This window comes from Stenotrophomonas sp. CASM110 (assembly GCF_049384345.1).
Lineage (GTDB): Bacteria > Pseudomonadota > Gammaproteobacteria > Xanthomonadales > Xanthomonadaceae > Stenotrophomonas > Stenotrophomonas muris.
The window spans coordinates 1-57,671 of sequence record NZ_JBMRGI010000023.1 but is presented as its reverse complement, the minus strand read 5'-3'; the positions used below and the strand labels follow the sequence as shown (position 1 = coordinate 57,671).

The 57,671-nt window shown below is 66.6% G+C and carries 45 protein-coding genes and 1 pseudogene (1 of these 46 running past the window's edge); 18 read left to right on the top strand and 28 right to left on the bottom strand.

What is annotated here, in order from left to right:
- The 5 genes from VG561_RS17705 to prmB form a co-directional block, all read right to left on the bottom strand.
- A protein-coding gene (locus tag VG561_RS17705; RefSeq protein WP_262093466.1) for a FimV/HubP family polar landmark protein crosses the window boundary here: on the bottom strand, positions 1 to 1,792 show its 5' portion. It extends 221 nt beyond the left edge of the window; 1,792 of the gene's 2,013 nt are visible here — the first part of the coding sequence; its start codon is at positions 1,790 to 1,792; the stop codon falls past the left edge of the window.
- Positions 1,793 to 1,937: 145 nt separating this feature from the next.
- Positions 1,938 to 2,966 carry an aspartate-semialdehyde dehydrogenase gene (locus tag VG561_RS17700; protein WP_014647891.1) on the bottom strand — a complete coding sequence of 343 codons (1,029 nt, stop codon included), beginning with the start codon at positions 2,964 to 2,966 and terminating at the stop codon, positions 1,938 to 1,940.
- 90 nt (positions 2,967 to 3,056) lie between these two features.
- A complete protein-coding gene (locus tag VG561_RS17695) occupies positions 3,057 to 4,094 on the bottom strand; it encodes a 2-hydroxyacid dehydrogenase (RefSeq protein WP_046431836.1) in 1,038 nt (345 codons plus the stop codon).
- Complete coding sequence (gene aroC, locus VG561_RS17690; protein WP_014647893.1) at positions 4,087 to 5,190, bottom strand: chorismate synthase; 1,104 nt, start codon at positions 5,188 to 5,190, stop codon at positions 4,087 to 4,089. Before aroC ends, VG561_RS17695 begins: the two co-directional genes overlap by 8 nt.
- Positions 5,187 to 6,116 carry a 50S ribosomal protein L3 N(5)-glutamine methyltransferase gene (gene prmB / locus VG561_RS17685; protein ID WP_014647894.1) on the bottom strand — a complete coding sequence of 310 codons (930 nt, stop codon included), beginning with the start codon at positions 6,114 to 6,116 and terminating at the stop codon, positions 5,187 to 5,189. The genes aroC and prmB overlap by 4 nt, the downstream gene beginning before the upstream one ends.
- Positions 6,117 to 6,239: 123 nt before the next feature.
- On the opposite strand from prmB, the gene VG561_RS17680 reads away from it, so the two are divergent.
- Positions 6,240 to 6,890 (top strand): SCO family protein, encoded by a 651-nt coding sequence (locus tag VG561_RS17680; protein WP_414611960.1) that lies wholly within the window; start codon positions 6,240 to 6,242, stop codon positions 6,888 to 6,890.
- Positions 6,887 to 7,729: an archaetidylserine decarboxylase gene (gene asd, locus VG561_RS17675; RefSeq protein WP_014647896.1), complete on the top strand. Its 843-nt coding sequence runs from the start codon at positions 6,887 to 6,889 to the stop codon at positions 7,727 to 7,729. Before VG561_RS17680 ends, asd begins: the two co-directional genes overlap by 4 nt.
- A gap of 111 nt (positions 7,730 to 7,840) precedes the next feature.
- Here the strand turns inward: asd and VG561_RS17670 are convergent, their stop codons facing one another.
- Positions 7,841 to 8,188, bottom strand: a complete 348-nt coding sequence (locus VG561_RS17670; RefSeq protein ID WP_046431838.1) for a ribonuclease E inhibitor RraB — start codon at positions 8,186 to 8,188, stop codon at positions 7,841 to 7,843.
- A 23-nt stretch (positions 8,189 to 8,211) separates the two neighbouring features.
- Positions 8,212 to 9,822, bottom strand: coding sequence for a transglycosylase SLT domain-containing protein (locus VG561_RS17665; protein WP_014647898.1), 1,611 nt, complete (start codon positions 9,820 to 9,822; stop codon positions 8,212 to 8,214).
- 122 nt (positions 9,823 to 9,944) lie between these two features.
- Here VG561_RS17665 and VG561_RS17660 point away from each other — a divergent pair, with 122 nt between their 5' ends.
- A complete protein-coding gene (locus VG561_RS17660; protein ID WP_197621655.1) occupies positions 9,945 to 11,450 on the top strand; it encodes a helicase HerA-like domain-containing protein in 1,506 nt (501 codons plus the stop codon).
- 126 nt (positions 11,451 to 11,576) lie between these two features.
- Entirely contained in the window at positions 11,577 to 12,083 is a 507-nt protein-coding gene (gene greB, locus VG561_RS17655) for a transcription elongation factor GreB (protein ID WP_014647900.1), read from the top strand.
- 87 nt (positions 12,084 to 12,170) lie between these two features.
- Here greB and VG561_RS17650 read toward each other — a convergent pair whose 3' ends face one another.
- The 11 genes from VG561_RS17650 to VG561_RS17600 form a co-directional block, all read right to left on the bottom strand.
- Positions 12,171 to 12,995 carry a DUF3025 domain-containing protein gene (locus VG561_RS17650; protein ID WP_111206020.1) on the bottom strand — a complete coding sequence of 275 codons (825 nt, stop codon included), beginning with the start codon at positions 12,993 to 12,995 and terminating at the stop codon, positions 12,171 to 12,173.
- Positions 12,992 to 14,353: a 30S ribosomal protein S12 methylthiotransferase RimO gene (rimO, locus tag VG561_RS17645; RefSeq protein WP_414611962.1), complete on the bottom strand. Its 1,362-nt coding sequence runs from the start codon at positions 14,351 to 14,353 to the stop codon at positions 12,992 to 12,994. The genes VG561_RS17650 and rimO overlap by 4 nt, the downstream gene beginning before the upstream one ends.
- A 188-nt stretch (positions 14,354 to 14,541) precedes the next feature.
- Complete coding sequence (locus tag VG561_RS17640) at positions 14,542 to 14,757, bottom strand: hypothetical protein (RefSeq protein ID WP_041863666.1); 216 nt, start codon at positions 14,755 to 14,757, stop codon at positions 14,542 to 14,544.
- An 87-nt stretch (positions 14,758 to 14,844) separates the two neighbouring features.
- Positions 14,845 to 23,121: a host specificity factor TipJ family phage tail protein gene (locus tag VG561_RS17635; RefSeq protein WP_423179844.1), complete on the bottom strand. Its 8,277-nt coding sequence runs from the start codon at positions 23,119 to 23,121 to the stop codon at positions 14,845 to 14,847.
- On the bottom strand, positions 23,112 to 23,507 hold the full coding sequence (locus VG561_RS17630) for a hypothetical protein (protein WP_014647904.1): 396 nt from the start codon (positions 23,505 to 23,507) through the stop codon (positions 23,112 to 23,114). The genes VG561_RS17635 and VG561_RS17630 overlap by 10 nt, the downstream gene beginning before the upstream one ends.
- Entirely contained in the window at positions 23,507 to 23,968 is a 462-nt protein-coding gene (locus VG561_RS17625) for a DUF1833 family protein (protein WP_014647905.1), read from the bottom strand. The genes VG561_RS17630 and VG561_RS17625 overlap by 1 nt, the downstream gene beginning before the upstream one ends.
- On the bottom strand, positions 23,965 to 24,318 hold the full coding sequence (locus tag VG561_RS17620; protein ID WP_014647906.1) for a hypothetical protein: 354 nt from the start codon (positions 24,316 to 24,318) through the stop codon (positions 23,965 to 23,967). The genes VG561_RS17625 and VG561_RS17620 overlap by 4 nt, the downstream gene beginning before the upstream one ends.
- Positions 24,315 to 26,630: a phage tail tape measure protein gene (locus VG561_RS17615; protein WP_423179843.1), complete on the bottom strand. Its 2,316-nt coding sequence runs from the start codon at positions 26,628 to 26,630 to the stop codon at positions 24,315 to 24,317. Before VG561_RS17615 ends, VG561_RS17620 begins: the two co-directional genes overlap by 4 nt.
- A 94-nt stretch (positions 26,631 to 26,724) precedes the next feature.
- Complete coding sequence (locus tag VG561_RS17610) at positions 26,725 to 26,967, bottom strand: phage tail assembly protein T (protein WP_227864145.1); 243 nt, start codon at positions 26,965 to 26,967, stop codon at positions 26,725 to 26,727.
- Positions 26,968 to 27,047: 80 nt separating this feature from the next.
- Positions 27,048 to 27,392: a hypothetical protein gene (locus VG561_RS17605; protein WP_014647908.1), complete on the bottom strand. Its 345-nt coding sequence runs from the start codon at positions 27,390 to 27,392 to the stop codon at positions 27,048 to 27,050.
- On the bottom strand, positions 27,392 to 27,850 hold the full coding sequence (locus tag VG561_RS17600) for a hypothetical protein (protein WP_014037992.1): 459 nt from the start codon (positions 27,848 to 27,850) through the stop codon (positions 27,392 to 27,394). Before VG561_RS17600 ends, VG561_RS17605 begins: the two co-directional genes overlap by 1 nt.
- Positions 27,851 to 28,215: 365 nt before the next feature.
- On the opposite strand from VG561_RS17600, the gene VG561_RS17595 reads away from it, so the two are divergent.
- Genes VG561_RS17595 through VG561_RS17585 form a run of 3 tightly spaced genes read left to right on the top strand, consistent with a single transcriptional unit; the run spans position 28,216 to position 29,489 of the window.
- Positions 28,216 to 28,887: a dienelactone hydrolase family protein gene (locus VG561_RS17595; RefSeq protein WP_014647909.1), complete on the top strand. Its 672-nt coding sequence runs from the start codon at positions 28,216 to 28,218 to the stop codon at positions 28,885 to 28,887.
- Positions 28,884 to 29,306, top strand: a complete 423-nt coding sequence (locus VG561_RS17590; protein ID WP_014647910.1) for an HIT domain-containing protein — start codon at positions 28,884 to 28,886, stop codon at positions 29,304 to 29,306. Before VG561_RS17595 ends, VG561_RS17590 begins: the two co-directional genes overlap by 4 nt.
- Positions 29,307 to 29,321: 15 nt before the next feature.
- Entirely contained in the window at positions 29,322 to 29,489 is a 168-nt protein-coding gene (locus VG561_RS17585; RefSeq protein ID WP_005418011.1) for a LiaI-LiaF-like domain-containing protein, read from the top strand.
- Positions 29,490 to 29,595: 106 nt separating this feature from the next.
- Here VG561_RS17585 and dcd read toward each other — a convergent pair whose 3' ends face one another.
- Positions 29,596 to 30,168, bottom strand: coding sequence for a dCTP deaminase (gene dcd / locus VG561_RS17580; RefSeq protein ID WP_014037995.1), 573 nt, complete (start codon positions 30,166 to 30,168; stop codon positions 29,596 to 29,598).
- A gap of 78 nt (positions 30,169 to 30,246) precedes the next feature.
- Positions 30,247 to 31,101, bottom strand: coding sequence for an iron-sulfur cluster carrier protein ApbC (gene apbC / locus VG561_RS17575; protein WP_014647911.1), 855 nt, complete (start codon positions 31,099 to 31,101; stop codon positions 30,247 to 30,249).
- 213 nt (positions 31,102 to 31,314) lie between these two features.
- Here apbC and VG561_RS17570 point away from each other — a divergent pair, with 213 nt between their 5' ends.
- The 7 genes from VG561_RS17570 to VG561_RS17540 all read left to right on the top strand — a co-directional run bounded on the left by VG561_RS17570 (position 31,315) and on the right by VG561_RS17540 (position 46,367).
- Positions 31,315 to 34,104, top strand: coding sequence for a TonB-dependent receptor plug domain-containing protein (locus VG561_RS17570; RefSeq protein WP_014647912.1), 2,790 nt, complete (start codon positions 31,315 to 31,317; stop codon positions 34,102 to 34,104).
- 387 nt (positions 34,105 to 34,491) lie between these two features.
- The gene (locus VG561_RS17565; protein WP_014647913.1) at positions 34,492 to 37,470 is read left to right on the top strand and encodes a TonB-dependent receptor plug domain-containing protein; all 2,979 of its coding nucleotides are present in this window, start codon (positions 34,492 to 34,494) and stop codon (positions 37,468 to 37,470) included.
- Positions 37,471 to 37,564: 94 nt separating this feature from the next.
- Positions 37,565 to 39,592, top strand: a complete 2,028-nt coding sequence (locus VG561_RS17560) for a prolyl oligopeptidase family serine peptidase (RefSeq protein ID WP_262093459.1) — start codon at positions 37,565 to 37,567, stop codon at positions 39,590 to 39,592.
- 172 nt (positions 39,593 to 39,764) lie between these two features.
- Entirely contained in the window at positions 39,765 to 41,867 is a 2,103-nt protein-coding gene (locus VG561_RS17555; RefSeq protein ID WP_032957470.1) for a M13 family metallopeptidase, read from the top strand.
- A gap of 215 nt (positions 41,868 to 42,082) precedes the next feature.
- The gene (locus tag VG561_RS17550) at positions 42,083 to 44,089 is read left to right on the top strand and encodes a M13 family metallopeptidase (RefSeq protein WP_069116157.1); all 2,007 of its coding nucleotides are present in this window, start codon (positions 42,083 to 42,085) and stop codon (positions 44,087 to 44,089) included.
- A 123-nt stretch (positions 44,090 to 44,212) separates the two neighbouring features.
- Positions 44,213 to 44,707 carry a VOC family protein gene (locus VG561_RS17545; RefSeq protein ID WP_014647917.1) on the top strand — a complete coding sequence of 165 codons (495 nt, stop codon included), beginning with the start codon at positions 44,213 to 44,215 and terminating at the stop codon, positions 44,705 to 44,707.
- A 76-nt stretch (positions 44,708 to 44,783) separates the two neighbouring features.
- Positions 44,784 to 46,367, top strand: coding sequence for a phytoene desaturase family protein (locus tag VG561_RS17540; RefSeq protein ID WP_014647918.1), 1,584 nt, complete (start codon positions 44,784 to 44,786; stop codon positions 46,365 to 46,367).
- A gap of 50 nt (positions 46,368 to 46,417) precedes the next feature.
- Here VG561_RS17540 and VG561_RS17535 read toward each other — a convergent pair whose 3' ends face one another.
- The 7 genes and pseudogenes from VG561_RS17535 to VG561_RS17505 all read right to left on the bottom strand — a co-directional run bounded on the left by VG561_RS17535 (position 46,418) and on the right by VG561_RS17505 (position 51,968).
- Positions 46,418 to 47,089 (bottom strand): rhomboid family intramembrane serine protease, encoded by a 672-nt coding sequence (locus tag VG561_RS17535; protein WP_014647919.1) that lies wholly within the window; start codon positions 47,087 to 47,089, stop codon positions 46,418 to 46,420.
- 93 nt (positions 47,090 to 47,182) lie between these two features.
- The gene (locus VG561_RS17530; protein WP_401730001.1) at positions 47,183 to 47,611 is read right to left on the bottom strand and encodes an MGMT family protein; all 429 of its coding nucleotides are present in this window, start codon (positions 47,609 to 47,611) and stop codon (positions 47,183 to 47,185) included.
- Complete coding sequence (locus tag VG561_RS17525; protein WP_014647921.1) at positions 47,518 to 48,438, bottom strand: DMT family transporter; 921 nt, start codon at positions 48,436 to 48,438, stop codon at positions 47,518 to 47,520. Before VG561_RS17525 ends, VG561_RS17530 begins: the two co-directional genes overlap by 94 nt.
- 160 nt (positions 48,439 to 48,598) lie before the next feature.
- Positions 48,599 to 49,957: a glutathione-disulfide reductase gene (gorA, locus tag VG561_RS17520; RefSeq protein WP_049442360.1), complete on the bottom strand. Its 1,359-nt coding sequence runs from the start codon at positions 49,955 to 49,957 to the stop codon at positions 48,599 to 48,601.
- Positions 49,954 to 50,115 (bottom strand): annotated as a pseudogene (locus tag VG561_RS17515) (amino acid dehydrogenase); the annotation flags it as partial. The pseudogene VG561_RS17515 and the gene gorA, both read right to left, overlap by 4 nt.
- 26 nt (positions 50,116 to 50,141) lie before the next feature.
- Positions 50,142 to 51,386, bottom strand: a complete 1,245-nt coding sequence (locus tag VG561_RS17510; protein ID WP_041863671.1) for a DUF418 domain-containing protein — start codon at positions 51,384 to 51,386, stop codon at positions 50,142 to 50,144.
- Between the two features lie 99 nt (positions 51,387 to 51,485).
- Positions 51,486 to 51,968: an FKBP-type peptidyl-prolyl cis-trans isomerase gene (locus tag VG561_RS17505; protein WP_423179842.1), complete on the bottom strand. Its 483-nt coding sequence runs from the start codon at positions 51,966 to 51,968 to the stop codon at positions 51,486 to 51,488.
- A gap of 111 nt (positions 51,969 to 52,079) precedes the next feature.
- On the opposite strand from VG561_RS17505, the gene VG561_RS17500 reads away from it, so the two are divergent.
- Positions 52,080 to 52,619, top strand: a complete 540-nt coding sequence (locus VG561_RS17500) for a C40 family peptidase (protein WP_026347086.1) — start codon at positions 52,080 to 52,082, stop codon at positions 52,617 to 52,619.
- A 131-nt stretch (positions 52,620 to 52,750) separates the two neighbouring features.
- The gene (locus VG561_RS17495; protein WP_197575401.1) at positions 52,751 to 53,524 is read left to right on the top strand and encodes a C40 family peptidase; all 774 of its coding nucleotides are present in this window, start codon (positions 52,751 to 52,753) and stop codon (positions 53,522 to 53,524) included.
- 216 nt (positions 53,525 to 53,740) lie between these two features.
- Here VG561_RS17495 and VG561_RS17490 read toward each other — a convergent pair whose 3' ends face one another.
- Complete coding sequence (locus VG561_RS17490) at positions 53,741 to 55,075, bottom strand: dicarboxylate/amino acid:cation symporter (protein WP_014647927.1); 1,335 nt, start codon at positions 55,073 to 55,075, stop codon at positions 53,741 to 53,743.
- 154 nt (positions 55,076 to 55,229) lie between these two features.
- Between VG561_RS17490 and VG561_RS17485 the strand changes: the two genes are divergently transcribed.
- Positions 55,230 to 56,936, top strand: coding sequence for an alkaline phosphatase (locus VG561_RS17485; protein ID WP_197575403.1), 1,707 nt, complete (start codon positions 55,230 to 55,232; stop codon positions 56,934 to 56,936).
- Positions 56,933 to 57,472 carry a WG repeat-containing protein gene (locus tag VG561_RS17480; protein ID WP_414611897.1) on the top strand — a complete coding sequence of 180 codons (540 nt, stop codon included), beginning with the start codon at positions 56,933 to 56,935 and terminating at the stop codon, positions 57,470 to 57,472. Before VG561_RS17485 ends, VG561_RS17480 begins: the two co-directional genes overlap by 4 nt.
- The last annotated feature ends 199 nt before the right edge of the window (positions 57,473 to 57,671 follow it).

Here is a 57,671-nt window from a genome sequence, read left to right as displayed (position 1 = left end):
GCGGCGCCGCGCTCGAATCCCCGCCGTCATGATGCTCGGCCGGCAGGTCGAACACGCCGCGGAACTGCGGCTGCTGTTCGGCGTGCAGCGCGTAGTCCGGCACTACGATCTCGTCAGGGACCGCCTGCGCGGGCGGCTCATCCTGCACGGGGGTGTCCTGCATGGCCACCGGCTCGTCCCAGCGCGGCAGGTCGGTCACGGCCCCGGGCAGCTCCACTACTTCGTCATCGCGCAGCGTCTGCGCCTGCCAGTCAGTCTGGGCGGCGACGTCGGCGACCGCTTCGGCAGCCACGTCATCCTGCACCTCGGCTTCGGTCGCCCAGGCAGGCATCGCCGGTTCCTGGCGGCCACTGTCGGACACCGCCGTCGACCACGAAGACTGCTCGGCCAGCGTATCCAGCGCCGCGCCGGCCGGTACCGCAGCGGCCAGGCCGGCGGCGTCGCCTTCCTCGCGCAGCGGCGGCAGTGGCGACGGCTTGCGACGACGCAGCAGCCAGGCCGCGCCGGCCGCCAGCAACAGCACCGGCAGACCCAGCCAGTACCACGGCGTTGCCGCATCGCGGGCATCCGGTGCCTGCGCCAGGCGCTGCTGCGCCGCGGCCAGGTCGTTGTCCTTCATCGCGATCAGCGACTGCTGCTGTTCCTTGAGTTTTTCCAGGTCGGCCACCCGCTGCTTCAGCTCGCCGATCTCGGCATCGCGGGTCGCGATGTCCTCGCGTGCCTGGCGCAGTTGTTCGTTGCCCAGCATGTCACCCTCGCTGCCGGCTGCAGTGCCGGTGGTTGTGCCCGCGTGCGCGGCGTCGGAGGCCAGCGCCGGAGCGATTTCAAGTCGTGCCCCAGTGGCCGCAGCCGGGGAAGAAGCCTTCGTGGTTCCCGCCGTGGCGACCGGGGCGACAGTACCCGCCGGTTGCGGCACGGTGCGCGCCTGACGCCACTGTGCGGCATGCTCGCGCACCAGCGCGGCGGCCTCGGCGGCATCGACCGCCGCCAGTGCATCGCTGCCGGGCATGCGCAGCACGGCGCCCTGCCTGAGCAGGTTGACGTTGCCACGGATGAAGGCCTCCGGGTTGGCCCGCAGCAGCGCAATCATTGCGCGGTCGCGGCTGACCTGGTTGCCGCGGGCCACCACGCTGGCGATCTGCGACAAGGTCTGCCCACGCTGGACGGTAACGCTGCCATCGGCTGCCGGTGCGGCAGCGGGTGCAGCCACTGCACGCGGGCGAGCCGGTGCGGGTGCCGGCGTGGTGGCGGTGGACGGCGCAGGCGCGCTCACGCTCTCCGCGGCGGCGGGCGCCGGGGCGGCCTCACGGGCGATGGTGTTGGAGAGCGTACCTGCGGGTGCAACGATTTCCGGCTCGGCCACGGCCAGTGCGCTGGACGGTGCATCGACCAGCGCCGAGTACTCGCGCACCAGGCGGCCCTGGCCCCAGTTCGCCTCGATCAGGAAGCTCAGCGACGGGGTCTCAACCGGCGTCTGCGAGGTCACCCGCACCACTGCCCTGCCCTGCGCATTGCGGGTCAGTTCGAACTGCAGTTCGCCGACCAGCCCGGTCGGCCGCTGCAGGCCGACGCGCTCGAAGGTGACCGGTGAGGCCAACGCGACACGCAGGTTCTCCAGCTCGGACGGATCGGCCGAGACCACCGGGATTTCGGCCAGCAGGGGCTGGCCCGGCTTGGACAGGACACGGATGTCGCCCAAGCCCAGGGCAAGCGCCGAACTGCTGGCCAGGGCCAGCAGCGCGGTGGAAAGATAGAGGAGGGGGCGCTTTGCGCCCCTGGCCCGTTTATTCATGGCGACACTATAAAGCGTGCGGACCGCGGTCCGCACCCACCCATGGGGACCTTCGGTAGTGCCCGCCGCTGGCCGGCAGACACGCACGTGCCATCACGGCAATGCCGGCCAGCGGCCGGCACTACCGGTGAGGCAACCGCTGTGATCAGCGCTGCTCGGCGGCGACCAGCTCGGCCAGCTGCACGGCATTCAGGGCGGCGCCCTTGCGCACGTTGTCCGATACGATCCACAGGTTCAGGCCGCGCGGGTGCGACAGGTCCTCACGGATGCGGCCGACGTACACCGCGTCGGTGCCCGAGGCGTGGGTGACAGGGGTCGGGTAGCCACCGGCCTCGTGACGGTCCACCACTTCGATGCCCGGCGACTGCTCCAGCAGCGCACGTGCTTCGGCCACGGTGACCTTGTCGCGGGTTTCGATCGCCACCGACTCGGAATGGCCGTAGAACACCGGCACGCGCACTGCGGTCGGGTTCACCAGGATGCTGTCGTCGCCGAGGATCTTGCGGGTCTCCCAGATCAGCTTCATTTCTTCCTTGGTGAAGCCGTTGTCCTGGAAGTCGTCGATGTGCGGGATCAGGTTGAAGGCGATCTGCACCGGGAAGCGCTGCGGATCGATCTCCTGGAAGCTCAGCAGCTGGCCGGTCTGCTTGCCCAGCTCCTCGGTGGCCGAACGACCACCGCCGGACACCGACTGGTAGGTGGAGACGTTGATGCGCTCGATGCCGTACTTGCGGTGCAGCGGCGCCAGCGCCACCAGCATCTGCATGGTCGAGCAGTTCGGATTGGCGATGATGCCGCGCGGACGGTTGGCGACCTGTTCCGGGTTGACTTCGGACACCACCAGCGGCACGTCATCGTCGTAACGGAAGGCCGAGGAGTTGTCGATCACCACCGCACCTGCGGCGGCGAACTTCGGTGCGTATTCCTTGGACACGCTGCCACCGGCCGAGAACAGCGCGATCTCGACGCCGGCCGGATCGAAGGTGGCCAGGTCCTGGACCGTGACCTTCTGGCCGTTGAACTCGATCTCGCCACCGGCCGAACGCTCGGAGGCCAGGACGCTCAGGGTACCGACCGGGAAATCACGCTCGGCCAGGATCGACAACATGGTCTCGCCGACGGCGCCGGTGGCACCGACGACGGCGACGTGGAAACTGCGCTGTGCATTGCTCATGGGGGAACTCTCACGAAAACGGGAATGGGGAAAAACACGCACGACAGCTGGGTTCGGGGAACCTCCTCAAGCGGGGCGCGCGGAGGTTCCCTATCGTTTCCCGGTTTTTTTGCCCAGCGTCACGCGCGCGGCCATCGCCGCGTCAGCGTTGATCGCGCTCGGCATCCGCGACGGGCCGCCGTCCAGGCCGAGCCCGGCAAGCAGATTATCCACGGCCAGCTGTACCATCGCCGTGCGCGTGGCCAGCGAGGCGCTGCCGATATGCGGAGTGAGCACGACGTTGCGCAGCGCCAGCAGTTCCGGGCGTACCGTTGGCTCGCCTTCGTACACATCCAGACCCGCCGCAGCCAGGCGACCGTTGGCCAGCGCATCGGCCAGCGCGATCTCATCGACCAGGCCACCGCGGGCGATATTCACCAGCGTCGCCGACGGCTTCATCTTCGCCAGTGCGGCGGCATCGATCAGATGATGCGAGGCCGGCGTGTACGGCAGCACCAGCAGCAGGTGGTCGGACTGTGCCAGCAGCGTATCCAGGTCCACATAGGTCGCGCCCACTTCCGCCTCGGTCGCCGCCGGCAGCTGCGACCGGTTGTGGTACAGCACCTTCATGCCGAAACCGTGCGCGCCGCGACGGGCGATGCCCTGGCCGATGCGGCCCATGCCAAGGATGCCCAGTGTGCTGCCGTGGATATCGGCACCGAGCATGGTCTGGAACGACCACTGCTGCCACTGCCCTTCGCGCAGCCAGCGCTCGGACTCGGTGATGCGGCGCGCGGTGGCCATCAGCAGGGCGAAACCGAGATCGGCGGTGGTTTCGGTCAGGACGTCCGGTGTGTTGCTGGCCAGGATGCCGGCCGCGCTGAGCGCGTCGACGTCCAGGTTGTTGTAGCCCACCCCGACATTGGCGATCACCTGCAGCTGCGCGGCGCCGGCCACCTGGGCCGCGCCGATGCGCTCGTTGAGCGTGATGATCGCGCCGTCGGCGCTGGCCAGTTGTCCGGCGATCTGGTCCGGCGCCCAGGCGGTGACGGTGTCGGTGCAGCGCAGCTGCACGCGATCGCGCAGCGGCGCGATGGCCGCGTCGATCAGCGGCTGGCTCACCCACACGGTCGGCCGCGTGTCAGCCATCGATCTGCCCGGGAATGCGCGGGGTGATCGTGCCGACATCGCCGCACTGCGCGCGGTGGCGCAGCGCCTGGTCCATCAGCACCATCGCTACCATCGCCTCGGCGATCGGGGTGGCGCGGATGCCGACGCAGGGGTCGTGGCGGCCGGTGGTGACCACCTCGACCACGTTGCCGGACGTATCCAGCGACGGGCCCGGCAGGCGCAGGCTGGAGGTCGGCTTCAACGCGATCGAGGCGACCACCGGCTGGCCGGTGGAAATGCCACCGAGGATGCCACCCGCGTGATTGCTGGCGAAGCCCTGCGGGGTCAGCAGGTCGCGGTGTTCGGTGCCTTTCTGCGCGGCGCTGGCGAAACCGTCGCCGATCTCCACGCCCTTCACCGCGTTGATGCTCATCAGCGCGGCAGCCAGTTCACCGTCGAGTTTGCCGTAGATCGGCTCACCCCAGCCCGGCGGCACATTGTCGGCGACCACGTCCACGCGCGCACCGACCGAATCTCCGGACTTGCGCAGCGCGTCCATGTACGCCTCCAGTTCGGGCACCTGTGCAGCATGCGGCCAGAAGAACGGGTTGTCTTCCACCGCCGACCAGTCGAAACCGGCCGGGGTGATGTCGCCCAGCTGCGACAGGTAGCCACGCACGGTGACGCCGAAGCGCTCGGCCAGCCACTTCTTGGCGACCACGCCAGCGGCCACGCGCATGGTGGTCTCGCGTGCCGAGGAACGGCCGCCACCGCGCGGGTCGCGGATGCCGTACTTGTGCCAGTAGCTGTAGTCGGCATGGCCCGGCCGGAACTGCTGGCCGATGTTGGCGTAATCCTTGCTGCGCTGGTCGGTGTTGCGGATCAGCAGCGCGATCGGGGTGCCGGTGGTCAGGCCCTCGTACACGCCGGACAGGATCTCGACCTCGTCGGCCTCGCGCCGCGCCGAAGTATGCCGGCTCTTGCCGGTGGCGCGGCGCTGCAGGTCGTGGGCGAATTCGGCCGCGTCCAGCGCCAGCCCCGGCGGGCAGCCATCGATCACGCAGCCGATGGCCGGCCCGTGCGACTCGCCGAACGTGGTGACGGTGAACAGCTTGCCGAACGAATTGGAGCTCACGGGCGCTGCGCCGCCAGTTCGGTGATGCGTGCGCTGTGGGCGATCAGCTCGCGGCATTCAACCGCGAAGATACCCATCTGGCCGACCTTGAATTCGATCCAGGCGAAATCGACTTCCGGCAGCAGCTTGACCAGATGCTGCTCGGATTCGCCCACTTCACAGATCAGCAGGCCGTCCTCGCTCAGGTGCAGCGGGGCATCGCGCAGGATCTTCAGCACCAGGTCCAGGCCGTCGTCGCCGGCACGCAGGCCCATCTCCGGCTCGTAGGAGTATTCCTGCGGCAGGGCATCGGTCTCGTCGTTGGTGACGTATGGCGGATTGGTGACGATCAGGTCGTAGTGGCGGCCGGACAGGCCGTTGAACAGGTCCGACTTGATCAGGGTGACGTTGTGCGCCTGCAGGCGCTCCTTGTTTTCTTCGGCCAGCGACAGTGCATCGTCGCTCAGGTCGACGCCGTCCACCTGCCAGTTCGGGTAGTAGTGGCCCATGGCGATGGCGATGCAGCCCGAACCGGTGCACAGGTCCAGTGCACGGTACACGTCGCGGCCGGCCAGCCACGGCTCGAAGCCGCATTCGATCAGTTCGGCGATCGGCGAGCGCGGTACCAGGGCGCGCTTGTCGCTCTTGAAGCTCAATCCTGCAAACCAGGCCTCACCGGTCAGGTAGGCGGCCGGGATGCGTTCATCGATGCGGCGCTGGAACAGCTCCAGCACGCGCAGCTTTTCGGCCTGCAGCAGGCGCGCCTGGCCGTAGGCCGGGCCGAGGTCGTGCGGCAGGTGCAGGCTGTGCAGCACCAGCTGGGTGGCCTCGTCCAGCGCGTTGTCGTAGCTGTGCCCGAAGGTCAGCCCGGCTTCGTTGAAACGGCTGGTGCCGTAGCGGATCAGATCGATGATCGTGTGGAGTTCGGCGGCCGTTTCAGCGGTCATGGCGGTACTGCGGGCAAAGTGGCCCCCGATTATAGGGGCTGGCGCCCGTGGCGGCATCCGTTGCGGCGGAAACGATTCGGGCCACAGCCGGTATGATGGGGCCCACTTCGCGCGGGAGCCCCCATGTTCAATCGCAACGCCGGCATCATCCTGCTGATCGCCCTGGCGGCGGGTCTCGGCCTGCTGGCCGCCCAGCAGGTGTTCGCGCCGAAGCCGCCGGCCAATGCCCCGGCCACCGAAGCGATCACGCTGTACCCGCAGCCGCGCGAACTGCCTGACTTCAACCTGGCCCAGTCCGACGGCACCCGCCTGATCCCGGGCGAACTGAAGGGCCACTGGACCCTGGTGTTCCTGGGCTTCACCTTCTGCCCGGACGTCTGCCCGACCACGCTGGCCGCGCTGGCCGGCGCGCAGAACCAGTGGGAAGCCCTGCCCGACAGCCTGCGCCCACGCGTGCTGTTCATCTCGGTCGACCCCGACCGCGACAGCGCCACCCGGCTGGGCGAGTACGTGCACGGCTTCCACAAGGACACCCTGGCCGCCACCGCTGACGTTCCCTCGCTGGAGCGCTTCGCCACCTCGTTGGGCTTCGTGTTCAAGAAGGTGCCGGGCAAGCATTTCGACGAGAACCCCGAGGATTACACGGTCGAGCATTCGGCCAGCCTGGCCGTGCTCGACCCGCAGGGCCGCCTCGCCGGCCTGGTACGCCCCCCGTTCAACGCGCCGGCGATCGCCCGCGACCTGCAGAAGCTGACCGAGAAAACCGCCCCATGAGCCTCACCACCGCCCTGACGTATGCCCTGCCCCACCGCCTGCTGTCCTCGATGGCGCGTTCGCTGGCGTACTCGGACGATCCGCGCGTGTCGCGCTGGCTGATCGACACGGTCACCCGCAAGTTCAACGTCAACCTGGACGAAGCGGCCAACCCGGACCCGCGCAGCTATGCGACCTTCAACCAGTTCTTCACCCGTGCGCTGAAGCCGGGCGCACGCGTGGCCGATGCCGATCCGCGCAGCCTGGTGATGCCGGCCGACGGCCGCATCAGCCAGCTCGGCAGGATCGAGGCCGGCCGCATTTTCCAGGCCAAGGGCCAGTCATTCACCGCTGCCGAACTGCTGGGCAGTGACGAGGACGCCAAGCCATACAACGATGGCCTCTACGCCACGGTGTACCTGTCGCCGCGCGATTACCACCGCGTGCACATGCCGTGGACCGGCACCCTGCGTGAGACCGTGCACGTGCCGGGGCGCCTGTTCAGCGTTGGTCCGGCGGCAGTGAACGGCGTACCGCGCCTGTTCGCCCGCAACGAGCGCCTGGTCTGCCACTTCGACACCAGCTTCGGCCCGATGGTCAGCGTGATGGTCGGTGCACTGCTGGTGTCCGGCGTGGAAACCGTGTGGAGCGGCGAGGAGATTCCGCACTACGGCGACCGCATCACCCGCAAGGACTACCGCGGCCAGGGCATCAGGCTGGAGCGTTTCGCCGAGATGGCACGCTTCAACTACGGCTCGACCGTGATCGTGCTGCTGCCGCCGGGCGTGGCCGAATTCGCCCCGCAGCTGGGCGCCGAAAGCCCGGTACAGCTGGGCCAGGCCCTGGCGAAGCTGCGCTGATAAAAAGGGGACGGAGGGGATTAAGTCGTTTATGCATAAACGACTTAATCCCCTCCGTCCCCTTTTCCACAACGGGATGCCGACCAGCGGCCGGCACTACCGGTACGCGCGTTACTGCAGGGCCGGGGCCGGGCCGACGTCCATGCCGTCGTAGTCTTCCACGCCCTTCTCCGCGGCCAGCGCTGCGAATTCCTGGTTGCGACGGTCCAGCGAGGCTTCGTCGTGGATCTCCACGCGCTCCACATGCAGCACGTGGAACGGCGCGTCACCCTCTTCCGGATCTTGTTCGAACAGTTCCACGAAGGTGTAGCCCTGCGCCTGCAGGTGCTCTGCCAGTGCCTGCAACGGCTCAGCAGTGGAGTGCACGAAGAAGTACCCCCACAGCAACGGGCCGTTGATGTCCCAGTCGGTGTTTTCGCGGAGGTTGGCGAACAGGTTGCGGGTGTCTTCGAGATCCATGCGGGTTCCAGGGGTCGGGGGAATTACTTGTCGCAGCCCTGCAGCTTCAGCGTCTGGCCGTGGCGCAGGCTGTAGGCCGGGGCCTTCAGGCCGTTGGCGCGGGCCAGGGTCGGCACGTCGCACTGGAACTTCGCCGCGATGGCGCCCAGGGTCTCGCCCTTGCCCACCTTGTGGCTGCGCACCGGCTTCGGGCGCGCGGCCGGCGCCGGGCGAGGCGTCGCCACCGCCGCCACCGGCGTGGTCGGCACACTGGTGGAGGCCGCAGCGTCGGCCACCGGCACCACGCCGCCCACGGCGACGCTGCCGGTGTAGCTGGCCGCGGTCGGGCGCTTGATCGCCGCGTTCAGATCGGCGGTGATCAGGGTGCGGGCCAGGTCGGCACGCGGGCCACTGACGCAGTTGCGCTGGTACAGCCCGGCGATGCGGGTGGTGGCGTTGATCAGGGTGCCGGCCGGAATCCAGCCATCGGCTTCATAGCGCGGGTTGAGGTTGCGCAGCGCGCGCATGTAGCCATCACGGGTGCCGTGGCTGCCCAGGCAGATGGTCAGTTCATAGATGGTGGTGGACTTGGCCAGGCGCAGCGTGGCCGGCTGCGCGCTGATCTTCGGGAACTCCACGCCATACTGCTGCGGGTGCAGGAAGATCCAGGCCGCGGCAATCACCATCGGCACATAGTCCTTGGTCTCGCCCGGGAACTGGTTGTAGACACTGTCGGTCCAGAAGCTCTGGCCGGCGCTCTGCTTGAACACGCGTGCGGCACGGCCTTCGCCACCGTTGTAGGCGGCCACCGACATTTCCACGTTGTTGTTCAGTTCGCGCAGGCGTTCGTTGAGGTAGCTGGCGCTGGCCTCGGCGGCGCTGCGCGCATCGAAGCGCGTGTCGAAGCCGGTGCCATCCGGGCCGAGGCCGAAGCGACGGCCAGTGGCCGGCATGAACTGCATCAGGCCGGCGGCGCCGGCACGCGAGGAAGCGTGCACGCGGCCGTTGGATTCCTTGGCCATGATGCCGAACAGCAGCGCCTCGGGCAGGCCACGCTTCTCCCACTCCGGCCACATCACCGCGCGCAGGTTCTGGTAGTTCTCGTAGCTGGTCAGCAGCGCAGGACGCATGTCGGTCAGCCAGCGACGGATGCCGGCCTGCACCGCCGGGTTGTACTCGACCATGCTGTCGAAGGCGTGCCGCTTGTCGTTCAGCAGCGCGGCAGCGCGCGCGGCCTCGGGCACATCCGCGGTCAGCGGGCCGATGTGATCCGGGTCGGCTTCCAGGCGGTCACCCCCCTCGTCGGCCACGTCATCGCTGGCAGCGGCATCGGCGTCGTGCTTGAGCAGGCGCTTGTAGCTGGCCAGCAGGGTGCCCATCTGGCAGCCCTTCTGCTTCACGCAGTCGTTGAGGACATCTTCCATGTCCTCCAGCGCGGCGTCGGCCTCGTTGCTGCCCTTGGGGTCGGCATTGGCGACCAGCAGCAGGGCGTCGCTGTAGCGCTTTTCGGCGACGGTCATGCGCTGCTGCAGCGCATCCACCTTCACCTTGTCCCGGGCCGAAACCCGCTGCGCATGGGCGTCGGGCGCCAGGGAAACCAGGCCGGCCAGGGCCAGCAGCGGCCAACCGCGGGAAATCAGGACAGGAACGGGCATTGATGGCACTGTGTGCGAAACAGGCAGGCAGAGTAGCGGCGCCGCCAAGGTCCGGGCAAGCCGACCTTCGGACCGTCACTGCCGGCGGTTAACATTGGGCTATTCATCACAAGGGCTGGACCATGGATCCGATTCTGCTCGGCAAAGGCATTACCGACGATATTGCCGTCACCCTGCTGCCGAAACTCGGCAACCGCCACGGCCTGGTGGCCGGCGCCACCGGTACCGGCAAGACCGTGACCCTGATGACGCTGGCCGAGGGGTTTTCGCGACTGGGCGTGCCGGTGTTCCTGGCCGATGTGAAGGGCGATGTCTCCGGCCTGGCCGTGCCCGGCAGCGGTGCCGAGAACCTGCTGCAGCGTGCCGCCGAGATCGGCGTGGCCGACTATGCGCCGGCCGCCAGCCCCGCCATCTTCTGGGACCTGTACGGCAAGCTCGGCCATCCGGTGCGCACCACGGTCAGCGAAATGGGCCCGACCCTGCTGGCGCGCATCCTCGAGTTGAACGACACCCAGTCCGGCGTGCTCGACATCGTGTTCAAGCTGGCCGACGACCGCGGCCTGCTGCTGCTGGACATGGACGACCTGCGCGCCCTGCTCGGCCTCGTCGCCGAGGAGCGCAAGGACATCTCCACCGAGTACGGCCTGGTCAGCGCGCAGTCGATCGCCGCGATCCAGCGTTCGGTGCTGCGCCTGGCGCAGGACGGTGGCGAGCACTTCTTCGGCGAACCTGCGCTGGAGCTGGCCGACATCATGCGGGTCAACCACGACGGCCGCGGCATGATCGGCATCCTCGCCGCCGACCAGCTGGTACTCAAGCCCAAGCTGTACTCCACCTTCCTGCTGTGGCTGCTGTCGGAGCTGTTCGAGCAGCTGCCGGAAGTGGGCGACCTGGACAAGCCGAAGCTGGTCTTCATCTTCGACGAGGCGCACCTGCTGTTCGACGATGCGCCGCCATCGCTGGTGCAGCGCATCGAGCAGGTGGTGCGTCTGATCCGCTCCAAGGGCGTGGGCGTGTATTTCTGCTCGCAGTTCCCCGACGACGTGCCAGGCAACATCCTCGGCCAGCTCGGCAACCGCGTGCAGCACGCACTGCGCGCGTTCACCCCGCGCGACCAGAAGGCGGTGAAGACCGCGGCCGAAACCTTCGTGCCGAACCCGAAGCTGGACGTGGCCAAGGTACTGAGCCAGCTCGGCACTGGTGAGGCCCTGGTCTCCACGCTGCAGGACAAGGGCATCCCGATGCCGGTGCAGCAGACGATGATCGCGCCGCCACGCTGCCGGATGGGGCCGATCACCGAAGCCGAGCGCGCCCAGGTGCGTGCCGGCAGCCCGGTCGGCAGTCGCTACGACACCGCGATCAACCGCGAATCGGCCGCCGAACTGCTGGCCCAGCGTGCACAGAAGACTGTCGAACAGGCGCAGGCGCCGGCCGCGCGCAGCCGCGAACAGGACGAAGCGCAGGAAGGCGGTTTCGGCCAGGCGATCAAGGATGCGATCTTCGGCACCAAGCGCCGCCAGGGCATGATCGAGACGATGGCCAAGCAGACCACGCGCACCGTCGGCACCAAGCTGGGCAACCAGATCGTGCGCGGCATCCTGGGTGGCATCTTCGGCGGAAAGCGTTGATCTGCCACGGCCGGGGTCAGAGCCCTTTCCGCTGGAAAGGGATCTGACCCCAGGGTCGGATCCCCCCGCCAGGGAGGGATCTGACCCCGCTCTCCCATTCGTCATCCAGAAAAGAAGTCGTATTGCATGTCGCGTTGGCGCCCCCCCGCAGAAAAAAGCACGGCACTGATCACTGCCTCCGGGCATGCCCGGCTGAAGGCCGAACTGGATGAGCTGTGGCGCGTGCGCCGCCCGGAGGTGGTGAAGGCACTGGCCGCGGCCGCCGCGGAAGGTGACCGCTCCGAGAACGCCGAATACACCTATCGCAAGAAGCAGCTGGGCGAGATCGATCGTCGCGTGCGCTACCTGACCAAGCGGCTGGAATCACTGCGCGTGGTCGACACCACGCCGACCGACCCGCTGGCGGTGTTCTTCGGCGCATGGGTGGAACTGGAGAATGTGGACAGTGGCGAGACCAGCCGCTATCGCATTGTCGGGCCGGATGAGACCGATGCCGGGCTGGGCTGGATCAGCATCGATTCGCCGTTGGCGCGGGCGCTGCTGAAGAAGCGACTGGATGACGAATTCTCGGTGGAGCTGCCCGGCGGGCAGTTCACCTTTGCGGTGATCGGGGTGGAGTACGCGCCGTTGTAGAGTCGAGTCATGCCCGACCTCGCTGCCGTTGTAGAGCCGAGCCCATGCTCGTCTGATGGGCAAACGCAGCCGAGCATGGGCTCGGCTCTACAACGGCGGCGGGTATGTGCGCCCTGCGCGCAACGGGCGGAAATACCCGGCATTGCGATAGAAGGCGGAATCCTGCACGCCGTGCCAGCCAGGAACACCGGCCAACGGCAGGGGCCGCAGCTGCAGCGGATCGGTCACTGCCCTGCCTTCGGCAATGGCCGCAGTCACCGCGTCAACGCAGGCAGCATCGGCATCACCCTGCACCACCACGCACTTGCCCACCAGCAATCGCCCCGGCAGCAGTGCCTGTTCCATCAACGCGTGCCCGAATACCGTGGCAATGGCGATGTCACCGCTCTGCCAGCGCGTTGGCTCGAACAACGCAGGCCAGTCATGCCCATCCCACGCGCGCAGCAACGTGACATCATCCACACGCACGATCACGCCGGTTTCGTCGAACTGGGTCAAGGCGGCCTGCGCGCGGTTGCGCTGGCCGGGTGGCATGGCTTCGATATGCCGGCACTGCTGCACGTTGAGTGCCCGCTTGAGCTTTGGGTGGGAGGCCCACACCAGCGCGTTGAACAGGTCGTGCCAGTTGTCGGCACGGGTGGCGATGCGCCCCTGCGCGATGCGGGCCTCGTAGTGCAGGCCATCGGCCAGCAACGCGGCATCCTGTTCGACCAGCTGCCAACCCGGCAGGGACAGGCGTGCGTCAAGCGCCGCGATGGACGGCCAGTGGGAGCCAACCAGCAGATCACGGAAATCCTGCAGCCCGGCAAACAGCGGCTGCGCGAACACCTGCGGATCGATCGCCGCACGTGGCGGCGGTACGAAGCGCCGGACGCCGCCCCCGTCATTGGCGGCGGTCGTCGCTGCGGTCACAGCATCTTGAGGTCGAATGCCGGGCGGGTAGCGGCGGGCAGCGCGTCACCGTACAGGTCGTGCTCGTCGCTCTCGGTGATTTCCACGTCGACGAATTCGCCCACGCGCAGCGGCAACTGGTCGGCGTTCTGGATGTGCACCAGTCCGTCGATCTCCGGCGCATCGGCCCTGGAACGGGCCACGGCGATATCGCCTTCGATGGCGTCGACCAGGCACTGCTGCACGGTGCCGATCTTGGCCTCCAGGCGTGCGGCGGAGATCTGCGCCTGCTTCTCCATGAAGCGGGCCAGACGCTCCTGCTTCACTTCCTCCGGCACAGCATCGGGCAGATCGTTGGCGGTGGCCCCCTCGACCGGCGAATAGGCGAACGCGCCCACGCGATCCAGCTGCGCTTCGTCGAGGAACGACAGCAGTTCTTCGAACTCGGACTCGGTCTCGCCCGGGAAGCCGACGATGAAGGTCGAACGCACGGTGATGTCCGGCGCGATACGGCGCCAGTTCTGCACGCGCTCCAAGGTCTTCTCGACCGCACCGGGGCGCTTCATCAGGCGCAGGATGCGCGGACTCGCATGCTGGAACGGGATGTCCAGGTACGGCAGGATGCGGTTCTCGGCCATCAGCGGCACCACTTCGTCCACGTGCGGGTACGGGTAGACGTAGTGCATGCGCACCCACGCATCCAGCTCGGACAGGCCTTCGCACAGCGCCTTCAGGCGGGTCTGGTAGGCCTTGTCGCGCCACATCTTCTCGGCGTACTTCACGTCCACGCCGTAGGCAGAGGTGTCCTGCGAAACCACCAGCAGCTCACGCACGCCACCACGCACCAGGCGCTCGGCTTCGCGCAGCACCTCATCCACCGGGCGCGAGACCAGCTTGCCGCGCATCGACGGAATGATGCAGAAGCTGCACTTGTGGTTGCAGCCTTCGGAAATCTTCAGGTAGGCGTAATGGCGCGGGGTCAGCTTGATGCCGTAGTCGGGCACCAGGTCCACGAACGGATCGTGCTTGGGCGGCAGTGCTTCATGCACCGCTTCCATCACGCTCTGGTAATCCTGCGGGCCGGACACCGCCAGCACGTTGGGGTACGCCTCGCGGATCTGCTCAGGGCGCTTGCCCAGGCAGCCGGTGACGATGACCTTGCCGTTCTGGTTCATCGCCTCGCCAATGGCATCCAGCGACTCGGTCACCGCCGAATCGATGAAGCCACAGGTGTTGACCACCACCACGTCGGCCGAATCGTAGGACGGGACGATGTCGTAGCCTTCCGAGCGGAGCTGGGTGAGGATGCGCTCGGAATCGACGAGGGCCTTCGGGCAGCCAAGGCTGACGAAGCCGACTTTGGGGTTCAGCTGGGACATGGAATCGCGGGACTCTGGGGGCCTGGGCCCCTGCCGGCATGGCAGGGGTACCTGGGGGCCGGGGCCTGAAAGGGCGCCAGTATACCGGGCTTCGGGCCAGCGCCCTGAATCGCCGCTGCCGCCTGCGGCGCCTGGCCCGTGAAGGGTCAGTACCCGGTCATATCCAGCACCACTGCAACCGCCCGGTCTCAGCCAGCGGCTGCTTCAATGGGCAGCGCTTCTTCCACCTCGATCGCCTCGAACCGGTACAGTGCCCCGAACTTCAAGGCATACGCATCCAGCGGCGATACCGGGATCACCATCTGCGGAAGAAGGTTCTCGCCCTCCGGCCGGAAATGCAGATTGACCACCCCCGACTGCTCCACTGCGCGGGTCAGCAGGACAAGACGTGCGTTGAACTTCATGTTGGATCTCCAAAAAAAGGGCCGCATCCACCGGCGGCCCGAACGGTTTTCATGCAGGGCACCCACCGCGACGGGCAGGTGCACGGGTCACCACACGCCCATGCGCACGCGCAGGCGTCCGGCTTCGTCATAGACCCGCCAGTTGCCATCGCTGTACTCGGTACGACGCCCGCCACCGGGGGCACTGACACTGAACGCGTCGGCCACCACATCGAAACGCGAGACCTGGCCGCTGGACGCCAGTTGCACGCCCCCTACCCGGCCATCTGCACGGACGTTGACCGACCACTGCGCGGAAGACTCGGTGCCTCCGGCCGACCAGGTGGGCGGGGCGGTTGCTGCCGCGTCCACCTGGCTGAGCATCGGGCGGAACATCCAGAAATAGGGCGTGTTTCCACCGGTGCCGATCACGATCACGCGAAAGCGAGCGAAGGTCGCCGTGGCGGGCGCCTTGGTGATCAGGAACGTGCGCGTCAAGCGGTCGAGCGTGATCGGGGTTCCGGTATCGCTCCTCACGCCCGGGCTGTGCACCAGCCCCAGGTGATTGCCGGCCGCATCGAAGAACGTCATCTCCAGCTTGGCTTCCACGCGATGGGTATTGATCCAGGCGGACGCGCAATAGGTCTTGCCGCCTTCGATGGCGATGTCGTACTCGGTTCCCCACCATGCCATTTCGCCTGCTGCGACGACGCCGGGCGTCACCGCGCCCAGCCCGAAGATCCCCTGCGGATGCCAGCTGTCATCGCCGGTGGGGTTGCCCAGTTCGGTCCACCGCCCGTTCGGATTACTGCCCCAGCCCCACCCCGAGCGCTGCCAGAAGGGGAACGTGGTGTTCATCAGCAGGTTGCCACCGGCGCCCAGATTCTTGACCTGCGCCTGCATGCTGGTGACCACGGCTGCATCCGCCTTGCCACCCAGTGAGGCCTGCACGCCATCGATCCGCCCGGACAGCGCGGTCAGTTGCGTACCCTGCTGGCTGACCTGGCTGTTCAGCTGCGAGAAGCCGCTGGCCGATACATCGCCCACCTGGGTCTTGAGCTGGGTCAGGTCACGCGCGGTGGTGTCCAGCTTGGTGCCCTGCTGGCTTACCGAGGTGCTCAGCCCCGTGATGGCCGAGGCATTGGCATCGTTGGCCACCTGGTCGGTGATGTCATAGACCTGGACGCTGTCCACCCGCACCTGACCGTTGTCGGGATGAACATAGAGGTTCAAGCGCCAGGCATCGATGCCGCTGTTGAAGGCATCGAAGTCGAACGATCGGGTCTCGAACGCCTCCACCGCGAACACGGCACGCAGATCCTGGTAGGACTGCTGGCCTGCCGCATTCTTGCGATACATCCGCACCAGCAGATTGTTGGCGCCGCCAGCACCGCAGGCGCGGACGATCACCCGCAGGCGGCGCGCGCCGTTGATCGGCACCCATTTGCCACCGTTGGCCTGCAGGGTCGGATTCACGTTCGTGTAGCGGTTGAGCAGCACACCTGGGCGTCCGTCGCCGTTGACCGTACTCCACACCGCCCCATTGGCCGCCGCCGATGCCGTCCACCCCCCCAGCCCTTCGGCGAAGTCGGGATTGGGCAGCAGGCCGCTTCCGGTGTTGAGCACGCCCTTCAGCCCGCTGGACAGGTCGGTGAGCTGCTGCGCCTGCGCGTCGACCTTCGTGCCCTGCTGATCGACTTTGGTGGTCAGCGCGGTCACCGCGGTGGCCGTGGCAGCGGCGCTCTGCTGCGCGGCGTAGGCGTCGGTGACATCGATCATGCGGATGTCGTCCACCTGCACGCGCACGCCCACTTCGCGCGCACCACTTCCTCCCGGAATGCTGACCAGCATCCGCCACTTCGCCGCAGACGCGGCGGTGTCCAGGTAACCGCTGACCTTGGTCCAGCCATCCTTGCGCAGCGAGGCCAGTGCGTAAGCCTGCAAGGGCCACGAATTCTCCGCATTGGCTTCGTTGGTGGTCTGCCAGCCCACCCGGATGGAACCACCGGTCGGCTGGATACTGTCCGGATGCAGGCGGGCGTAGTACTCCACATAGATGCGGCGATTGCCGGTGATGGGGGTCCACTGCCCGAGGTACAGGTCCGCATTGGTGTTCGGACTGGTGTTGGCCGCAACGTTCACATCCAGACCGCGCTCACCGGTCCGGCGAGCATCGGCGCGGGCGGTGTAGATCGTGCCCGCCGCACTGCCCAGCAGTTGGCCATCCTGGAACGTTTCGAACGCACCCAGCGGGAACAGGCTGTCGCTGCCATTGAGGACCGACTGCACGTCCGACTGCAGCTTGAGCACACTGGACGCACTGCTGGTGACACGATCGCCCAGCTGCACCACGTCGCTGCGCAGGTTGGCGATGGCCGTCGCGTTGCCGGCGATGTCCTGCGCATCGGTGATGTCGTAGAACTCGATCCGGTCGAACAGCACCTTGCCGCCGGCGTTGGTCAGATGCACCTGCGGCATGATCTCGTTGCGATCCTGCGCGGCAGACCATTCGGCCGTGTAGGTTTTCCAGGACGCATCGGACAGGTTCAGCGTCACGTCGGCATGGCTTTCGCCTGTACCCGTGGTTCGCACGCGCAACCGGCAGACCAGGGTCGCCGTGGCTTCATCAAAGGCGCGAGCCACCATCACCAGTCGGTACCGGCGCGACCGCCCCGCAACCACCGGCAACCACCGCGCGTCGTTGGCCGTGATGAAGGGGTTCTGCCCGGCCTGCGGCCCATGCGTCATCAGCAACGCATCACCACTCTGGCCCGATGCCTTCACCCACTCCACGGTGTTGGCCGACACGGTACGGGTCAGCGTCCACCAGGCGGCACTGCCAGCAAAGTTACTGTTGCGCAGCACGTTGTCGCTGCTGGTCACCGAGGTGTCGACCCGCGCGGCCAGGCTGGTCAGGCTGTCGGCGGCGGACACCAGGTCGGTACCGAGCTTGCTGACGTCGGTGCGCAGCCCGGTCAATGCGTCCGCATTGCTCCGCGCCGTACGATCGAGCATCGACGAATCCTGCGATCCGGTCGGCACGCCATTGAGCACGGTGACGGTCATTTCCACCCACATGCCAGTACGGCCGGTCTCCGGCAAGGGCGACAGGATCTGCCTGCCACCGCCGGCACCACTCCTGCGCCGCCCGATCATCACCAGCATCCGCGACCCCGACAGGGCCGCCAGGTTTTCCTGTGACAGGCCCGCGTCCAGCAGGCGGGTGCGCAGGCCACTGGTGTCGCTGTTGCTGGCACTACTGATCGCCCCCACTGCATCGGACGTATAGGCAATGAAGTACTGGTTGTCCTTCAGCGTCTGGTCGTACCAGGTGTTGAAGCGGGCCGACTCGCTCTGCAGATTGCCATGGGTATCGAACACCGCCGTATCGGTGATGCTGTTGTCCGCATTGATGATGCCCACCCGCAGCCCCCGGTTGGCGCCCATGCCCGGCACGATGCTGCCATTGGCACGGTACACACCCGATGCACGGGGGCCACCGGTGGGCCAGGCGAGGATATGTGCGTTGGCGATGATGTTGTAGGCCACCATGTTGCCGATGCCCGAGGCCAGCCGGGTGACGTCCTCGGCGGCACTGCTCAGCTTGCCATCGATCTGTTCCACCCTGGTCGACAGGCCACTGACCGCCGCAGCGTTCGCGTCGACATCGGTCACATCCTCCACCCACAGATCGTCCAGCCACAACGTGCCGGCCGTGCCATTGCGATTGATCGTGACCTTGATGCCCTGCACCGTGCCGGTAGGCGGCAACGTCACGAAGGTCTCGGTCTTGACCCAGTCCACCGATTTCGGGAACGACTGCGTGGCGCCGCCCATCAGGTTGCCGTTGTGGTCGGCGACGCGCAGCTTGGTATTGTCGGCGGTGCCGTCGAAGTCCTCGCTGGTCCGCGTCCAGCACGACACTCGATAGCGACGGCCGGCGGTCAGGGTGATGACGCGCCCCTCATTGACCGCGGCGCTGACCACCGTATTGCTTCCGCCCGCATAGGGCTCCGCCTTCCAGCACAGGCTGTTGCCGCGGCCCTCGCGCACCACCGATGCTGCGGTGGTGTTGAAGAACGTCCAGCCGGTGCCAGCGCCCAGGTTGAAGTCGCCATTGAGCGCGAGGTTGCTGCCCGCGCCCATCACCGCTTCCATGCGACTCTTCAGCTGCACCAGGTCCTGGCTGCTGCTGGTAACCCGGCCATCGAGCTGCCCGACTTCGGTCTTCAACGCATTGAAGGCGCTGGATCCGATCTTGTCACCCATCGTGGCATCGAGGCTGTCCACGCGCCGCCCCAGCGCGGTGTCAGCGGTCACCATCGCCTGCTGCAGGCTGCTGACACTGGCACTGGTGGCCAGCGCGCCGGTGCCTGCCGGCATCCGTGCCTGGAGTGCCTGGATCGACTGCGCGTTGACCTGGTCGCCACTCAGCCGTGCGGTCTTCTCGGCCGCGATCAGGCCCTGGCTGACCCCTGCCAGGTCACCGCCCTCGTAGCTGCCGCGCAACTGCACGGCCAGCGACTCGCGCCGGCCCGCTTCGCTGCTGTCTGCTGCGACGCGTGCAGTGGCTTCGTCCTGCAGCATGGCCACCGACGCACCCGGCGTCGGGCGGCCGATCGCCACCCAGTCCAGCAGGAAGTAGTCGGCATCGGTCTGCGCCTTGGACAGATCCAGGCGGATCTGGTCGACGATGGTCCCGTTCCATGGAATGTTGTCCACGTCCAGCGTCGCGATGCCGTTGCTGTCATAGCTTGGCTCCGCGAACTGCACCATGCGTGCGTTGTCCCACGACTGGCCGGGACCATTCCACAGCAGGCGCCCGTCCCAGGCAGGACTGCCCACCTTGCGGATGCGCAGCTTGACGAAGCGGTGCGCCGCGCCCTGGACATCCTGGCCGCGCGGGCTCGTCACGAAGGCGTCGCTGGCATGGTTGGCCGGGCGCAGCCAGCCCTCCACCAGCGTTGGACTGCCGCCATTCGCGCCCCAACCTTCCACGCTGCTGTCGAAGTACCAGATGCGCTTGCTGTCGAACTGCACGCCACTGCCTGCCGACAGCTGGCTCACCATGCGGGTCAGGTTCTCCACATCCGACCGGCGCTCGCTGGTTTCGCGGGTCACCGCCGTGGTCAGCTCGGTGCGGGTATTCAGATCGCCGGCAGCACGGTCCAGCACTTCGCGCGCCAGGCCATCGGTGTTCGCCTTGAGCGCCTGCGCCTGCTGGTCCAGCCGTTCGGCCTGGCCGGCAAGTCGTTGGGCGCTGGCGGTGATCTGGTCCTGCAGGCGCAGCGATTCGCTACGCAGCGCCTCGGCTGCACGGGTGGCGGCGGCCAGGTCGCTGTCGATGCGGGCGTTGATTTCCTTGCCCAGGTCCTGCTTGACCGATTCGACCACACCGCCGATTCCCTCCAGCGTCTGCCCGGTATTGCGCCCCAGCGAGCGTCGCAGGTAGCGGGCACCGACGGACAGCACGCCAGCGGTGTTGCGACTGCGGCACGCAAACGTCCAGCTGCCCGCCTCTGGCAATACGGCTTCGATTGCGGAGGTGAAGAAGCCACCGGCATCGCCCAGCGGGGTCATGTGCTCCCACAGCGGGTTGTCGATACTGCCGGCGGTATAGCGGATTTCCACGCCGGCGAAATCAGCCGACTGCACGGTGTCGCCGGAGAAGCCCCACACATACCGGCGCACGCCACCGCTGAGCTCTTCGATGTCGAACAGATCGACCAGGACCGGCGGCGCATCGGCACCCAGCGTGGTGTACTGGGTGGACACGGCAACGCCGGCACGGCCATCGGGGCTGTACGGACGAACGACCACCGGATAGGTACCCGCTCCGGAAATCGCCCAGCTCGCTGATCGCGTGGTGGTGCGTGCCACTTCCTCCAGCGCGGCATTGCCGTCTGGATCGGACAGGACCCGCGTTTCGCCGGTGGGTCCACTGATATCGAAGCTGGCCTGCAGTTCGGTATGCACGCTGCCACCCCGGCTGACCTGGCGCTCGACCACCTTCAGATTGCTGGCCACCGGCCGGGTCTGCAGCGAGGATTCATTCGACGGCGGCACATACTGCCCGGTCCGCACGTAGTGCCAGAACTCGGGCCCCTCCTGCACCACCTCCACAGCGGCGCCCTTCAGGTCACCTTCCGGGCGGATGCCGGTCACGCGCACGCGGGTACCCGGCGTCTGCTTGAAGTCGTAGATCCAGATCGTGTCGTGTGCAGGATTGCCGTCGTTGTGGCCCGGCAGCGGTGCATCTGCCGGCCACGGATCGGCCAGCACCAGCCTGTCACTCGGCTCAGCGCCCGGAACCACGCGCAGTACGCGGTAGACACGCTCGCCTGGAATACGCAGGCCGATGAACGCACTGCCCAGCGAAGGTGCCGGGACCGTCTCGTCCAGTTGCAGCGTGGCAACGCCTGCAGCGTCGACGGCGGCATCGATCAGGCGGCCACCGAAGCCCCACTGGGTCAGGTCGTGCTGCAACGCCAGCACCGACAACCGCGAGTAGGCCAGGTGCTCGATGTCGGTGCTGTAGCTGATCGACTTGTATTGATAGACGCTCTGCGCCAGATGCCAACGCGCCAGCATCGCGGCATGGGCTTCGGAGCTGACGCCCTCACCGGTGATCTTGGCCGGATTGAGCATCACCTCCACGCCCGGCGCCGGCACGCGCAGCGTCGCCGCCTTCCAGGTGCGGCGGTCCAGGTAGCTGTACTCGATGCCGTCGGCAGCGTTGGCCAGGGTGTAATCGACCTGGAACTGGCCCTTCTTGATCGTGGCCATGTTGACCACGCCGGACAGGGGCTGCTCATCGGCCGCCCAGGCCACGCCCAGCCGGCCCTTGGCCCAGGTCACCTGGCCGAAGCCGGCCAGCGCGATGGCGTCGAGCACTGCCTGGTGGCTGCGCACCTCGGTCAGCCAGTAGTCGTAGCCCAGCGCGTTGTCCGCGCAGTGCAGCATGAAGGCTTTCAGGCTTTCGATATCGATGCGCCGGTCGGCCATGCCCAGGCCGGCGATGCGCTTGCCGTTCTCATCATGGATGCCACGCGCGTAGGCCAGGATCTGTGCGCCCGGGTTGCTGGTTTCCTCGGTCACCCAGCCGGCCGCTTCACCCTTCCACACCGGAATCGGTCGCGCATGAGCCACGCAGCGGATCTCATCCGGGGTGCCATTGAGCTGGCCGGACGCCTTCATCTGCAGGCCGATGGCAGGAATGCCGGCATGGCTGGCGTCGTCGCGCTGCACGCTGACCAGCGTGGTCCAGGTGAAATTCGCCTGCGCGCCACTGCCATCGGTGTTCTGCCCGGCCACGCGTACGCGCACGTCGTACTGGCCCAGCTCCACGTCGCGGCCGTAGCTGACGCGGCGCGCCTTCTGCGTGCGTCCCACGACGCTGTAATTGCCGAACGACTGCCAGGCATCGGAGCCGACCGGCCGGTACTGGATCTGGATCTGCTCGCGGTTGTCCTTGTCCTTGCCCTTGGACGTGGTATCCCACAGCCGGAACTCGATGTTCACCTGCAGGCGCAGAGAGTCAGCGGAGCTGGTGCGCTCCACCCACGGGCTGGCCACGTGCTTGGCATCGCTGCCGGTATCGAGCAGCTGCGCGCCTTCAATCACATCAGCGTTGCTGTACAGCGGAATCGCTTCGTCGGGCATCTGCGGGAAGCCGCGGAACCAGGTGCGCACGCCTTCGTAGCTGGACAGCGCCGAATCACCGTTCTGCAGGGCCTCCACCCGGCCAACGTTGATGCCCGGGCTGAGGGTCAGGCCGACGTACTGCTCATCGCCCTCGAACCAGGTATAGGGGCGGCTGATCAGGTCCGGAGCGAGGCGCGTGGAACCGAACAGCAGGCCCAGCGGTTCATAGGCGCGCACACGGTTGCGCGGCGCTGCCAGGGAATACGCCGTGTCGGCGACACCGCCGCCACCGGGCTTGGGCGGCTTCGGCGTGAGAACCTTGTTGATCAGCACGCTGCCGGCCACGTAGACCGCGGATGCGGCCAGCGTGCCGTACGTGCCTGCGATGGCGCCTGCGCCCCAGGCGGAACCGGCCACCAGCGTGCCGATGCCGAAGGTGAAATAGGTCAGCGCGATCATCGCCACCAGCGGAATCACCGCCTTGCCCACCACGCTGCGCACTTCGATCAACTGGCCATGGCGCGGTCGCGTGTGCATCCACTGCTCGCGCGGCACCTCCAGCCCGTCAACGCAGACCTGCCATGCGCGGCCATCGAGCCCGTCTACATGGCGCATGAGGAATGCGTACAGGCTTTCACCCGGGCGCAGTTCGACCGGCACGTTGCGCTGGCCATCCAGCAGCACCGGGTGCGGGGTGATGATGAGGCGGCCGTCGACCGCCGGTTGTGGTGTCAGTTCCATGCGTAGTATCCCTCGATCCTCAGCCCAAATCCGGGCAGGTCACGAACGCGGTGCAGCACGCTGCAGCCGTTCGTTTCGTTGCTGTGCAAGACCCAGCCCTCATGAGCCAGGAAAAAGAAAACCCCGGCGTGGCCGGGGTTGTGTTGTCCGCGTTCGATCATCAGTACCAGGTCGCCGTCCTGTGGAGGGCCCTCGCGAGGTACCGCCTGCGCGCGCGACAATGCGCCCAGCTCGGCCGAGCCGCGCCGCCCGCGCGGCCGGCGTCCGGGCAGTGCCACTTCACGGGCGAACAGCGCCCGCTGCACCTGCATCACCAGGTCGGCGCAGTCGCACGCTGCTTCGTCATAGGGGATGCCCACCCATCGCTCGACGTCGACCAGGCGCATCAGAAGATTCCCGGCAGCGTGAACGGATTGGCATGCAGCAGCACGGCCTGCTGGCGCATCAGGAAGTCGACACCACACTGGGCACTGACCGTGCGCGTGTTGACCGACACCTGGGTCATCGGCAGGTCGTACTCGGCCTCGATGGCATCCGGATCGGCGCGATCGGTCAGCATCAACCGTGCGGTCACCATCTCTCCGGGGGCAAGCCCTTCCAGGTCCTCGGTGAGTGCGCGGCCGATGTTGTCGATCACCAGCTGCGCGCGCGGTGCCTGTCCACTGACATCGTCGGGAAGCTGGAAGCCGAACGGTGCGGCAATGAACTCCTTGCCGTTGCTGGTCCAGTTGACGTTGTCGTTGACGATCCGCAACACCTCCGGCATCGACGGCGCCGACACTTCCAACAGCATCAGCGGTCCCTGGGTGTCGGCCAGGCGCTGGCGGCGCTCATGGAAGGAACTCATCGCATGTACTCCAGTACAAGATCGCGCTTGGAGAAGCGGAACCGGGTGTTCAGTGGCACCAGGCGGCCGATGCCCTGCGGGAAGCGGGCGCTGATCGGCTGCCCGGTCCGCGGGTGCTCCATCGTGAACCAGCCGACGCGACCGACATCGTGCAGGTACCACGCTTCGAATGCCTCGGCGTCAGCCGCGGTGCGGAACTGCACCGAGGCGTACACGTTCTTCATCACCCGGCTGTTGAGCGCGCGCATCTTGCTGGGGCCGCGCTCCATCTCGGTCCGCTCTTCCGAAGCGACGATCTCCTCGCCGTAATCCGCAAAGCGGATTTCTGCATATTCTGGCCAACTGCTCATCCCACTGCCTCCGTCCATCCGTATCGGGCCCGTCCAATGGCGCCCAGCTCACCACCGTTGAGGCTGTCGCCCACGATGTCGATCACCAGCCGCCGTACTTCGCTGCCATCGGGCATGCGCTGCCGCTCTTCCCGGGTGTTGACCCGGCTTTCGCCGTAGTTGTTGATTTCCACATTCATCCCACCCTCGCCGGCACGGGCGATCGGTACCTGCACATAACCCCCGCTATCACCACCGGACAGGCCATTGCCGGTTCGCAGCGAAGTGCGCAGGGCGAAGAATGCCGATGGGCCGCCGAGCGCAGCCATGTCTTCCTGGCTGAGCACGCCCTCGCCCTTGTGGACGATGCCGGCCGGCTCGTACTTGCCCCCTGGGCCCGTGTACCCGCCGATGGAAAAGCCGGTGATCTTCGGCCCGAACATCTGCCCGATCGAACTGATCAGCCCACTGACCATCTGTTTGGCTGCCACGCGCGCCAGATCGGCGATGATCGAGTCGGCGAGGTCGGAGAAGGACAGCTTTCCGGTCTGGGCAAACTTGACCAGACTGTCTTCCAACCCGCCCAATGCATTACTGAAGACGCCGTGGCTCAACTCGGCGGCATTGGCCGCGGCATCGGCATAGTCCTCGAACGCCCGCATTGCGCCTTTCTTCCAATCGGACTGGTATGCCTTCTTGTTCTCCTGGAACTCTGCCTCGCGTTGCAGTGACTGTTCATGGAATGCATCGAGCTCGGCCAGCCGGGCTCTGTAGCGCTCCGACTCGATGACCTTACCGTCCTCACCACGCGACTCGTCGTCCAGCGCGCGCTTTCGATTGTCCCGATCCTCATCCAGAGCGGAACGGCGTTGCATGCGATCCACGCTCGCTGCGCCATGGCCGATGCCGAACAGCGCCTGGTCGTTGCCGCGCTGCTGTGCATGCGCCGCCTGCTGGAGCTCCCGCTGCAGCTTCAGCAGATCCTGCTGGGCCTTCTTCGACGCTTCAGCGGCTGCCGCTTCCTTGGCCAGGGCCACCGCGGCGTCCAGCGAGGCCTTCACCCGCAGTTGCTTCTGCTCGCTGAGCTTCTTCTCGGCATGCTCCATCTCGTCAAGGAGGGTGACCTGCAGCTTTTCCGCCTCTGTCATCCCCTCCTTCAGCTTCTGCCGCACCCGGTCCTGGGCGATCTGCTTCTCGATGCGATCCATCAGCCCGGCGTACGCATCAGCCTGCTCGTGCACGCCCCTGACCGACTGCTGGGCGGCCTGCTGCTGTTCGCGGAACTGGGCCTTGCGTTCGATGTCGGCCTTCTTGCGCGCGGCATCCCTGTTGAACTCTGCGCGCTGGGCCGGGTCCATCTTGTCCGGGCCGCCCCTTGCGTTGATCTCCGCGCCGCGTTCAGCCATCCAGGCCGCGTACTCGCCACGGGTCAGCCGGATCCACTCGACCTCGTCCCGCCACGCCTCTCCGCGCATGGCGCCCAGCATGCCGTTGAAGGCATCGGTCGCCTTCAATGCGTTCCATTGCGTCGCACCCAGAGACGCGATGAGCTGGTCAAGCGTCTGGTTGTCCACGTTCTGGATGGCCGCGGCAATCGCATTGAACAGCTTCTCGTCGAGGGCGCCCCTGATCGTTTCTTTCAGGCCACGGAACTTCTCCTGGACCGGCGCGACCTCCGCCTGGAACGCTTCCAGGTTCGCCCTGGCCTTCTCCAGCTCGGCGTAGTCCGAGGCTGCACTCAGGCCCGCCCCTTCCCGTCCCGATCGCTGGCCATGACTCACTCGGCCTTCCCAATGGACGACCGAGCCCTGCAGCGCCTTCTCGCGTGCCTCCAGCTCGCGCAGCGCCCTGGCCTGCTCATGCAGCGTGGCGACCGCCTGCTCCAGGGGCAGCGTGCCCGCGCCCATGCCCAGGCCGGCCTGGTCCATCGAGAACGACATCTGCTGCAGCGACTGCATCTGCTCCTTGTACTCGCTGCGCGCACGTTCGGACGCCTTGACCATGTCCAGGTACGCTTCGCCCAGCTTCTGCACCGACGCGATGGCGATGCCCCATGGGCCACCGGCGGCCGTCAGCAGGCCGCTACCAAGCTCCTTCAAGCCGCTGCCGAGCACATCGCCGCCGACGTTGGCCTTTGCCTTTGTCGCGGCCTTGCCCGTTGCGCCCTCCGGTGCCGCATGCACGCGCGCCAGCGCGGCGGCCGTCCGCTCGGCCTCCGCGCGCAGTGTCTTGAGATTCTGCGTTGCCAGGCGGCTGGCCTCCGCCATTGCGGTACGGAAGCCCGTCGTGTTGACCCGCAGTACTACGTCTAGATTCTGGTTAGTGGACGCCATACGCGTTCCTCCAAGAATGATGAGGGGCCCCGCAGGGCCCCAGGTTCGATTGCATGCCACGCATCGGAGAAGCAATGCCCTGCCCCGCCCGGAATCACGCCGCAGCGTTGCGCCGCGATGCGCTGCCGAACAGTTCCAGCAGCTGCTGCGAGCGCTCCTTTGCCGCCCTCTCCGGCGACGCACGCGGTCGCACCAGCAGGAAGTCGTCGGCAGTGGTCGTATTGCCGTGCACCTGCGCCAGCACACTGGTCAGCTGGGCGAGCATCCCCTGCAGGGGCTGGTCCAACGGCTCCAGGCGTGCGAAGGCATACATCTCCGAGAGCTGGCGGGAGGTCACTCCCGCCAGCAGGTGGTCCGGATGCGGGAGGCCCAGCCTCCACGCGATCCGGAACTGAAGCCGGCGCTCAGGCCGGCGGATCAGTTTTTTTCCAGCTCTCCCACGGCCGCATCGCCGAGCGCATTGAGCGTCTGCGCGACACGGAACACGCGATCCAGCGCCGCGGCCGATTTCGTGCCCAGCTGGGCCACCTCGTGGTCGGAGAACAGGCGCTCGCCCATTTCATCGACCAGGCACAGGCCGACGAATCGCGCGCGGAAGTCATCCACCTTGGGCGTGTCACCGCCATAGGTCTCCTGCTCCCAGCGATCACGGTCACGCGCCGACATCATCGCCACGCGCACGCTGCCGCCCCATTCGGGTACGGCGACGTCCTCGTGCCGGCGATCCTGCGCGTCCAGGATCTGCTGCTTGCCCAGCAGCATCACGGGGTGCCGCCAGCGGCCACGGTTACCAGCGCGAACTCACGCGGCAGCAGGTCCGCAGTGAACGTCAGCACCTGGTTGGTGCCCGGGGCCACGTTGAAGGCGGCGACCTTGGCGACGAAGGTAGCGGCATCGCCGGTGGGCAGCACCATCAGGAAGTGCAGGTCGGCATCCGGATCGGCGTCGCGGAGGATCTCCTGGCCTGCCGAGCTGCCGACCGGCCAGCGGTGGCCGGACACCTGCACGGCCTGGCCGCCGGACAGACCCGCGATGTTCTCCATCTGCTTGGAACGCAGGTTGGTGGCATCAAGGGTGTTGGCCTGGCCGCGGCCGAACGGGAAGGCGGTCAGGCCGTCGATTTCGGTATAGCCGGCCGGATTGTTCGGCGCGGTCGGGGCGGTACCGGCCTTCACGTACAGCGCGGAGTCCTGGGCGGAAATGGCTTGATTGATGGACATGGTGTTGAATCTCCTGGAAATGAAAAAGCCGCCTTGCGGCGGCTGGGGTTCGGGGTGATCAGGCTCGGGGCTGCCTGCAGTGGGTCATCGTGGCTGGCCCGTCACAGCCACCGGTTGCGCGTTGCGACCCGCAACACGCGGACAACAAAAAAGCCCCCGGCTCGCGCCGGAGGCTTGTATGTCATCGTGGCTGAAAGCTTAGGCTGCGGGTGTGCACCGGTCAATGCAGAAACAGCCCTCTGCACCGCCTTGGGAACGCACTGCCGCAAACCCGCAGCCGCCCGATCCGGCACAGCCGCTGACGCCGCGCTAACCGGCGCAGCGCCGACAATGCAGCTCTGTTCCCAGCAACGAGGAAGATGACGATGGCCGAGTGGATCACCCTGGATACGCATCACGGCCCGGTACGGGCCTGGCAGGCCCTGCCGGAAGGCACCGCGCGCGGCGGCCTGGTGGTGGTGCAGGAAATCTTCGGCGCCAACCCGCACATCCGCAGCGTGGCCGAGCGCTTCGCAGCCGAAGGCTATGCGGTGCTGGCGCCCTCGTTCTTCGACCTGGTCGACGGCCCCGACGCCGACCCGGATGCGCTGCCCTACGACGCCGAGGGCGTGAAGCAGGGCCTGGAACGGGTCGGCGCGCTGGGCATGGAACGGGCGCTGGAGGTCGTGCGCGCGGCGGCCACCCGGCTGGCGCCCTACGGCAAGGTCGGCACCGTCGGCTACTGCTGGGGCGGCACGGTGGCGATGCTGTCCGCACTGCGCCTGGGGCTGCCGTCGGTCAGCTACTACGGTGCGCGCAACGTGCAGTTCCTCGACGAGGCGCCCAAGGCCCCGGTGATCTTCCACTTCGGCGCCCAGGACCGCAGCATCCCGCCGGAAGCGGTCCAGGCCCACCGCGAGAAGCTGCCGCAGATGGCGACCTACGTCTATCCGGCCGATCACGCCTTCAACCGGGAGGTCGGACATGCGTATGATCCAGACAGCGCCGCCCTGGCGCTGCAACGCACCCTGGACTTCTTCTCGGAGCATCTTGGATGAGCGAATTCGAACTCGATTCACGCCTGGCCACCGATAGCGTGCTGGTGGCGGAAGGACCGTTGTCGCAAGTGCGGCTGATGAACGACGAACGATTCCCCTGGCTGGTGCTGGTACCGCGCCTGGCCGGGGTGACCGAGTGGATCGAGCTGGACGGCGAGCAGCAGGACAAGCTGCGCACCGAGCTCAACCGCGCCTGCAAGGCCCTGAAGGGCGCAGACGGGGTGGAGAAGATCAACATCGGGGCGCTGGGCAACATCGTGCGCCAGCTGCACTTCCATGTCATCGGCCGCCATGACGGTGATCCGGCCTGGCCGGGCCCGGTCTGGGGCAGTGGCCCGGCGCACCGCTACGAGCCGGCGGCGCTGGACCAGCATGTCGCCTACTGGAAGGAACGGCTAGGATATCCGGCCCAGTCCTGAGCCTTCGCCGACCCGATGCGATTCAACCTCGTTGCCGCCGTCCTGCTGATCCTGATCGGCCTGTTCATGCTCGCCAGCAATCTCGGCTGGACGCACCTGAACCTGTCCAAGCTGCTGTTGACCTGGTGGCCGGTGGCCCTGGTTGGCGTCGGCATCGCGATGCTGTTCGGTCGCGGCAAATAAGGAAGGCGGCGCATTGCGCCGCCTTCCCTCATGTAGAGCCGAGCCATGCTCGGCTTCAATGCAGGGCAGCCGAGCATGGCTCGGCTCTACAAATCGCCTGCAATCGTCAGGTCCGCGGCAGGGTCACGCCGGTCTGGCCCTGGTACTTGCCGCCACGGTCGCGGTAGGACGTTTCGCAGACGTCATCGGCGGCCGCCTGGAAGAACAGCATCTGTGCCACGCCTTCGTTGGCGTAGATGCGCGCCGGCAGCGGCGTGGTGTTGCTGAATTCCAGGGTGACGTGGCCTTCCCATTCCGGCTCCAGCGGCGTCACGTTGACGATGATGCCGCAGCGCGCGTAGGTGCTCTTGCCCAGGCACACCACCAGGGTATCGCGCGGGATGCGGAAGTACTCGACGGTACGCGCCAGCGCGAAGCTGTTCGGCGGGATGATGCATTCGTCGGCGGTGATGTCGACGAAGCTGCCCGAGTCGAAGTGCTTGGGATCGACGATCGTCGAGTTGATGTTGGTGAACACCTTGAACTCGCGCGAGCAGCGCACGTCGTAGCCATAGCTGGACGTGCCATAGCTGACGATGCGCTGGCCGTTGGCCTGCTTCACCTGCCCGGCCTCGAACGGCTCGATCATGCCGTGCTGCTCGGACATGCGGCGGATCCAACGGTCACTCTTGATGCTCATGCTTTGTCCTGGGGGTACGAGGGGGCGCGAGGATTCTAGCAGGGGCCCGGCCTCGGCCGGCGGCCCCTGCCCCGGCCCTTACAGCAGCGACGACAGGATCGGGATCGAAGCCCGCGGGCGCCTGCCCACTTCCTCGATCAGGCGCTGTGCGGCATGTCGGTAGGCCTGGGCCGGCGCCGAATCCGGCTGGGCGACGGTGATCGGGGTGCCTGCATCGCCCTGTTCACGGATGCCGATCTGCAGGGGCAGAGAGCCCAGCAGCGGCACGCCGTACTGCGCGGCCATGCGCTCGCCGCCGCCCTCGCCGAACAGGTGCTCGATGTGCCCGCAACTGCTGCAGGTGTGCACCGCCATGTTCTCGACGATGCCCAGCACCGGCACCTCGACCTTCTCGAACATCTTCAGCGCTTTCTTCGCGTCCAGCGTGGCGATGTCCTGCGGCGTGGTGACGATCACCGCACCGGCCAGCGGAATCTTCTGGGTCAGGGTCAGCTGGATGTCACCGGTGCCCGGCGGCAGGTCGATCAGCAGGAAATCCAGGTCGTCCCACAGGGTGTCGTTGAACAGCTGGGTCATCGCCGAGGTGGCCATCGGGCCCCGCCAGATCATCGGCGTGTCCTCTTCGATCAGGTAGCCGATCGACATGGTGTCCACGCCAAAGGCACGCAACGGCTCGATGCTCTTGTTGTCCGGGCTTTCCGGGCGACCGGACAGGCCCAGCATGGCCGGCACGCTCGGCCCGTAGATGTCCGCATCGAGCACGCCCACGCGCGCACCGAGCTGCTGCAGCGCCACGGCCAGGTTCACCGAGGTGGTGGACTTGCCGACGCCGCCCTTGCCCGAACCGACCGCGATCACGTTGCGGATGCGGGCATGCGGCGTAAGTCCCTTCTGGACCTGGCTGACATGGGGACGGCGGGGAGAACTGTTCACAACGGGCACCGGCGGGGTCAGGGGGATAACCCGACATCATACAAGCTGGATGCAAGCTGACTGAAATTCAGGAATGCGACAGATTCGTGCACAGATTGTTAAGTTCATGTTACGTTCGATGAGCACTGTTTTGAGCTGCGGAGCCGGATATTCCAGCCCGCGCGATGGCGCATGCGCAGTGCCGTTTTTGTTTTTGCTCTCCAATGGAATTACATGAAACACGTCAGCAATACCGCACGTCGCAACACGCTCGCTGTCGCCCTGATGTCCGCTCTGATGGCCGCCGCCCCGGCAATGGCCCAGGACAAGGCGACCAACCTGGACAAGATCACCGTCACCGGTTCGCTGATCCCGCAGACCCAGGTCGAAACCCAGACCCCGGTGATGTCCATCACCGCCGAAGACATCCAGACCCGCGGCTTCAGCAGCGTTGCTGAAGTTCTGCAGCAGTCGTCGCTGACCACCGGCGGCCTGCAGGGTGGACAGACCTCGGGTGCGTTCACCCAGGGCGCCGAAGCCGCCGGCATGTTCGGCCTGAACCCGGGCTACACCAAGTACCTGATCAACGGCCGCCCGATGCTCTCGTATCCGGCGCTGTACAACGGCAGCGAGTCGTTCAACAACATCAGCGGCATTCCGATCGACATCGTCGAGCGCATCGAGGTCCTGCCGGGCGGCCAGTCGTCGCTGTACGGCTCGGACGCGATCGCCGGCGTGGTCAACATCATCCTGAAGGAACGCATGGACGGCGGCACGATGTCGATCCGTGGCGGCACCTACACCGAAGGTGGTGGCAGCAACATCCGCTTCAGCGCCGCCAAGGGCTTCAATGCATTCGACGACCGCTTCCACGCGCTGGTCAACGTGCAGATCGAAAACGGCAGCCCGATCTGGGGCTACCAGCGTGACATCACCAAGCAGAACAACCCGGTCGGTTACACCGCACAGCTGCCGTCGAACGACTTTGCCGTCATCGGCAACGCCGACAACAAGCTGTACATGATGGACCCGACCCGCTGCGCCAACGTCGCAGGCCTGTACGACGGCACCACCACCGTCGGCAAGCGTGCATCGGGCGAATCGTGCGGCTCGGTGTACAGCGCCGGCTACAAGACCCTGAAGAACGGCAAGAACAGCGGCCAGTTCTACTCGTCGATGACCTTCGACGTGAACGACAACTTCCAGCTGTTCGCCGATGTGCTGTACAGCAAGGAAAAGACCGAGTTCACCTCCGGCTCCAGCGCCCTGTGGTGGGGCACCAAGTCGGTGATGGGCGGCTTCTACGACCAGGGCCTGGGCAAGGTCGTGAACCTGCAGCGCGCCTTCGCACCGGAAGAAATCGGCCCGGGCCACTACAACAACATCCTGAACTCCGATGAGAGCCGTTCCTACCAGGTCACCCTGGGTGGCAAGGGCATGGTCGGCGACTGGGACTACAGCGCCAGCTTCACCCGCGGCGAATACCGCCTGGACCAGAACCGCTTCGCGCGCTGGAAGGACAAGATCGAAGGCTTCTTCGGCGACACCGTGCTGGGCCCGCGCCTGGGTACCACCGCTGATGGCTTCGGCATCTACAACCCGGACTACGCCGCGTTCTACTCGCCGATCACCCCGGACCAGTTCGCCAGCTTCACCGGCTATGGCACCCACCGCAGCAAGACCTGGCAGAACCTGGGTCGCGTGCAGGTGACCAACGGGTCGCTGTTCTCCCTGCCGGGCGGCGACGCCGGCCTGGCCGTGGTGCTGGAAGGTGGCAGCGAAGGTTGGGATTACTCGCCCGACCAGGCCTTCGTCGATGGTAACGCCTGGGGCGCCACCGCCGTGGCCGGTGCCGGCCACCGCAGCAACTACGCGGTGACCAGTGAACTGCGCATGCCGGTGTTCGAGTCGCTGACCATCAGCGCCTCGGGCCGCTACGACGCCTTCAAGATCGCCGACAAGACCGTTGACAAGGCCACCTACAGCATCGGCCTGGAATACCGCCCGGTTGAGAGCCTGCTGCTGCGCGGCAAGTACGGCACCGCATTCCGTGCGCCGACCCTGTCCGATGCCTTCCAGGGCATGAGCGGCTCGTTCGCCTCCGGCCAGAACGACTACTACCGCTGCAGCCAGATGGGCTACGCGCTGCGTGACGAAGCCTGCTCGTTCTACAAGACCACCTCGGTGTACAGCGAAAAGTCCGGCAACCCGGACCTGAAGCCGATCACCGCCGACGTGTGGAGCGCGGGCGTGGTGTGGGCCCCGGTGAGCAACTTCTCGCTGTCGGTCGACTACTACAACTGGAAGATCAAGAACGAGGTCAAGACCCTGAGCACCGACCAGCTGCTGCTGGCCGAGTACCAGTGCCGCAACGGCCTGCCGAACAACACCTCGGCCAGCTGCCAGAACGTGACCGACTGGGTGTCCCGCGACGCCGGTGGCAACCTGGCCCGCGTGTACACCCCGAAGCTCAACGTGGCCAGCCAGAACCTGGAAGCGGTGACCGTCGGCGCCAAGTACCAGCAGGACCTGGGCCGCTTCGGTTCGCTGATGTTCTCGGGCAACTACACCAACATGCTGAAGCGTGAAGTGGTGCCGCTGCCGGGCGCACAGAAGCTGGATCTGCTGAGCGATCCGTACAACATGTGGTACTACGACAACTTCGCCAAGGTGCGCGGCGATGTGTCGGTGGGCTGGGCCATCTCCAAGTTCACCACCACCCTGTACGCCAACTACGTCGGCAGCACCCCGAACTACCTGGCCTACACCGGCCGCAGCTATGACTACGTCCACTCCTCCGGCGCCAAGGCCGGCAAGTGGGGCTCGTACACCACCTACAACATGAGCCTGAACTACCAGGCGCAGGACGATCTGACCCTGTCGCTGATGGTCAACAACGTGTTCAACAAGCTGCCGGAAGGCCAGCGCTACAACTACCCGGGCAACGAATCGACCCCGTTCAACGACGGCTTCTACAGCGTCTACGGCCGTCAGATCTCGGCCCAGGTCAAGTACGACTTCTGATCCCGTCGTATTCCGGACTGCGTGTCTGGACCAGGCCCCGCTTCGGCGGGGCCTTTTTTTGTCCGTCGCACAGCACGGCCACATCCCGTTCACGGTTCAGACACGTTTGACATGAACCGAAACAAATCAATACATATCAATGAGATGAAGGAGAAATGGGCGCTCCTGTCACTGCAAGGCGCGCCCATCACCCACAGCTTCATGACTCCCTCGTGAACGTTTGACAGGCTCGGTTAATGTCGTGTTAATCTCGGGTCATCGGCACGTGAAGCCGGTACCAGCGCCGGGTGGCAGCACGCTGCCGACCCCGGGCAAGGGGCACACGGAGACGCCGACAAGGACCTGTCCCGGTGTACGACGCAATCATTCGATTCAAGGGGATTTCAGATGATCAATCGCAAGTCGCTCAGCAAGCACCCGCTGAGCTTCGCCCTCGCCTCCGCCGTGCTGCTCGCTGCGGCTGCCCCGGCGATCGCACAGGACGCCTCGGGCTCGACGCAGACCACCGAAGAGGCATCCAAGTCCAAGGCCACCAATCTGGATACGGTGACCGTCACCGGCTCGCGCATCAGCCGCGACGTGTTCAACTCGGTCTCGCCGGTGCAGGTCGTCACCCGTGAAGAAACCACCCTGGCCGGCTTCAACTCGACCACGGCGGCCCTGCAGAGCACCGCGGTCACCGCCGGTGCGGCGCAGATCAACAACGCCTATGGCGGCTACGTCACCGACGGTGGCCCGGGCGCCAACACCCTGGGCCTGCGCGGCCTCGGCCCGACCCGCACCCTGATCCTGCTCAATGGCCGCCGCGTGTCGCCGGCCGGTACCCGCGGCTCGGTGGGCTCGACCGACCTGAACGTGCTGCCGAACTCGATCGTCGACCGCGTCGAAATCCTGAAGGACGGTGCGTCCTCGATCTACGGCTCCGACGCCGTTGCCGGCGTAATCAACATCATCACCAAGAAGAAGGTCGATGGCGTCAGCTTCGAAGCACAGCACAACGCCACCGATGGCGGCGGCGGTGAAGAGCGCCGTTACTCCATCATGTTCGGTGCCACCGGCGAGCGCTCGCACTTCTCCGGCTCCTATGAGTACTACACCCGCAACGAGCTGACCCTGGCCGACCGCAGCTGGGCCGGTGGCTGCCCGACCGACATGTACCGCGACATCGACGCGGGCGACTACTGGGGCAGCGGCGACTTCATCGACCCGCTGACCGGCAAGCCGAAGTGCTGGTCGCTCGATGCCGGCGGCACCACGCTGAACACCATCGGCACCAACACCCGTACCGGTGTTGCGGCCCCGGGCGGCGCCGGCACCCGCTTCAACCGCTGGCGCCCGAATGCGGCCATCACCACCGGCCTGGTGGGCTACGAAGGCGTGGACCTGAACACCCGCGACACCTTCGATCCGGCCATGCGCAACCAGTCGCTGATCTCGCCGACCAAGACCCACACCCTGTACCTGCAGGGTGGCTTCGACCTCAACGCACTGGGCGATGCCGAGCTGTACTACGAGTTCCTGGGCAACAAGCGCAAGTCGACCCAGACCGGCTATCGCCAGCTGACCCTGGACTATGCCGTGGGCAGCCCGCTGATCCCGGCCAACCTGCGTGACAGCGTTGCCGGTGCTCCGACCGACCAGACCAGCGGCAAGAACCTGGGCGTGCGTGCGTTCATCGGTTTCGGCAACGACACCAACAAGCAGAACGTCGACTTCCTGCGCTTCAATGCCGGCCTGCGTGGCCACCTGAGCTCGGAGTGGAACTATGACTTCAACGTCATGCACTCGCGCAGCGACGCCGACTACACCTTCGAGAGCTTCCTGACCAGCCGCCTGCGCCAGAGCCTGGACGTGGTCTCCAACGGTGCCGGTGGCTATGTCTGCCGGGACGGTTCCAACGGCTGCATCGCCGCGCCGGCGCTGAACACCAACACCATCGGTGGCAAGCTGCCGCAGGACTGGAAGGACTGGGTGTTCGTGCCGGTCACCGGCAACACGCTGTACAAGGAAACGACGGTCAACTTCAACGTCAACGGCCCGCTGTTCGACATGCCGTACGGTTCGGCCGGTGGTGCATTCGGCGTCGAGTACCGCAAGGCACGCATCGACGACACCCCGTCGCCGTACTCGATCAATGCCGACCTGTACAACCTGACCAACGCCACTCCGACCCGCGGTTCGGACTCGGTGTTCGAAGCCTACGGCGAACTGGAACTGCCGCTGCTGTCCGGCGTCACCGCTGCCGAGGAACTGACGGTCAACCTGTCCGGCCGCTACACCGACTACAAGTCCTACGGCTCGGACGAGACCTACAAGATCGGCGCGCTGTGGACCCCGGTGAAGTGGCTGTCGTTCCGTGCGTCGTACGGCACCTCCTACCGCGCACCGGCGCTGTTCGAACAGTTCCTGGGCGGCACCACCGGCTTCCTGAGCAGCAGTGCCGACCCCTGCAACGAGTATGGTGATCGCAACCCGAGCTCGCCGCGTTACCAGAACTGCGCATCGCTGGGCCTGGCACCGGACTACCTGGCCACCCAGGGCGTGACCGTGGTCACCCAGGGTGGTGCCGAGGCCGGCCTGGAAGCCGAAACCTCCAAGGCCAAGACCCTGGGCGTGGTGATCCAGCCGGAATTCGGCAGCGGCTTCGGTGACCTGTCCTTCGCCGCCGACTACTTCGACATCGAAGTGAAGAACGGCGTCGACAGCGCGGGCGGCGCGAACATCCTGTCGCGCTGCTACGACAGCGGCAGTGCCGACTTCTCCTCCGGTTCGGGTCTGTGCCGCCTGGTGGCCCGCAACCCGGTCAACAACCAACTGGTGGTGACCAACGGCTTCATCAACCTGTCCACCGACAAGGTCCGTGGCCTGGACTTCACCACCCGCTATGTCCGCGAAATCGGCCCGGGCACCCTGCGCACCACGCTGCAGTTCACCCACTACCTGGAACAGGCCAGCAAGGTCTTCTCCGACGATCCGCTGGTGGACTACAACGGCATGCTGTCGCGTCCGGAAAACACCGCCTCGCTGGACCTGAGCTACAAGTGGAAGAACTGGCAGGTGCGTTACGGCCTGGACTGGATCGACAAGATGGACAGCTACGCGTACTACGAGGAGCGCAACCCGGGTGACTTCGATCCGGCCACCTCGGCGTACAAGCTGTACACCCCGAACTACTTCCTGCAGGCCATCTCGGTGAAGTATGAAGCGGACAAGTGGTCGGTCACCGGTGGCGTGCGCAACTTCGCCGACCGCAAGCCGCCGACCATCTCGCAGGGTGTCTACAGCACCGTCGGCAACGCGCTGCTGTACAGCGGCTTCGACTACTTCGGTCGCAGCTACTTCCTGAACATCACGCGTTCGTTCTGATCCTGCTCCCTGCAACCGCCGCCCTTCGGGGCGGCGGTTCCATTTCAGGCACCGGATTCTCCGCAGGCCGGTGCCAACGCATTCCGAGGTTGCAATGAAGCGAGCCCTGCTGCTGGCGGCCCTGGCCAGCCTTTCACCGTTGCTGCACGCCAAGCCTGCGGCGCCCACCATCGAACAGATGGCCGCCTTCCCGGCCATCTCCAGCCTGTCGTTGTCACCAGACGGAAAACACATCGCCGGCCTTCGCGCCGATGGCGAGGAGCGCGTGATCGTGGTTTGGCGGACCGATGCACTGGACAAGCCACCCACGGTGATCGGCGCCAACCGCATGAAGTTCCAGAGCGTGTCGTTCATCAAGAACGGACAGCTGGCCGTCGTGCTGTGGCAACCCTACGACCTGCGCGCCGACCGGGTGACCAAGACCTTCGTCAGCAAGTTCTTCATCACCGACATCGAAGGCAAGCAGTGGAAGGAGCCGATCACGCCGCCGCGCGCCTCCAGTCGCAATGAAGAGCTCGAGCAGGCACTGGCCAACGCCACGGTGCTCGACACCCTGCCCAACGATCCCGACCACATCCTGGTGGTCAACGGTTCGGGCAGCAGTTCCGGTGACGTCTACAAGGTCGACCTGCGCAACTTCACCTCCCAGCGCATCCAGAAGACCGAAGAGCGCGTGGCGGGCTATATCACCGACCTGGACAGTGAACTGCGGGCACGCCTGCGGCAGGACGTCGACGGTACCGGCGCCTACGTCGCCACCGAGTTCCGCTCGCCTGCCAACGGTGCCTGGGAGGAGCATTTCCGCTCCTACGTGAAGAACCGCGACGTCAACCAGGTGATCGGCTTTGCCGATGATCCGAACATCGCGTTCGTACTCAGCAATGTCGGCCGCGACAAATCAATCGTCTACGAGTACGACATCACGGCCCGCAAGCAGAAGGAAGTGCTGTTCGAGCACAAACTGTTCAACGCCGGCTCGATGCTGATCAACCGCCACCGCAGCGGTGCGGTACCCTTCGGCGAGATCATGGGAATCGGCTACGCCGGTCCGCGCGGCGACGACATCCAGTGGACCTCTCCGCGCATGAAGGCCCTGGACCAGGGGCTGCGCCAGGCGCTTGGCATCCGCCAGGAGCCGCTGGCGATGGTCGATACCGCGAACGGCCAGCGCTACACCGCCAACTACGATACAGGCCTGAGCTACCGCATCGTCGACTACACCGCCGATCTTTCCAATGTGCTGGTGGCTACCTCCGGCCCTTCCAACCCGCCCGAGTATCACCTGCTGCACGACGGCAAGCTGACCCTGCTGGCCAAGACCTATCCGCAGATCCAGCCAGCCGCGCTGGGCACCACCCGGCTGGTCTACTACAAGGCACGCGACGGGCTGGACATTCCGGCATTCCTGACCACGCCCAGCACCGAGCTGTGCGGTGCCGGCCCGTGGAAAGCCGTGGTGCATCCGCACGGCGGCCCGTGGGCACGCGATGGCATGGACTTCGACGGCTCGATGTGGGTACCACTGATGGCATCACGCTGCATGGCGGTCCTGCGCCCGCAGTTCCGCGGCTCGGCCGACTGGGGCCGCAAGCTGTGGATGGCCGGTGATGCCGAATGGGGCCAGAAGATGCAGGACGACAAGGACGATGGCGCGCAGTGGATGATCGACCAGAAGATCGCCCAGCCCGGCCACATCGCCATGTTCGGCTTCTCCTATGGCGGCTACTCGGCGTTCGCGGCTTCGGTGCGTCCCAATGGCCTGTACAAGTGCGCCATCGCCGGTGCCGGCGTTTCGGACATCAAGAAGATCTGGTCGCGCTTCTATACCAACCCCTTCTTCCGCCAGGCCCAGGCGCCGACCGTGGCCGGCCTCAACCCGGTCGACAAGGCCGGTGAAATGAAGATTCCATTGATGGTCTACCACGGTGACCGCGACCGCACGGTGCCGATCGAGCAGTCGGAGTGGTTCGTGAACAAGGCCAGGGGTTCGGGGCAGCCGGTCGAGTTCCACGCCATCGCCGACTACGCGCATGGTCCCGCCTGGACCCGCGCGATCATGGGTGACCAGCTCAGGCTGATCGACGACTACCTGGGCAAGGGCTGCGGCGGCGGCGGCCTGTAAGCCGCACCGCTTCCTGCGAGGGCGCCCACGGGGCGCCCTTGCACGTTCTGGCCCTTGCGCCCGGACATGACCTTCGACACCCTTGCAGGCCAGGCCGGCGGCGTATCGTTCGGCCCACGGCCGTACCTGCGGCTTCTCCCTGACTCACTCGGCCTGGAGGCCAAGAATAGTGATGACGCGCACTCCCAAGATCGTCCTGCTCAGCCTGGCCGTGTCGGCCGTGCTGGCCGGCTGCGGCAAGAACGAAACCCCGGCCAAGGATGCCGCGACCCCCGCCCCGGCCACCGCCGAAGCCACCACCTACAAGCTGGACGACAGCAAGCTGCCGGCCTACAACGCCTTCCAGCCGAGCGACCTGGACACCACCAAGGACGCGTGCACCGCCTTCGGCGACTACGTCAACAGCAAGTGGCTGGCCGCCAATGAAATCCCGGGCGACCGCACCAGCTGGGGCGCGTTCACCATCCTCGACGAGCGTTCGGTGGCCGTGCAGCACCAGCTGGCCGAACAGGTTGCGCAGGTCAAGAACCCGAACCACATCGAGAAGATCGTCGGCGACCTGTGGGCCACCGGCATGGACGAAGCCAAGATCAACGCCCAGGGCATCGAGCCGCTGAAGGCCGACCTGGCTGCGATCGACGGCCTGCAGGACAAGGCGGCCATCGCCAACTACCTGCGCACCAGCGCCGCCAAGGGTGACAACCTCCTGTTCGGCTTCGGCGCTGAAGCCGACTTCAAGAACTCCGGCGTGAACATGGCCTATGCCAGCCAGGGCGGCCTGGGCCTGCCGGATACCACCTACTACACCGATGCCAAGAACGCCGACAAGCTGAAGGCCTATCAGGCGCATGTCGCCAAGGTGCTGGAGCTGTCCGGCGTGGCCGCGGCCGATGCAGCCAAGCAGGCCGAGGACGTGGTCAAGTTCGAAACCCGCCTGGCCAAGGCCTCCAAGTCGCGCGTGGAGCTGTCGCGCAACGTCGAGCTGTACTACAACCCGGTCACCCTGGCCGACGCCGACAAGCTGACCCCGAACTTCAGCTGGACCGAGTTCTTCAAGTCGCAGGGCGTGGCCGCGCCGGAGAAGTTCTCGCTGGCCATGCCGGCCTTCCATGAGGAAGTGAGCAAGTCGCTGGCCGACACCGATCCGTCGGTGTGGCGCGCCTACCTGCGCTTCCACACCGTGGACAGCGCCTCGCCGTACCTGGCCGATGCCTTCGTGCAGGAGAACTACGAGTTCTACGGCAAGACCCTCAACGGCCAGAAGGAGCAGAAGCCGCGCTGGAAGCGTGTGCTGGGCACCATCGAAAACGATGCCGGTGAAGCCTTCGGCCAGCTGTACGTGAAGGTTGCCTTCTCGCCGGAAGCCAAGGCGAAGATGGAAGAACTGGTGAAGAACCTGGCCGCCTCGCTGAAGGACCGCATCCAGGGCCTGAGCTGGATGAGCGAGGAAACCAAGGCCAAGGCCATCGCCAAGTGGGAAACCTTCACCCCGAAGATCGGTTACCCGGACAAGTGGCGCGACTGGTCGGGCCTGCAGACCCAGCGCGACAGCTACCTGGGCAACGTGCGCGCGGCCAACGAGTTCAACTACAAGTTCAACCTGTCCAAGATCGGCAAGCCAGTGGACAAGACCGAGTGGGGCATGACCCCGCAGACCGTCAACGCCTACTACAACCCGCTGCAGAACGAGATCGTGTTCCCGGCCGCCATCCTGCAGCCGCCGTTCTTCGATCCGAAGGCCGACGACGCGCTGAACTACGGCGGCATCGGTGCGGTGATCGGCCATGAGATGACCCACGGTTACGACGACCAGGGCGCACGCTTCGGGCCGACCGGCAACATGGAAGACTGGTGGACCCCGGCCGACAAGAAGAACTTCGAAGGCCTCACCGGCAAGCTGGTCAAGCAGTTCGACCAGTACAAGGTCGACGGCCAGGCAGTGAACGGCCACCTGACCCTGGGCGAGAACATCGCCGACCTGGGCGGCCTGGCCACCGCCTACGACGCCCTGCAGAAGGCGACCGCCGGCAAGGAAGATGCGAAGGTCGACGGCTTCACCCGCGACCAGCGCTTCTTCTTCAACTGGGCCACCGTGTGGCGCACCAAGTACACCCCGGAAAACGCCAAGGTCCGCCTGGCCACCGACCCGCACGCCCCGGCGCAGTTCCGTGCCATGGGTGCGCCGTCGAACCTGCCGACCTTCGCTGCTGCGTTCCAGTGCAAGGCCGGTTCGCCGATGGCCCGCACCGGCGAGCAGCAGGTGGTGATCTGGTAAGCCACGGCTGACGCTGCGGCAGACCTGCAAAGGCCCGGGAATCCCGGGCCTTTGTTTTTCACAGCGCCCGTCATCCACGCATGGCTCAGGCCGTTGGTAGATGCCGACCCTGGTCGGCGCACGGCCCAGCGGCGCCACCGTGACGCGTGCATGCCGCGCCCATGCACAGCTTGCTATAGTGCGCGCGCCCTCAATCCATCACGGATTCGTTCCACATGCCCAATTTCCGTCCGCTTGCCATCGCCCTGGGCATCAGCCTGGCGACCCTGGTCCCGACCCACGATGCGTTCGCCGCCAAGAAGAAGGCCGCGCGCGCCCCGGCCGTCAGCGCCCAGTGCAGCGACTTCTACGACGCCACCAATGCAGGCTGGCTGAAGGCCAACCCGGTGCCGCAGACCGGTGCCACCACCGCGCTCGGCCAGCTGGTCGAGCGCAGCCGCCAGCAGCAGCGTGAACTGCTCGACGCCGCGATGAAGTCGCCGCAGGGCAACGTGCAGAAGCTGCTGGGCGACTTCTGGGCCAGCGGCCTGGACGAAGCCGCCGTGGAAGCGGACGGCTCCAACCCGATCGCGCCGCTGCTGACCCGCATCAACGCCATCAAGAAGGCCAAGGATGTGCCGGCCTCGATCGCCGCGCTGCACCAGGTGGGCATCCCGGTGGCCTTCAACTTCGGCCCGGACGTCGACCTGAAGGCACTGGACCGCCACATCGGTTACTTCATGCAGGGCGGCATGGGCCTGCCGGACCCGGCGTTCTATACCCGCACCGACGCCGATACCGTGGCGCTGATGGGGCGCTACCGCAACTACGTCAAGCAGATCCTGGCGCTGACCGGCACCCCGGCGGCCAGGCTCGATGCCGAATCGCAGTCGGTGATCGCGCTGGAGACCGAGCTGGCGCGCAATGCGCAATCGCTGGCCGGCATCAACAACCCGTTCAACAACTACGCGCCGATCTCCACCAAGGAGCTCAACAGCCGTTACCGCAACCTGCAGCTGGACGCGTTCCTGAAGGCACAGGGCGTGGACGACGACCTGGTCTCGCTGGCCGACCCGGGCCTGTTCAAGCAGCTCGATGGCATGGTCACCAAGCTCAAGCCGGACCAGTGGAAGGCCTACCTGCGCTGGCGCGTGGGCGACTCGATGGCACCGTACCTGTCCAAGGCCTACCGCGACGCGGAGTTTGAATTCCGTGGCCGCGTGCTGCGTGGCGAAACGCTGCCGCCGCAGCGCTGGGAAGACGTGCTGGAGGCGATCAACGTGGCCGCCGGCCCGATGGTCGGCCGCGAATATGCGGCCCGTTACCTGTCGGCCGAAGACCGTCGCCAGGCGGCGTGGATCGTCGACAAGCTGCGCGAAGTGCAGATCGAGGCGGTCAAGAACAACAGCTGGATGAGCGCCGAAGCCAAGACCGAAGCGCAGGCCAAGCTGGCTGCGCTGAAGATCGAGATCGGCACCCCGTTGCGCGACCTCGACTACAGCGTGCAGCCGATGGGCCGCGGTTCGTTCGGCGGCAACATGCTGATCGCGTCGACCTGGCGCCACCGCGAGGAAATGAAGCGCATCGGCAAGGGCAACGCCGACCGCCGCTGGGACGTGCTGCCGCAGCAGCCGTCGCTGGCCTACGACCTGGCACAGAACCGCCTGATCGTTACCGCGGCGATCCTGCAGGGCCCGGTGTTCAATGCCAAGGCCGACGCCGCCGACAAGTTCGGCAGCTTCGGTGGCCTGGTCGGCCATGAGCTGACCCGTGCGATCGACGCCAAGGGTGCACTGGTCGACGCCAAGGGCGAACTGCGCAGCTGGTGGACCCCGGCCGACAAGACCGCCTGGACCCTGCTTGGCAACCGCGTGGCCGCGCAGTACAGCGCCTACGATTTCCCGGGCGTGAAGGGTGCCAAGGTCAACGGCACGCTCACCCAGGAAGAGAACCTGGCCGACATCGCCGGTCTGGAACTGGCCTGGGCGGCCTATACCGCGCAGGAGCCGAAGGCCAAGCCGGCACAGCAGCAGGGCTTCTTCCGCGCCTGGTCGGCGTTGTGGGCACAGCAGCTGTCGCCGAACGAGGCCGTGCGCCGCCTGACCGCCGACATCCGCGCGCCGGGCCTGTGGCGCAGCAACGGCACGCTGGCCAACCTGCCGGCATTCGGTGCCACCTTCAGCTGCAAGGCCGGCCAGCCGATGCAGCGCAGCGAAGCCGACCAGATCAAGGTCTGGCGCTGAGCCACGCGCACTACCCGTAGTACAGGGGGCGCCTTCGGGCGCCCTTTTTTGCGGGTGCAGCACGATCCCGGGTTAACACCGCGCGTGCTATCGCTGCGGCTTCGTCCATCGCGGAGCCCCGACATGGCACACAAGAACACGATCTGCCTCTGGTACGACAACGGCGCGCTTGAGGCCGCCACCTTCTACGCCAGCATCCTGCCCGACAGCGCGGTGATCGCCGTGCATCACGCCCCCGGCGACTTTCCGGATGGCAAGGAAGGCAACGTGCTGACGGTCGAGTTCACGGTCTGCGGCATTCCCTGCGTCGGCCTCAACGGCGGCACCGCGTTCAAGCACAGCGAAGCGTTTTCCTTCCAGATCCAGACCGAGGACCAGGCCGAGACCGACCGCCTGTGGGATGCGATCGTCGGCAACGGTGGACAGGAGAGCCAATGCGGCTGGTGCAAGGATCGCTGGGGCATCTCCTGGCAGATCAGCCCGCGCATGTTGATCGAAGCCGTGACCAGCAAGGACAAGGCATTGGCCAAGCGCGCCTTCAACGCGATGATGCCGATGAAGAAGATCGACATCGCCACCATCGAAGCGGCAATCAAAAAAGGGGACGGAGGGGATTAAGTCGTTTCTCCCCATGCCCCGTGTGCAGATGCAGATTGCGACTTAATCCCCTCCGTCCCCTTTTTGCGAGGTGTTGATGTCCTGGGATGCGATCGTCGTTGGTGGCGGCCACAACGGCCTGGTCTGCGCGGCCTATCTGGCGCGCGCTGGAAAGAAGGTGCTGGTGCTGGAACGTCGTGGCGTTCTCGGCGGTGCCGCAGTCACCGAGGAATTCCATCCCGGCTTCCGCAACTCGGTGGCGTCGTACACGGTGTCCCTGCTGCAGCCGAAGGTGATCGACGACCTGCAACTGCATGCGCATGGGCTGCGCATCATCAATCGCCCGGTCAACAACTTCCTGCCGATGGAGGATGGTCGTTATCTGCTGTCGGCACCGGGCCGCACCCAGGCAGAGGTCGCGAAGTTCTCCGAGCGGGATGCGCAGCGGCTTCCCGAATACGAAGCGCGCCTGGAGATCTTCGCCGATGTGCTGCGCGCGTGGGCCCTGCGCGCGCCACCGGATGCCGGCGTTGCGGGTGGTTGGCGCGCGTTGCCTGCGCTGTGGCAGATGGGTCGTCTTGGTCGTGAACTGGCCACGCTGGATGCCTCGCTGCGGCAGGAGCTGCTGGACCTGTTCACGCTGTCGGCAGCCGAGTATCTGGATCGCTGGTTCGAAAGCGAACCGATCAAGGCGCTGTTCGGCTTCGATGGCATCGTCGGCAACTACGCAAGCCCCTATACACCGGGCAGTGCCTACGTACTGCTGCACCACGTATTCGGCCAGTGCAATGGCGTGAAGGGTGCGTGGGGCCATGCGATCGGCGGCATGGGCGCGATCAGCCAGGCGATTGCAGCCTCGGCACGCGAGGCCGGAGCGGAACTGCGCGTGGAGGCCGGCGTGCAGCGCGTGCGAATCGAACAGGGCCGCGCGGTGGGCGTCGAACTGGCCAACGGCGAGATCCTGCGCGCACGCACGGTGGTCGCCAACGTCAATCCGAAACTGCTGTACGAACAATTGCTGGAACCGGCACAGGTACCCAACGCGACACGCGAACGCATGGCGAACTGGCGCTGCGGTTCCGGCACGTTCCGGATGAACGTGGCGCTGTCGCGGCTGCCGGAGTTCCGCGCCCTGCCCGGGCCCGGCGATCACCTCAGCGCCGGCATCATCATGGCACCCAGCCTGGATTACATGGACCGCGCCTGGCTGGATGCGCGCCGCGACGGTTGGGCGCGCGAACCGATCGTGGAAATGCTGATTCCGAGCACGCTGGACGATTCGCTGGCGCCGCCCGGGCAGCACGTGGCCAGCCTGTTCTGCCAGCATGTGGCGCCGGTGTTGCCTGAAGGCCGCCATTGGGACGATCACCGGGAGACCGTGGCCGACCTGATGATCGCCACCGTCGAACGGCATGCGCCCGGCTTCACCGCCAGCGTGCTCGGTCGGCAGGTGCTGTCGCCGCTGGATCTGGAACGCACCTTCGGCCTGGTCGGCGGCGACATCTTCCACGGCGCACTGAGCGCCAACCAGCTGTTCTCGGCACGGCCGATGGTCGGCCAGGCCGGCTATCGTGGCGCCCTGCCCGGGCTGTACCTGTGCGGTTCGGGCACACACCCCGGCGGTGGCGTCACCGGTGCACCGGGGCACAACGCGGCGCAGGTGGTGTTGCAGGATCTGTAGAGGCGTGCCCACCAACGGTCGGCACCTGCAGCGTCAAATGAGCCTTCGGATCATTTGACGCTGCGCAGATGGTTCGGGCGCTTCGGTGGGCCGGGCGGGCGGCGCTTGAACGGCGGCTGCCCGCGCCAGTAGCGGATCAGCAACCAGCCAAACAGCATGCCGCCGAGGTGCGCGAAGTGGGCCACGCCCGGCTGCCAGCCGGTCATGCCCAGCACCAGCTCGCCCACACCGAACAGGATCACGAAAGTGCGCGCCTTCATCGGGATCGGCGGGAACAGCAGCATCACCCGCTGGTTCGGGAACAGCATGCCGTAGGCCAGCAGCAGGCCGAACACGCCGCCGGAGGCGCCCAGCACCGTGGCAGGGTTTTCCAGCAGCGTACCCACCAGCAGCTGGCAGACACCGGCACCGGCCACGCACACCAGGTAGTACAGCAGGAAGCGCTTCTCGCCCCAGGTCTGCTCCAACGGCGCGCCGAACATGAAAACCGCCAGCATGTTGAAGAACAGATGGCCGAAGCTGCCATGCAGGAAGCCGTAGGTCAGCAGCTGCCAGGGCTGGAAGTTGCCGCCCGGCGAGAACGCGTCGAAGCCCTGCTGCAACGGTTGCAGCATGAACGGCTCGAAGGTCTGCATGCCGAGCAGGAACGGCTGCTGCAGCAGGAACAGGATCGCGTTGGCGATCAGCAGGGCCTTGGTGACGGTTGGCAGTCGCGGGAACATGGGAGCACCGGCATGGAACGGCCTCCATCATAGCCGCAGCATCGTGTCTTGTTGGCGACCCGCAGGTCCGGCCTGTTCAGTCGCCAGCGGTGCTCAGCCCGGGCCCCACACCGCTGCGTCCAGCGCCGCCGCCGGATCGGTCGCCGGCATCCGCACCCGGCCGTTCTCCACCCGCACACCCTCGGCGCGCAACCGTTGTGACTGCTCGCGCCAGCCGGCCGACCCTTCTTCCATGGCAATGCGCCCGTCCGAGCGCAGCACGCGGTGCCAGGGCAGGTCCGGGTCGTCGTTCTGGCCCAGGATGCGTGCGGTCAGGCGTGCACGCCCGGGCAGGCCCGCGCGCATCGCCACCTGGCCGTAGCCCATCACCTGCCCCGCCGGGATTGCGCGGATCACCGCCAGGATGCGCGCACGCGCCTGCTCCGGCGTCAGCGCCGCAGGCGGGTCACCAGCAGAACGCCGATCAGCACCAGCACGGTGCCGGCGATCTGCGCCGGCCCCATCGGTTCGTCGAGCAGCCATAGGCTCATCACGATGGTGGAAACAGGGCCCAGCATACCGACCTGCGCGGCCAGCGACGAACCCACGCGCTGCACCGCCAGCATGATCGCCAGCACCGGCAGCACCGTGCACACGGTGGCATTGACCAACGACAGCCACTGCACCGGCGCCGGTGCCTGCCACAGCAGCGGCAGCGGATGGGTCACCGCGAAATGCAGCAGCACCAGCACGCTGGCCACGCAACTGGCATAGGCGGTCAGCCGCACCGCACCGATGCGCGCGACCACCTGCCCACTGCCGAACAGGTACAGCGCATAGCTGAGGGCACTGCCCAGCACCAGCAGGCTGCCGACGATGATCTGCCCACCCTCGCGCTGCAAATCGTGGCCGAAGGCCAGCAGCACGCCGAGGTAGCTCAGCACCAGCGCACCGATCTGCCAGCGGCCCGGCCGCTGGCGCGCCAGCAGCACGTTGATCAGCAGTACCAGGGTCGGGTTCAAGTAAAGGATCAGCCGCTCCAGGGTCACGCTGATGTACTGCAGTCCCTGGAAGTCGAGCAGGCTGGACAGGTAGTAGCCGGTGAAGCCCAGCCACAGCACGCGGGCACGGTCGGCCCAGGACAACGGCTCGGCCCGGCGCGCGGCCCACGCTGCCATCAACGCGAACAGGGGCAGCGCCATCAGCATGCGCAGGGCGAGCAGCGTGGTGGCATCGACGCCGTGGCGCAGGCCGAGCTTGACGATGATCGCCTTGCCCGACGCGGCGATGGCGCCGATCGCGGCCAGGCCGATGCCGCCCAGCGCAATGCGTGGGGAAGCAGTGGCAATGCGGGAAGCGGGAGTGGACATCAGGACGACGGCGGGCCGCGCAGAGCGGCCCGGCAAGGCGTGGGGGTCGCTCATTGTCGCATGGGGGCGCCCGCTGCCCTGTAGAGCCGAGCCTGCGCTCGGCGTCGCCAGGCCGGTGCGAAAGGCTGCCGAGCAGGGCTCGGCCCTACAACATCCCGGCTCAGCGCATCAGCACCACTTCTTCGGCCGAGGTCGGGTGGATCGCCACGGTGTCGTCGAACTGGGCCTTGGTCGCGCCCATCTTCACCGCCACCGCAAAGCCCTGCAGGATCTCGTCGGCCGCTTCGCCCAGCAGGTGGATGCCTACCACGCGTTCTTCCGGGCCGGCACAGACCATCTTGAACAGGCTGCGCTGGGTACCATTGGCCAGCGCCTGCAGCATCGGGCGGAAGCGGCTGTGGTAGACGCTCACCTGGTCGAAACGCCGGCGCGCTTCTTCCTCGCTCATGCCCACCGCGCCCAGCGGCGGATGCGAGAACACCACGCTGGCCACGTTCTCGTAATCCATTTTGGACTGCGGGCGCCCCCCGAACAGGCGGTCCATCAGCCGCCGCGAAGCGGCCACCGCCACCGGGGTCAGGCCGACCTTGCCGGCGATGTCACCGACCGCGTGCACGCTCGGCACGCGGGTGGTCTGCCACTCGTCCACCTGCACCTGATCGTGCTCGCCGATGTCGATGCCGAGCGCTTCCAGACCCAGGCCACGGCTGTTGCCGCGGCGGCCGGCAGCGAAGAACACCGCATCGAACACACTGTCGATCGGGCCGTCATGGCCGAACGCCCGCACGCGCTCGCCATCGCGCTGCAGTTCGCGCAGGCGATAGTCGAAATGGATCCGCACGCCCTGCTGTTTCAGGTTCTCGGCCAGCTGATCGGTCAGCTCGTAATCGAAGCGCTCCAGCAGGCGCTTGCCGCGCACCAGCAGGCTCACGCGGCTGCCGAGCGCCTGCAGCAGGCCAGCCAGCTCCACCGCGATGTAACCACCACCGATGATCGCCACCTCGGCCGGCGCCGCACGCAGGTCGAAGAAATCGTCGGAGACCAGGCCCAGCTCCGCGCCGGGAATATCCGGACGCAGTGGATGCGCGCCAGTGGCGATCAGGATGTGTTCGGCGCTGTAGTGCACGCCATCACTGCAGGCCACGGTGTGCGCATCAAGCAGATGGCCACGTGCCGGAATGCGCACCACGCCGGTTTCGTCCAGGCGCTTGTGGTAGCTGGTGTGGATGTTGCTGATGTAGGCCTGGCGATGGATCACCAGTTCCTTCCACGACAGCGCCGGGCGTGCCTCGACATCGAAGCCCATCGCATTGGCCAGGCCGATGCGCTCGTGCAGGTCGGCCGCCAGCCACATCGCCTTCTTCGGCACGCAGCCGACATTGACACAGGTTCCGCCCAGTTCGCCGGGTTCCAGCATTGCCACGCGCTTGCCATGCTGCGCGGCGCGGATCGCACCGGCCAGGCCGGCGGAGCCGCCGCCAAGGACGATCAGGTCGTAATCATAGGATGCAGTGCTCATCGGAATCGCTCGGGTCGGTAAGGGGCAGGATCGATCGCTGGCGTGTGGCCGCAGACGAGATCGGCGATCCGCTGGCCGATGCCGGCGCTCATGCTGACGCCGAGCATGCCATGCCCCGCTGCAGGCCAGACGTGAGGATGCGCGGGCGCGCGGCCGATCGGCACAGCGCGTGCGCGCTCATCGCTCACCCCTGCTTCGTCCTGCGCCGCATCGGTGGCCACTGCCGGTAGGTCATTGCACGCCACAGCCATTCCATCGGACCAAAGCGGAAGCGCGCCAGCCACGCGTGCGAAACAGCCACCTGCACGGCAAACAACAGCAGCGCGAACAGCAGCTGCACGCTGCGCGGCATCATCTCGAACCTGCCCAGGCCGTAGTGGTAGAAGGTCCAGGTACACAGCAGCGACTGGCCAAGATAGTGGGTCAACGCCATGCGCCCCACCGGCGCCAGCCACGCCAGCCGCGTGCGCCAGTGCACGATCCACGCCAGGTAGCCCAGGCACATCGGCAGCCCGCCAACCGTGACCAGGGCCATCGCCGCGGTCACCGGCAGGTTGTAGGCGCCGGGTGCAAGGTAGGGTTTCCAGGCAACCCCCAGCAGCGTGACCAGCAGCCCCAGCGGCAGTGCGATCCAGCGCAGCGACGCGTACAGCCGCGGGAAGCGCTCCGGCGTCGCCAGCGCGCCACTGCCGGCGAACCAGCTGCCGAGCAGGAACATGCCCAGCACTTCCGGGCCGCTGATCAGCAACGCGCCCATCGAGGTGCCGAACTCGCTCAGGCGCTGCACAGTGGCCTGCGCCCAGCTGCCCTGCCCGTACACCTGCCGCTGCAGGTCGATGCTCTGCTGCGCCTCGGCAAGCATGCCCTGCACCTCTTCGGCCGACGCCATCGACACCATCGCACCCACCAGCAGCATCATCGCTACACCGCCGAGGTAGACGATCACGCCCATCCACGGCAGCCAGCTGCGCGGCGCCTCGCGGCAGGCCAGCAACGGCAACGAGACCAGCGCATACATCACCAGGATGTCGCCGGACCAGACCAGCAGTGCATGGCACAGGCCGATCAGCAGCAGGCCGGCGCTGCGGCGCAGGTAGAACGGGGTGAAGTCGCGCCCGGCCACCTCGGCGCGTTGTGCCATCACCGCAAAGCCGGCACCGAACAGCAGCGAGAACAGGGTGAAGAACTTGCCCTGCACGAACACATAGACGAAGGCGTCGGCCCAGTAATCGATGCCCCGCCAGTGCACGTCAATGCCGGTGAAGGCCAGGTCCAGCGGGCCGCTGAAAGCCTCGATGTTCATCAGCAGGATGCCCAGCAGCGCAGCACCACGCAGCACGTCCAGCACGGCGATGCGTTCGCCGGAAGCCACCGGCTGCAGGGAAGGAGAAGCGGCGTTCACGGGGCGTCCGTCAGGCAGGTCCGCCATTATGCCGCCGGCCCGTGCACCATGGATGGCCGCGGCGTGTTCCAGAAACGCAACGGCCCGCCGAAGCGGGCCATTGCTGCCATCACGATCGCGCTGCGATCAGTGCTGGTGACCGCCGTCGCCGTGGACGTGGCCGTGGTCCAGCTCTTCCTTGCCGGCTTCGCGCACGTCGACGATTTCGACGTCGAAGTGCAGGTCCTTGCCAGCCATCGGGTGGTTCAGGTCAACGTCGACGACGCTCATGCCGACCTTCTGCACGGTCACCGCACGCGGGCCGAAGTTGGTCTGCAGCACGACCTGCTGGCCCGGCGCCAGCCTGGTATTGCCGAAGTGCTTCTTCGGCACGCGCTGGGACAGGCCCTCACGACGCTCGCCGTAGGCATCGGCCGCCTTGACGTCGACGTTGAAGGTCGCGCCGGCTTCCTTGTCCATCATGGCGTTTTCCAGGCCCGGGATGATGTTGCCGTGACCGATCAGGATCGCCAGCGGCTCGCCGCGGTCCTTGGACGATTCGATCGGCTCCTGGCCGACTTCGGAAACGGTGTAGTGGAAGCGGACAACGCGGTCTTTTTCGATCTTCATGCGCAACTCTGTCTGGATCTGCCGGAGGCAGGCGGGTTGGGGCGGGTTGTCGCCCGGCGGGGACGCCGCCATCATGACGGCCAATCCAAGGTGGCGCATTATCCGGAGATCATGCACATCACGCCAGTTTCGTCCGGCCAGCGCCGGTTTCTCGCCCCGGCCCTGCTGCTGGCCCTGCCCCTGTTGATGACCGCCTGTGGCGGTGGCAAGGCCACCCGCCCGGCCCCGCCCCCGCCCACGGCGAACTGGCCAAAGACCGTGCCGGACAACCCCGAGGCTGCCAACTCGGTGCTGATGCGCGCCATCAGCCTGGTCGGCACGCCCTACCGCTATGGCGGCAACACCCCGGATTCGGGCTTCGACTGCAGCGGCCTGGTCGCTTATGTCTATCGCGAGATGCTGGACCTGCGGCTGCCGCGCACCTCCCGCGACCTGGCGGCGGTGCAGGGCCCGAAGATCGACCCGCAGCGCTTGGCCACCGGCGACCTGGTGTTCTTCGGCAGCCGCGGCAGCGTCACCCACGTCGGTATTTATGTAGGTGAAGGGCGTTTCGTGCATGCGCCGAGCACCGGCGGCACCGTGCGCCTGGACTCGCTCAGCGGTCCCTACTGGAAGGACCACTACACAGGGGCGAAACGCGTCCTTCGCTAAAATGAACAGGCGATATATTCAAAACTGTGACGGACATCACTGTGCAACTAACGAATTACTAACGGAATTTTTAACTTATCCGCGCTTTTACAGGGCATGATGCCCCATCGTTTTTTTCCTGTGACCGACGCGTGACGACTGACGACCTGAAAAGCGAAGGCCAGACTTCCGTATCTTCACGTAGTGCCCGCCCGCTGTTGCTTGGCCTGGCACTGTGTCTGACCAGCCTTCCGGCCTGGTCGCAGACTGCTCCGAACCGTTCCGATGTGACCCCGGCCCCGGTGGCCGAGAGCACCGCCCGACCGGCCGCCAAGGCCGAGGCTGCCGCTCCGCAGCGCAGCCGCGTCGATGCCGCCGCCAGTGCCACGCTGGCCGCCCTGCTGCCGCACCTGGCCGCCAACGACACCATTCCGCTGATGGACCGCTCGGCCGTGGTGGCCGGCGACCTCAGCCGCCTGCTCGCCAACTACGACACCAGCAGCGCCGCCAATGGCAGCGTCATCGGCACCGCCGCCGACAACGGCAAGGTGCAGTCGCTGCTGCGCCGCGCGATGACCCTGCTGGGCACCCCGTACCGTTGGGGTGGCAGCAACCCGGACAGCGGTTTCGACTGCAGCGGTCTGGTCGGTTATGTGTTCCGTTCGGCCCTGGGCATCGAACTTCCGCGCGTCTCGCGCGAGATGGCCCACGATGACAATGCCGAACTGATCAACGACCGCACCGCGCTGGCCGCGGGTGATCTGGTGTTCTTCGGCCGCAAGGGCCGCGTCGACCACGTCGGCATCTACGTCGGCGATGGCCGTTTCCTGCATGCGCCGAGCTCGGGCAAGGACGTCCGCGTGGACACCCTGCTCAGTGGCTACTGGGGCAACAAGTTCATGCAGGCCCGCCGGGTCGACCTCTGACCGGCTGGCGTCACAGCGCCGCCTGATACGCAAAGCAAAGCCGCTGCCCTGCAGCGGCTTTTTTGTTGGGCCCGCGTAATGGTGGGTAGCTGCCGACCTTGGTCGGCACCGCCTCCATCCACGCATGGCGTGGATCTACCACGGCCGGCAGCGCGTCAGCCATCTCCCAAACGAAAGGCCCGCCGGTCAGGGCGGGCCTTTCATCTCCACGCAACCTCAGCTGCGTGGCGGTGTCGGGTCAGGATCGTCCACGCCCACATTGCTGGACGGATTGTCATACACCGCCTGGTCCAGCAGCCCGGTTTCCTTGGCCACGATCACCGGCACCAGCATCTGGCCGGTCACATTCGTCATCGTGCGCATCATGTCGAGGATGCGGTCGATGGCATACAGATAGCCGATGGTCTCCAGCGGCAGGTTGGCTGCGCTCAGCACCACCGTGGCCATGATCACCGCGGTACCCGGCACGCCGGCCGTACCGAAGCTGCCCAGCACCGAGGCGATCAGCACCACCACGTACTGCTCCGGGGTCAGCGGCACACCGCTGTACTGCGCGATGAACACCGCGCACAGCGCCGGATAGATCGCGCCGCAGCCATCCATCTTGATGCTGGCGCCCAGCGGCACCGCGAATGAACCGTAGTCCTTGTTCACGCCCAGGTTGTGGGTGATCGAACGCAGCGCCACCGGCATCGCGGCGAAGCTGGACGAGCTGACGAAGGCCACCTGCATGCCCGGCGCCGCGCCGCGGAAGAACTTCAGCGGGTTCAGGCCGTGCGCCAGCAGCAGCGCGCTGTAGACCACCACGATGTGCAGGGCGCAGGCCACGTACAGGGCCAGCACGAAATGGCCCAGCGGCAGCAGCTTCTCGAAGCCATAGCTGCCGACCAGGCCGGCGATCAGGCCGAAGGTACCGATCGGGGTGACTTCCAGCACGAAGCGGGTCACCTGGATCATGATGTCGCTCATCTGGCCGACCAGCTTGCGCGCCTCGGTCACCTTCTCGCCCAGCTTGACGATGGCAAAGCCCACCAGGCCAGCGAAGAAGATCACCGGCAGGATCGAGCCGCGACCGGCCGCCAGCACGGTCTCACCGGCCGCATTGACCTTGGTACCGATGCCGGACAGCGCGTAGAAGACATTGGCCGGCACCACGTCCAGCAGCACCTGCACCACACTGGGCACTTCGCGCGGCACGTAGTTGCTGGCCATTGTCAGCTGCAGCCCGCCGGCACCGGGCTGCAGCACGGTCCCCACGCCCAGCCCAACGCATACCGCCAGCGCCGCGGTGATCACGAACCACAGGAAGGTGCGGCCACTGAGCGCGGCGACCGACTTCTGCCCGTGCAGCGACGAGATTGCGTTGATGACCGCGAAGAACACCAGCGGCACGGCGATCATCTTGATCAGGGTGACGTACAGCTCACCGAGCGGGCCGAACCACGTTTCCGCGGCCGGGCCAAGCGCCCAGCCGGCCAGCGCGCCGAGCACGAAGCCACCGACCACGCGCTGCCAGAATGGAATCCGCAGCCAGGCAGAGACCAGCTTCATAGGCAATCCAGAGGGGAAGGAAGGGATGCTGGCACGATAGCCCAAGGCGGCCCGCAGAACGACCGCCCGGCCGGCAAATCAGTGTGTCATCGGCGTGCCTTGCAGGGGCGGGCATAATGAACGTCCCGTTACAGTTTGTGAGATCCCAGCGTCCATGCGCCGTTCCGTCTCCCTGTTGGCCGCCTGCGCCACCACCCTGCTGCTGGGCGCCTGCGCCAGCACCCCCCCCGCCTCTGCCCCGGCCGGCCTGAAGGTCGCCGTCGACCCGGTCGCCCATCCGGCCGGCGAGACCCCGCAATGGTGGTACCGCAGTGGCGCCGCCCAGGCCGCCGCCAACGGCGCGATGTCCGGCAAGGCGAAGAACGTCATCCTGTTCCTCGGCGACGGCATGAGCCTGACCACCGTGGCCGCCGCGCGCATCTACGAAGGCCAGCAGAAGGGTGGCTCGGGCGAGGAGAACCTGCTGTCCTGGGAGCGCTTCCCGGCCACGGCGTTCAGCAAGACCTACAACACCGATTCGCAGACGCCGGACTCGGCCGGCACCATGACCGCCATCACCACCGGCGTGAAGACCCACATGGGCGCGATCGGTGTCAGCGCCGGCAGCCGCACCGACTGCGCCGACAGCCTGTCCAAGGGCCTGCTGACCTGGCTGCAGCTGGCCGACAGCGCCGGCCTGGCCACCGGTGTGGTGTCCACCGCGCGCCTGACCCATGCCACCCCTGCTGCCACCTATGCGCACTCGCCCGAGCGCAACTGGGAAAACGACACCGACCTGACTGAAGCGGCCAAGGCTGCAGGCTGCAAGGACATCGCACAGCAGCTGCTGTCGACCTCGCGTTATGGGCGCGGCCCGCTGGTCGCTCTCGGCGGCGGTCGCGGTGAATTCACCACCGTGGAAGAGCGCGATCCGGAATACGACGACAAGGTCGGCCAGCGCCTGGATGGCCGCAGCCTGGTGCAGGAATGGCAGCAGGCGCACCCGCAGGGTGCCTACGTGTGGAACAGCAAGCAGCTGGCGGCGGCCGCCAATGCGCCGGCCATCCTCGGCCTGTTCGAACCGGACCACATGCGCTACGAATACGAGCGCCCGCAGGATCCGGGCGGTGAGCCGAGCCTGGCCGAACTGACGGCTGCAGCGATCAGGAATCTGGCCAGGCACCAGGAAGGCTACGTGCTGATGATCGAAGGCGCGCGCATCGACCACGCCAACCACAGCGGCAACGCCTACCGTGCACTGACCGAGACCGTGGCGCTGTCCGACGCGGTGCGCGTGGCCAACGAGCTGACCTCGGCCGACGACACCCTGATCATCGTCACCGCCGACCACTCGCATACGCTGAACTTCGTCGGCTACCCGGCACGTGGCAATCCGATCCTGGGCAAGGTGAAGGACAAGGGCGGCGAAGATGGTGCCGGCAAGCTGGACTACGCGCTGGACGGCACCGGCCAGCCGTACACCACGCTGAGCTATGCCAACGGCCCGGGCCATACCGGCAGCAGCAACCAGCAGCCGGCCGGCCCGAAGCGTTACCCGCACAACCCGAGCAGCTTCGAACCGGCCAACGGCCGCCCGAACCTGCGCGAGGTCGACACCGAGCATCCGGACTACATGCAGGAAGCACTGGTGCCGATGAAGTCTGAATCGCACGGTGGTGAGGATGTCGGCATCTGGGCGCGTGGCCCGGGCAGCAAGGCGATCCGCGGCACGCTGGAACAGAACGCGATCTACCACATGATCGTGCAGGCCACCCCGGCCCTGCGCGAGCGCCTGTGCCAGGCCGGCACCTGCGATGACAAGGGCGTGCCGGTGCAGCTGCCGGCACCGACGGCCTTCGAGCGCAAGGCCGAGGCCAAGTGATCGTGCGGCAGGCCCGCCTCGACCGCGGCCGCTTCGCGCGGTCGCTGGTCCTGCTCGGCGTACTGGCCGGTTCCAGCGCGCTGGCGCAGGCGCCGACCTGCCAGCTGCTGACCGACGAACACGGGTTGTGGCCGCTGCCCAACTGCGAGGTGGTCGATCACCGGCCGAAGATCAGCGCCGATGCGCTGAAGAACCTGAACTACGACGACCACGGCCTGGCCGTGGTGTATGCCGACCAGGGCTTCCACTACGTCGACCGCAAGGGCCGCAGCCTGCCTGTGCTGACCTGGGACAACGGCCCGGAAACACCGCAGGAAGGCCTGCTGCGCGGCCGCGTCGGCAACCGCGTCGGCTACTTCGACCTGACGTTCCGCCAGGTGGTGCCCGGCACCTTCGATTTCGGGTGGCCGTTCCAGGATGGCGTGGCCGAGGTCTGCAACGGCTGTCGGCGCGGCACGCCGGATGCCGATGGCCACACGCCGATGGAAGGCGGAGAGTGGTTCCGCATCGACCGCGCGGGCCGTCGGGTGAAGTAGGTTTTTCGGCAGGGCTGCGCCCTGCACCTGCTACACGCCAGAGCAATAGCAACGGCCACGGCCGAAGCAACAGCAACAGCGTGCGTTCCGTGGGATGGCGGGGCACTGTGGGTTTGCGGGGACGCCGTAAACCCGTCCCTGGGGGCTTGGTCGCCGCATCCATGCGGCTCACACCCCGCAAACCCACAGTGCCCCGCCT

Bases quoted from the DNA above. Each gene is read 5' to 3' on its own strand.
- VG561_RS17585 (WP_005418011.1), top strand. From the start codon at position 29,322: ATGCGATTCAACCTCGTTGCCGCCGTCCTGCTGATCCTGATCGGCCTG.
- VG561_RS17535 (WP_014647919.1), bottom strand. From the start codon at position 47,089: ATGTTCCCGCGACTGCCAACCGTCACCAAGGCCCTGCTGATCGCCAAC.
- VG561_RS17700 (WP_014647891.1), bottom strand. From the start codon at position 2,966: ATGAGCAATGCACAGCGCAGTTTCCACGTCGCCGTCGTCGGTGCCACC.
- VG561_RS17620 (WP_014647906.1), bottom strand. From the start codon at position 24,318: ATGAGCAGTTGGCCAGAATATGCAGAAATCCGCTTTGCGGATTACGGC.
- VG561_RS17665 (WP_014647898.1), bottom strand. From the start codon at position 9,822: ATGCCCGTTCCTGTCCTGATTTCCCGCGGTTGGCCGCTGCTGGCCCTG.
- VG561_RS17565 (WP_014647913.1), top strand. From the start codon at position 34,492: ATGATCAATCGCAAGTCGCTCAGCAAGCACCCGCTGAGCTTCGCCCTC.
- VG561_RS17505 (WP_423179842.1), bottom strand. From the start codon at position 51,968: ATGAAGATCGAAAAAGACCGCGTTGTCCGCTTCCACTACACCGTTTCC.
- VG561_RS17590 (WP_014647910.1), top strand. From the start codon at position 28,884: ATGAGCGAATTCGAACTCGATTCACGCCTGGCCACCGATAGCGTGCTG.
- VG561_RS17625 (WP_014647905.1), bottom strand. From the start codon at position 23,968: ATGAGTTCCTTCCATGAGCGCCGCCAGCGCCTGGCCGACACCCAGGGA.
- VG561_RS17635 (WP_423179844.1), bottom strand. From the start codon at position 23,121: ATGGAACTGACACCACAACCGGCGGTCGACGGCCGCCTCATCATCACC.
- VG561_RS17550 (WP_069116157.1), top strand. From the start codon at position 42,083: ATGCCCAATTTCCGTCCGCTTGCCATCGCCCTGGGCATCAGCCTGGCG.
- prmB (WP_014647894.1), bottom strand. From the start codon at position 6,116: ATGACCGCTGAAACGGCCGCCGAACTCCACACGATCATCGATCTGATC.
- VG561_RS17605 (WP_014647908.1), bottom strand. From the start codon at position 27,392: ATGCTGCTGGGCAAGCAGCAGATCCTGGACGCGCAGGATCGCCGGCAC.
- VG561_RS17510 (WP_041863671.1), bottom strand. From the start codon at position 51,386: ATGGCGGACCTGCCTGACGGACGCCCCGTGAACGCCGCTTCTCCTTCC.
- gorA (WP_049442360.1), bottom strand. From the start codon at position 49,957: ATGAGCACTGCATCCTATGATTACGACCTGATCGTCCTTGGCGGCGGC.
- VG561_RS17680 (WP_414611960.1), top strand. From the start codon at position 6,240: ATGTTCAATCGCAACGCCGGCATCATCCTGCTGATCGCCCTGGCGGCG.
- VG561_RS17660 (WP_197621655.1), top strand. From the start codon at position 9,945: ATGGATCCGATTCTGCTCGGCAAAGGCATTACCGACGATATTGCCGTC.
- VG561_RS17670 (WP_046431838.1), bottom strand. From the start codon at position 8,188: ATGGATCTCGAAGACACCCGCAACCTGTTCGCCAACCTCCGCGAAAAC.
- asd (WP_014647896.1), top strand. From the start codon at position 6,887: ATGAGCCTCACCACCGCCCTGACGTATGCCCTGCCCCACCGCCTGCTG.
- VG561_RS17530 (WP_401730001.1), bottom strand. From the start codon at position 47,611: ATGGCTGCTCGACGAACCGATGGGGCCGGCGCAGATCGCCGGCACCGT.
- VG561_RS17640 (WP_041863666.1), bottom strand. From the start codon at position 14,757: ATGAAGTTCAACGCACGTCTTGTCCTGCTGACCCGCGCAGTGGAGCAG.
- VG561_RS17525 (WP_014647921.1), bottom strand. From the start codon at position 48,438: ATGTCCACTCCCGCTTCCCGCATTGCCACTGCTTCCCCACGCATTGCG.
- VG561_RS17600 (WP_014037992.1), bottom strand. From the start codon at position 27,850: ATGTCCATCAATCAAGCCATTTCCGCCCAGGACTCCGCGCTGTACGTG.
- VG561_RS17615 (WP_423179843.1), bottom strand. From the start codon at position 26,630: ATGGCGTCCACTAACCAGAATCTAGACGTAGTACTGCGGGTCAACACG.
- VG561_RS17545 (WP_014647917.1), top strand. From the start codon at position 44,213: ATGGCACACAAGAACACGATCTGCCTCTGGTACGACAACGGCGCGCTT.
- VG561_RS17540 (WP_014647918.1), top strand. From the start codon at position 44,784: ATGTCCTGGGATGCGATCGTCGTTGGTGGCGGCCACAACGGCCTGGTC.
- VG561_RS17630 (WP_014647904.1), bottom strand. From the start codon at position 23,507: ATGCGCCTGGTCGACGTCGAGCGATGGGTGGGCATCCCCTATGACGAA.
- VG561_RS17485 (WP_197575403.1), top strand. From the start codon at position 55,230: ATGCGCCGTTCCGTCTCCCTGTTGGCCGCCTGCGCCACCACCCTGCTG.
- VG561_RS17560 (WP_262093459.1), top strand. From the start codon at position 37,565: ATGAAGCGAGCCCTGCTGCTGGCGGCCCTGGCCAGCCTTTCACCGTTG.
- VG561_RS17500 (WP_026347086.1), top strand. From the start codon at position 52,080: ATGCACATCACGCCAGTTTCGTCCGGCCAGCGCCGGTTTCTCGCCCCG.
- VG561_RS17555 (WP_032957470.1), top strand. From the start codon at position 39,765: ATGACGCGCACTCCCAAGATCGTCCTGCTCAGCCTGGCCGTGTCGGCC.
- greB (WP_014647900.1), top strand. From the start codon at position 11,577: ATGTCGCGTTGGCGCCCCCCCGCAGAAAAAAGCACGGCACTGATCACT.
- VG561_RS17695 (WP_046431836.1), bottom strand. From the start codon at position 4,094: ATGGCTGACACGCGGCCGACCGTGTGGGTGAGCCAGCCGCTGATCGAC.
- VG561_RS17490 (WP_014647927.1), bottom strand. From the start codon at position 55,075: ATGAAGCTGGTCTCTGCCTGGCTGCGGATTCCATTCTGGCAGCGCGTG.
- dcd (WP_014037995.1), bottom strand. From the start codon at position 30,168: ATGAGCATCAAGAGTGACCGTTGGATCCGCCGCATGTCCGAGCAGCAC.
- rimO (WP_414611962.1), bottom strand. From the start codon at position 14,353: ATGTCCCAGCTGAACCCCAAAGTCGGCTTCGTCAGCCTTGGCTGCCCG.
- VG561_RS17595 (WP_014647909.1), top strand. From the start codon at position 28,216: ATGGCCGAGTGGATCACCCTGGATACGCATCACGGCCCGGTACGGGCC.
- VG561_RS17570 (WP_014647912.1), top strand. From the start codon at position 31,315: ATGAAACACGTCAGCAATACCGCACGTCGCAACACGCTCGCTGTCGCC.